Source organism: Roseivirga sp. AWQ4_251, from assembly GCF_056158225.1.
Genome location: NZ_JBSWSW010000002.1, coordinates 1963007 through 2020334 on the forward strand (window position 1 = coordinate 1963007; position 57328 = coordinate 2020334).

At 39.3% G+C, this 57328-nt stretch carries 54 protein-coding genes and 1 tRNA gene (1 of these 55 only partly in view); 23 read left to right on the plus strand and 32 right to left on the minus strand.

The annotated features are described in order from the left end of the window. The 6 genes in view from ACXACJ_RS22505 to pgi are tightly spaced (at most 54 nt apart) and all read right to left on the minus strand, a layout consistent with a single transcriptional unit that may run on beyond the window. On the minus strand, nucleotides 1-18 hold the start of the coding sequence (locus ACXACJ_RS22505) for a hypothetical protein (RefSeq protein ID WP_475136691.1). The gene continues 381 nt to the left of window position 1, outside the view; 18 of the gene's 399 nt are visible here — the first part of the coding sequence; its start codon is at nucleotides 16-18; the stop codon falls past the left edge of the window. 54 nt (nucleotides 19-72) lie between these two features. Next, a complete protein-coding gene (locus tag ACXACJ_RS22510; protein WP_475136692.1) occupies nucleotides 73-1179 on the minus strand; it encodes a glycoside hydrolase family 113 in 1107 nt (368 codons plus the stop codon). Next, nucleotides 1176-1904 carry a lipoyl(octanoyl) transferase LipB gene (gene lipB, locus ACXACJ_RS22515; RefSeq protein ID WP_475136693.1) on the minus strand — a complete coding sequence of 243 codons (729 nt, stop codon included), beginning with the start codon at nucleotides 1902-1904 and terminating at the stop codon, nucleotides 1176-1178. The genes ACXACJ_RS22510 and lipB overlap by 4 nt, the downstream gene beginning before the upstream one ends. 34 nt (nucleotides 1905-1938) lie before the next feature. Continuing rightward, nucleotides 1939-2127: a hypothetical protein gene (locus tag ACXACJ_RS22520; RefSeq protein ID WP_475136694.1), complete on the minus strand. Its 189-nt coding sequence runs from the start codon at nucleotides 2125-2127 to the stop codon at nucleotides 1939-1941. 14 nt (nucleotides 2128-2141) lie between these two features. Then, nucleotides 2142-3131, minus strand: coding sequence for a type I phosphomannose isomerase catalytic subunit (locus ACXACJ_RS22525; RefSeq protein WP_475136695.1), 990 nt, complete (start codon nucleotides 3129-3131; stop codon nucleotides 2142-2144). After that, nucleotides 3131-4783 carry a glucose-6-phosphate isomerase gene (gene pgi, locus ACXACJ_RS22530; RefSeq protein ID WP_475136696.1) on the minus strand — a complete coding sequence of 551 codons (1653 nt, stop codon included), beginning with the start codon at nucleotides 4781-4783 and terminating at the stop codon, nucleotides 3131-3133. The genes ACXACJ_RS22525 and pgi overlap by 1 nt, the downstream gene beginning before the upstream one ends. 62 nt (nucleotides 4784-4845) lie before the next feature. Here pgi and ACXACJ_RS22535 point away from each other — a divergent pair, with 62 nt between their 5' ends. Further along, complete coding sequence (locus tag ACXACJ_RS22535; RefSeq protein WP_475136697.1) at nucleotides 4846-5199, plus strand: YraN family protein; 354 nt, start codon at nucleotides 4846-4848, stop codon at nucleotides 5197-5199. Here ACXACJ_RS22535 and ACXACJ_RS22540 read toward each other — a convergent pair. Continuing rightward, nucleotides 5196-6029 (minus strand): toxin-antitoxin system YwqK family antitoxin, encoded by an 834-nt coding sequence (locus tag ACXACJ_RS22540; RefSeq protein ID WP_475136698.1) that lies wholly within the window; start codon nucleotides 6027-6029, stop codon nucleotides 5196-5198. The two genes, ACXACJ_RS22535 and ACXACJ_RS22540, sit on opposite strands and share 4 nt — an antisense overlap. 552 nt (nucleotides 6030-6581) lie before the next feature. On the opposite strand from ACXACJ_RS22540, the gene ACXACJ_RS22545 reads away from it, so the two are divergent. The 3 genes from ACXACJ_RS22545 to ACXACJ_RS22555 are packed head-to-tail and all read left to right on the plus strand — an operon-like array spanning nucleotide 6582 to nucleotide 9834. Beyond that, nucleotides 6582-8318, plus strand: coding sequence for a PAS domain S-box protein (locus tag ACXACJ_RS22545; RefSeq protein WP_475136699.1), 1737 nt, complete (start codon nucleotides 6582-6584; stop codon nucleotides 8316-8318). A gap of 11 nt (nucleotides 8319-8329) precedes the next feature. Next, nucleotides 8330-8764, plus strand: coding sequence for a response regulator (locus ACXACJ_RS22550; RefSeq protein ID WP_475136700.1), 435 nt, complete (start codon nucleotides 8330-8332; stop codon nucleotides 8762-8764). After that, complete coding sequence (locus tag ACXACJ_RS22555) at nucleotides 8764-9834, plus strand: hybrid sensor histidine kinase/response regulator (protein WP_475136701.1); 1071 nt, start codon at nucleotides 8764-8766, stop codon at nucleotides 9832-9834. The genes ACXACJ_RS22550 and ACXACJ_RS22555 overlap by 1 nt, the downstream gene beginning before the upstream one ends. On the opposite strand, the gene ACXACJ_RS22560 is transcribed toward ACXACJ_RS22555, so the two are convergent. The 12 genes from ACXACJ_RS22560 to ACXACJ_RS22615 all read right to left on the minus strand — a co-directional run bounded on the left by ACXACJ_RS22560 (nucleotide 9831) and on the right by ACXACJ_RS22615 (nucleotide 21538). Continuing rightward, nucleotides 9831-10478: a response regulator gene (locus tag ACXACJ_RS22560; protein WP_475136702.1), complete on the minus strand. Its 648-nt coding sequence runs from the start codon at nucleotides 10476-10478 to the stop codon at nucleotides 9831-9833. The genes ACXACJ_RS22555 and ACXACJ_RS22560 overlap by 4 nt on opposite strands. 156 nt (nucleotides 10479-10634) lie before the next feature. After that, a complete protein-coding gene (locus ACXACJ_RS22565; protein WP_475136703.1) occupies nucleotides 10635-11246 on the minus strand; it encodes a thiol:disulfide interchange protein DsbA/DsbL in 612 nt (203 codons plus the stop codon). Between the two features lie 140 nt (nucleotides 11247-11386). Beyond that, nucleotides 11387-12037, minus strand: a complete 651-nt coding sequence (locus ACXACJ_RS22570; protein ID WP_475136704.1) for an ExbD/TolR family protein — start codon at nucleotides 12035-12037, stop codon at nucleotides 11387-11389. Between the two features lie 88 nt (nucleotides 12038-12125). Next, on the minus strand, nucleotides 12126-14750 hold the full coding sequence (locus ACXACJ_RS22575; protein WP_475136705.1) for a DUF5686 and carboxypeptidase regulatory-like domain-containing protein: 2625 nt from the start codon (nucleotides 14748-14750) through the stop codon (nucleotides 12126-12128). A 135-nt stretch (nucleotides 14751-14885) separates the two neighbouring features. Next, nucleotides 14886-15461, minus strand: coding sequence for a nicotinate (nicotinamide) nucleotide adenylyltransferase (gene nadD / locus ACXACJ_RS22580; RefSeq protein WP_475136706.1), 576 nt, complete (start codon nucleotides 15459-15461; stop codon nucleotides 14886-14888). A 4-nt stretch (nucleotides 15462-15465) separates the two neighbouring features. After that, complete coding sequence (gene gmk, locus ACXACJ_RS22585; RefSeq protein WP_475136707.1) at nucleotides 15466-16038, minus strand: guanylate kinase; 573 nt, start codon at nucleotides 16036-16038, stop codon at nucleotides 15466-15468. 1 nt (nucleotide 16039) lies between these two features. Next, a complete protein-coding gene (locus ACXACJ_RS22590) occupies nucleotides 16040-16333 on the minus strand; it encodes a hypothetical protein (RefSeq protein ID WP_475136708.1) in 294 nt (97 codons plus the stop codon). A 12-nt stretch (nucleotides 16334-16345) separates the two neighbouring features. Next, complete coding sequence (locus ACXACJ_RS22595) at nucleotides 16346-16954, minus strand: sigma-70 family RNA polymerase sigma factor (protein WP_475136709.1); 609 nt, start codon at nucleotides 16952-16954, stop codon at nucleotides 16346-16348. A 76-nt stretch (nucleotides 16955-17030) separates the two neighbouring features. Beyond that, nucleotides 17031-17819 carry a TIGR02757 family protein gene (locus ACXACJ_RS22600; protein WP_475136710.1) on the minus strand — a complete coding sequence of 263 codons (789 nt, stop codon included), beginning with the start codon at nucleotides 17817-17819 and terminating at the stop codon, nucleotides 17031-17033. Further along, nucleotides 17819-19801 carry a hypothetical protein gene (locus ACXACJ_RS22605; RefSeq protein ID WP_475136711.1) on the minus strand — a complete coding sequence of 661 codons (1983 nt, stop codon included), beginning with the start codon at nucleotides 19799-19801 and terminating at the stop codon, nucleotides 17819-17821. Before ACXACJ_RS22605 ends, ACXACJ_RS22600 begins: the two co-directional genes overlap by 1 nt. 1 nt (nucleotide 19802) lies before the next feature. Beyond that, complete coding sequence (locus tag ACXACJ_RS22610; protein WP_475136712.1) at nucleotides 19803-20756, minus strand: LysM peptidoglycan-binding domain-containing protein; 954 nt, start codon at nucleotides 20754-20756, stop codon at nucleotides 19803-19805. Further along, nucleotides 20753-21538: a DUF4905 domain-containing protein gene (locus tag ACXACJ_RS22615; protein ID WP_475136713.1), complete on the minus strand. Its 786-nt coding sequence runs from the start codon at nucleotides 21536-21538 to the stop codon at nucleotides 20753-20755. The genes ACXACJ_RS22610 and ACXACJ_RS22615 overlap by 4 nt, the downstream gene beginning before the upstream one ends. Nucleotides 21539-21593: 55 nt before the next feature. Between ACXACJ_RS22615 and ACXACJ_RS22620 the strand changes: the two genes are divergently transcribed. From ACXACJ_RS22620 to ACXACJ_RS22640, 5 genes are all read left to right on the plus strand, one after another. Then, nucleotides 21594-22967 carry an NfeD family protein gene (locus ACXACJ_RS22620; protein WP_475136714.1) on the plus strand — a complete coding sequence of 458 codons (1374 nt, stop codon included), beginning with the start codon at nucleotides 21594-21596 and terminating at the stop codon, nucleotides 22965-22967. Beyond that, nucleotides 22960-24213, plus strand: coding sequence for an aminotransferase class I/II-fold pyridoxal phosphate-dependent enzyme (locus ACXACJ_RS22625; protein WP_475136715.1), 1254 nt, complete (start codon nucleotides 22960-22962; stop codon nucleotides 24211-24213). The genes ACXACJ_RS22620 and ACXACJ_RS22625 overlap by 8 nt, the downstream gene beginning before the upstream one ends. Beyond that, nucleotides 24213-24587: a globin domain-containing protein gene (locus tag ACXACJ_RS22630; protein ID WP_475136716.1), complete on the plus strand. Its 375-nt coding sequence runs from the start codon at nucleotides 24213-24215 to the stop codon at nucleotides 24585-24587. The genes ACXACJ_RS22625 and ACXACJ_RS22630 overlap by 1 nt, the downstream gene beginning before the upstream one ends. Nucleotides 24588-24828: 241 nt before the next feature. After that, nucleotides 24829-25941, plus strand: a complete 1113-nt coding sequence (locus ACXACJ_RS22635; RefSeq protein ID WP_475136717.1) for a 6-bladed beta-propeller — start codon at nucleotides 24829-24831, stop codon at nucleotides 25939-25941. Nucleotides 25942-26405: 464 nt separating this feature from the next. Then, the gene (locus tag ACXACJ_RS22640; protein ID WP_475136718.1) at nucleotides 26406-26678 is read left to right on the plus strand and encodes a hypothetical protein; all 273 of its coding nucleotides are present in this window, start codon (nucleotides 26406-26408) and stop codon (nucleotides 26676-26678) included. Between the two features lie 18 nt (nucleotides 26679-26696). On the opposite strand, the gene ACXACJ_RS22645 is transcribed toward ACXACJ_RS22640, so the two are convergent. Continuing rightward, nucleotides 26697-26770: transfer RNA gene (locus tag ACXACJ_RS22645), tRNA-Asn, on the minus strand. A gap of 100 nt (nucleotides 26771-26870) precedes the next feature. Beyond that, the gene (locus ACXACJ_RS22650; protein ID WP_475136719.1) at nucleotides 26871-28118 is read right to left on the minus strand and encodes an NRAMP family divalent metal transporter; all 1248 of its coding nucleotides are present in this window, start codon (nucleotides 28116-28118) and stop codon (nucleotides 26871-26873) included. Between the two features lie 202 nt (nucleotides 28119-28320). Here ACXACJ_RS22650 and ACXACJ_RS22655 point away from each other — a divergent pair, with 202 nt between their 5' ends. The 6 genes from ACXACJ_RS22655 to ACXACJ_RS22680 all read left to right on the plus strand — a co-directional run bounded on the left by ACXACJ_RS22655 (nucleotide 28321) and on the right by ACXACJ_RS22680 (nucleotide 34608). Beyond that, on the plus strand, nucleotides 28321-28746 hold the full coding sequence (locus ACXACJ_RS22655; protein ID WP_475136720.1) for an Hsp20/alpha crystallin family protein: 426 nt from the start codon (nucleotides 28321-28323) through the stop codon (nucleotides 28744-28746). A 154-nt stretch (nucleotides 28747-28900) separates the two neighbouring features. Further along, entirely contained in the window at nucleotides 28901-30367 is a 1467-nt protein-coding gene (locus tag ACXACJ_RS22660; protein WP_475136721.1) for a trypsin-like peptidase domain-containing protein, read from the plus strand. A gap of 157 nt (nucleotides 30368-30524) precedes the next feature. After that, a complete protein-coding gene (amaB, locus tag ACXACJ_RS22665; RefSeq protein ID WP_475136722.1) occupies nucleotides 30525-32075 on the plus strand; it encodes an L-piperidine-6-carboxylate dehydrogenase in 1551 nt (516 codons plus the stop codon). 239 nt (nucleotides 32076-32314) lie between these two features. After that, nucleotides 32315-32842 (plus strand): phage tail protein, encoded by a 528-nt coding sequence (locus ACXACJ_RS22670; RefSeq protein WP_475136723.1) that lies wholly within the window; start codon nucleotides 32315-32317, stop codon nucleotides 32840-32842. A 6-nt stretch (nucleotides 32843-32848) separates the two neighbouring features. Beyond that, a complete protein-coding gene (locus ACXACJ_RS22675) occupies nucleotides 32849-33373 on the plus strand; it encodes a phage tail protein (RefSeq protein WP_475136724.1) in 525 nt (174 codons plus the stop codon). A gap of 77 nt (nucleotides 33374-33450) precedes the next feature. Continuing rightward, nucleotides 33451-34608 (plus strand): ABC transporter substrate-binding protein, encoded by a 1158-nt coding sequence (locus ACXACJ_RS22680; RefSeq protein WP_475136725.1) that lies wholly within the window; start codon nucleotides 33451-33453, stop codon nucleotides 34606-34608. 32 nt (nucleotides 34609-34640) lie between these two features. Here the strand turns inward: ACXACJ_RS22680 and ACXACJ_RS22685 are convergent, their stop codons facing one another. Further along, entirely contained in the window at nucleotides 34641-35465 is an 825-nt protein-coding gene (locus ACXACJ_RS22685) for a hypothetical protein (protein WP_475136726.1), read from the minus strand. Between the two features lie 99 nt (nucleotides 35466-35564). Then, nucleotides 35565-36512 carry an aldo/keto reductase gene (locus ACXACJ_RS22690; protein ID WP_475136727.1) on the minus strand — a complete coding sequence of 316 codons (948 nt, stop codon included), beginning with the start codon at nucleotides 36510-36512 and terminating at the stop codon, nucleotides 35565-35567. Between the two features lie 282 nt (nucleotides 36513-36794). Here ACXACJ_RS22690 and ACXACJ_RS22695 point away from each other — a divergent pair, with 282 nt between their 5' ends. The 8 genes from ACXACJ_RS22695 (at nucleotide 36795) to ACXACJ_RS22730 (ending at nucleotide 44358) form a co-directional block, all read left to right on the plus strand. Beyond that, nucleotides 36795-37931: a PqqD family peptide modification chaperone gene (locus ACXACJ_RS22695; protein ID WP_475136728.1), complete on the plus strand. Its 1137-nt coding sequence runs from the start codon at nucleotides 36795-36797 to the stop codon at nucleotides 37929-37931. Next, a complete protein-coding gene (locus tag ACXACJ_RS22700; protein WP_475136729.1) occupies nucleotides 37928-38875 on the plus strand; it encodes a glycosyltransferase family 2 protein in 948 nt (315 codons plus the stop codon). Before ACXACJ_RS22695 ends, ACXACJ_RS22700 begins: the two co-directional genes overlap by 4 nt. Next, nucleotides 38875-39633: a radical SAM protein gene (locus tag ACXACJ_RS22705; RefSeq protein WP_475136730.1), complete on the plus strand. Its 759-nt coding sequence runs from the start codon at nucleotides 38875-38877 to the stop codon at nucleotides 39631-39633. Before ACXACJ_RS22700 ends, ACXACJ_RS22705 begins: the two co-directional genes overlap by 1 nt. A gap of 14 nt (nucleotides 39634-39647) precedes the next feature. Then, nucleotides 39648-39929, plus strand: coding sequence for a PqqD family protein (locus ACXACJ_RS22710; protein ID WP_475136731.1), 282 nt, complete (start codon nucleotides 39648-39650; stop codon nucleotides 39927-39929). Between the two features lie 34 nt (nucleotides 39930-39963). Continuing rightward, entirely contained in the window at nucleotides 39964-41877 is a 1914-nt protein-coding gene (locus ACXACJ_RS22715; RefSeq protein ID WP_475136732.1) for an asparagine synthase-related protein, read from the plus strand. 210 nt (nucleotides 41878-42087) lie between these two features. Then, nucleotides 42088-42261: a paeninodin family lasso peptide gene (locus tag ACXACJ_RS22720; protein WP_475136733.1), complete on the plus strand. Its 174-nt coding sequence runs from the start codon at nucleotides 42088-42090 to the stop codon at nucleotides 42259-42261. Nucleotides 42262-42265: 4 nt separating this feature from the next. After that, on the plus strand, nucleotides 42266-43381 hold the full coding sequence (locus ACXACJ_RS22725; protein ID WP_475136734.1) for a PqqD family peptide modification chaperone: 1116 nt from the start codon (nucleotides 42266-42268) through the stop codon (nucleotides 43379-43381). Continuing rightward, nucleotides 43378-44358: a hypothetical protein gene (locus tag ACXACJ_RS22730; protein WP_475136735.1), complete on the plus strand. Its 981-nt coding sequence runs from the start codon at nucleotides 43378-43380 to the stop codon at nucleotides 44356-44358. Before ACXACJ_RS22725 ends, ACXACJ_RS22730 begins: the two co-directional genes overlap by 4 nt. Nucleotides 44359-44820: 462 nt before the next feature. Here ACXACJ_RS22730 and ACXACJ_RS22735 read toward each other — a convergent pair whose 3' ends face one another. The 9 genes from ACXACJ_RS22735 to ACXACJ_RS22775 form a co-directional block, all read right to left on the minus strand. Then, a complete protein-coding gene (locus ACXACJ_RS22735; RefSeq protein ID WP_475136736.1) occupies nucleotides 44821-45075 on the minus strand; it encodes a hypothetical protein in 255 nt (84 codons plus the stop codon). A 71-nt stretch (nucleotides 45076-45146) separates the two neighbouring features. After that, entirely contained in the window at nucleotides 45147-45443 is a 297-nt protein-coding gene (locus tag ACXACJ_RS22740; protein WP_475136737.1) for a hypothetical protein, read from the minus strand. 162 nt (nucleotides 45444-45605) lie between these two features. Next, nucleotides 45606-46814: a hypothetical protein gene (locus ACXACJ_RS22745; protein WP_475136738.1), complete on the minus strand. Its 1209-nt coding sequence runs from the start codon at nucleotides 46812-46814 to the stop codon at nucleotides 45606-45608. A gap of 21 nt (nucleotides 46815-46835) precedes the next feature. Then, the gene (locus ACXACJ_RS22750; protein ID WP_475136739.1) at nucleotides 46836-48083 is read right to left on the minus strand and encodes a multicopper oxidase family protein; all 1248 of its coding nucleotides are present in this window, start codon (nucleotides 48081-48083) and stop codon (nucleotides 46836-46838) included. A 290-nt stretch (nucleotides 48084-48373) separates the two neighbouring features. Further along, nucleotides 48374-50329 (minus strand): AAA family ATPase, encoded by a 1956-nt coding sequence (locus tag ACXACJ_RS22755; protein ID WP_475136740.1) that lies wholly within the window; start codon nucleotides 50327-50329, stop codon nucleotides 48374-48376. A gap of 3 nt (nucleotides 50330-50332) precedes the next feature. Beyond that, nucleotides 50333-53710: an Eco57I restriction-modification methylase domain-containing protein gene (locus tag ACXACJ_RS22760; RefSeq protein WP_475136741.1), complete on the minus strand. Its 3378-nt coding sequence runs from the start codon at nucleotides 53708-53710 to the stop codon at nucleotides 50333-50335. A gap of 5 nt (nucleotides 53711-53715) precedes the next feature. After that, nucleotides 53716-54507: a hypothetical protein gene (locus ACXACJ_RS22765; RefSeq protein WP_475136742.1), complete on the minus strand. Its 792-nt coding sequence runs from the start codon at nucleotides 54505-54507 to the stop codon at nucleotides 53716-53718. After that, nucleotides 54419-57040 carry a helicase-related protein gene (locus ACXACJ_RS22770; RefSeq protein WP_475136743.1) on the minus strand — a complete coding sequence of 874 codons (2622 nt, stop codon included), beginning with the start codon at nucleotides 57038-57040 and terminating at the stop codon, nucleotides 54419-54421. Before ACXACJ_RS22770 ends, ACXACJ_RS22765 begins: the two co-directional genes overlap by 89 nt. Continuing rightward, nucleotides 57037-57315, minus strand: coding sequence for a helix-turn-helix domain-containing protein (locus tag ACXACJ_RS22775; RefSeq protein ID WP_475136744.1), 279 nt, complete (start codon nucleotides 57313-57315; stop codon nucleotides 57037-57039). The genes ACXACJ_RS22770 and ACXACJ_RS22775 overlap by 4 nt, the downstream gene beginning before the upstream one ends. Between the last annotated feature and the right edge of the window lie 13 nt (nucleotides 57316-57328).

Consider the following 57328-nt stretch of genomic DNA (forward strand, 5'->3'; position numbering starts at 1 on the left):
ATCAATGTCTTTTTTCATGCTTTAGTTAATGCGTTTGGAAGAGCAAAAATACGATTCTGATTTATAGAATCTCTATTTCAACTTTGCGAACTCTTCAGAAATGATCTTTTCGGCCAATTTGTTTTGTGGGGTGAAGTCGATATTGAATTGGTTATTGCCTCTAAACCTTTGGTTTTCATAGTTGGGGTACCATTTCCAAATGTGGACACCGGCCATCCAAGGCAATTCCAAAACTTCATCGAATAGAGCCTTGAAGCAATTGGCTTGCGCCTGCTCAGAAAAGATAGTTTCTCTTTCTGATTCGTTAATTCTTGCCGGCCATTCCCAAGGCGTAACTCCAGCATTTTTGGTGCTTTTATAACCGACTTCCGTAAATAATATGGGTTTATCGAACTTGGCCGATATCTTTTCCAAGTCTTTTATGGGCTGTTGCCAACCCTTTCTTAGCTCTTGCTCCGAAGCTTCTTCTTCGGAAGCAAGAGGGAAGTAAGCCTGAACTCCAATGTAGTCTAAAGCATCCCAAAACTGAACTTCTTCATATTCCTTAGAAAAATTAGCAGCGTAAGTCAACTTGCCTGAATAAACTGAGCGGACTTTGGCAATTAAACTTCTCCAGTCTTTTTCTCTTTCTACGCAAGTTTGATGAAGCTCTGTGCCAATACAGAGCATTTCCATTTGGCTCTCTTCTGCTAGTTTTGCATAATGTAGAATGAAGGTTTCGTAAGCTTGAAACCATTTTAACCAATCTTCCTCAGATTTCATCTGAATTTCACCACGCCATTTACCAGCTTCATCTCTTAACCATATGTGTGGTTTCAGAATTGTTTTAATGCCGTGCTTTTTCGCAAGCTCTGTGGTTTTTTTCAAGCCCTCATCTCTTTCTCCCCACATGCCTCGAAATCCTTTTTGGCCTATGAGTGTTCCAATTTCAGGATTGTCGTGGCCGCTTTGCCATCCGAATGGAGTTTGAGAAATCCAGTTGATGTTGTGATTTGCCAGGTTGATTATTTCCGATTCATCAATCTCTCTTGGCCCGCCTACCCAACAAACACCCCTGTGCTTTTCTGCATTGGGTATGATTATTTGTGATGAAGGTGGGTTTGAAGTATTGAATATGAAATATATCCCTAAAAGAAGAGGAATGGGGAGAATGCTGATGATGAGCCTTTTGGTATTCATGGCTTAATCAACTCCATTCCGAATACTTCTATAATATGGTTAGTTAATTTTTGCTGAACTTCAGAGAAGTTTACTTCATGCCCTAATTCTTGTTTCATAGATGTTACAGCTTTGTCATCTATGCCACAAGGCACAATGTGACCGAAGTAGGAGAGGTCGGTGTTTACGTTGAGAGCCAAACCATGCATGGTTACCCATCTGCTTGATTTGACTCCCATCGCACATATCTTACGCGGATTTTGAGCTCCTTCTTCAAAATCAACCCAAACTCCCGTAAGCCCATCAATACGGCCTGAATTAATGCCGTATTCCCGTAAAGTGAGGATTACCGATTCTTCTAAAAACCGAAGGTATTTATGAATATCGGTAAAGAAATTTTCGAGATCAATTATCGGATAAGCTACCAGTTGCCCTGGCCCATGGTAAGTAATATCTCCACCACGGTTTATTCGATAAAATTTCGCAAAATGATTTTCTAACCCCTGCTCATCTAGTAGCAGGTTTTCCATAGACCCACTTTTGCCAAGAGTATAAACATGAGGATGTTCGCAAAAAATAAGAAAGTTGTCTGTAGGAGATTGCAGAGTAGGATCGTCAATACGCCTATTCTGTATTTTTTTATCAACTGTGTTTTTAAAAACAGATTCCTGATAATCCCATACACTTTGGTAATCTTCCATTCTACGATCGATTACCTCAACAGCCTTATTAATTCGAATATTCATGTTTTACGCGAATGCAGCCATACACACACACTTTTTAAGCTGATACTTCCCCGCCCTCTAATTGGTCAACAGACAACACACGTACATTTTTTGTAATTAGTCTGTTAGCCTTTCTTAGGGCTGAAGTATGATTTCGCGCCAGAAACTCTTTCTTTTCCACAGTCTCATCTTTTAAGTGTAAGAACGTGGCTTCGAAATTTTTCATATTCTTTTTTCCAGCCATAGTACAAAAATATGTTAAGGCACATACGTTTCCAACATTTTAAAGCCGGATTTTGTTCTTATGTGCACTTCTGGGAATTTTTGTGGTATTAAAACTGCATTTCCCATACGTATTTTTGTTTTATGCCCCTGAGTCTCTAGCTCGGCTTCACCTTCTGTGCAGGTGTAAATGACAAATGAATCTTTGTTATAATGTTCTCTAATAATTCCTGTAGTAAACTCTAACAGGTTGGTATGAAAGTATTGCGATTTAACCAATGGCACAACTTCATTCATTCGGTTATTCACCTTGGTTTTATAGTTTGAATGAGCCTTGTAATCAAGAGCGTCTAAGGCTTGTTCAGTGTGCAATTCTCTCTTATTGCCTTCATCATCTACTCTATCGAAGTCATAAATTCTATAGGTAACATCTGAAGATTGTTGGATTTCAGCCAATAAAAGCCCTTTTCCAATGGTATGAACACGGCCTGCTGGTAAATAGAATGTATCTCCAGGAGAAACGCTCTCTTCGTTAAGCAGCTCTGTCAATTTACCGTTGTTCAAGTATTCTAAGTATTCTTCCTTAGTAGTGTTTCTATTGAAGCCACTAATCAATTTAGAACCTTTGTCAGCCTGAAAAACATACCACATTTCTGATTTTCCCAAGCTGTTATGCCTTGCTTTTGCGAGTTTATCGTCAGGGTGAACCTGAATGCTTAGGTCTTGAGCAGCATCAATAAACTTCACCAAAAGAGGAAAATCTGTTCCGAATTGTTGGTATACTTTTTTTCCTACAAAATCCTCTTTGAACATGGCCGTTATCTCAGGAATGGTCATTCCTTTAAGCGAACCATCACTTACTTTAGACAGATTTCCCTCAACTCCAGAGATTTCCCAAGTTTCTCCGCAGTTCTTTAAAGGTGAAAAGTCTTTGCCTAGAACGTCTCGAATTTTGGTTCCTCCCCAGATTTTCTCTTTAAAAATGGTTTCGAATTTTAAGGGATAGAGGTATTTCTTATCTGTCATTATTGAATCATGGATTTGTAACTGTTAATAAGGCCATTGGTGGAGCTATCGTGAGATGATACTTGCTCTGAGCCTGATAGCTCTGGAAGAATTCTTTTGGCTAACACTTTGCCTAATTCTACTCCCCACTGATCGAAACTGTAAATGTTCCAAATCACACCTTGAACAAATATCTTATGTTCATACATAGCAATCAAGGAGCCAAGGGTTTTAGGAGTTAATTTTTTGAAAAGAATTGAATTGGTAGGTCTATTTCCTTCAAAAACTTTAAACGGAGCCAATTTTTCAATTTCCTCCTCAGATTTGCCATCTGCCTTTAGTTCTGCTACTACTTCTTCTTTAGACTTACCGTTCATTAAGGCTTCGGTTTGAGCGAAGAAGTTAGAAAGCAACTTTGGATGATGATCTCCAATTGGATTTTGGCTGATAGCTGGAGCCATGAAATCGCAAGGAATAAGCTTTGTGCCCTGATGAATAAGCTGGTAGAAAGCGTGTTGACCGTTTGTGCCTGGTTCTCCCCAAACAATAGGGCCAGTTTGATAGTCAACTTTTTCGCCTGAGCGATCTACATATTTTCCGTTGCTTTCCATATTTCCTTGTTGGAAGTAAGCCGCGAAACGATGTAAATACTGATCGTAAGGTAGTATCGCTTCGGTTTCCGCTCCAAAGAAATTCGTATACCAAAGCCCAACAAGCGCTAATATTACAGGGATATTTTCATCGAAGTTGGCTGTTTTAAAATGCTCATCCATTTCATAGGCGCCAGTTAATAGTTCTTCGAAATTGTCGTAACCGATGGTACAGGCAATAGAAAGTCCAATAGCAGACCACAAAGAGTAGCGGCCACCCACCCAGTCCCAAAACTCAAACATGTTTTGGGTATCGATACCAAATTCTGATACGGCTTTTTCGTTGGTCGAAAGTGCCACAAAATGTTTAGCTATATCACTTTCAGAAGCTCCTTCGTTCAAAAACCAATCTCTGGCGGTTTGAGCGTTGGTCATTGTTTCTTGGGTGGTGAATGTTTTAGAAGCAATCATAAATAAAGCTTCTTCAGCATTTACTTTTTTCAGTGTTTCAGCAATATGCGTTCCATCCACATTGGAAACAAAGAAGGTTTCGATACCAAAAGTATTGTATGGTTTTAAAGCTTCGGTTACCATTACAGGGCCTAAGTCCGAACCTCCAATGCCTATATTGACTATGTATTTGATAGGTTTACCTGTGTAGCCAAGCCACTCTTTTTGAGTTACTTTGTCTGCAAACGCTTTCATTTTTGCTAGCACTGCTTTCACTTCTGGCATTACGTTTTCACCATTTACGGTTACTGCATTTCGCGACATATTTCTAAGTGCAGTATGAAGAACGGCTCTTCCTTCTGTTGCGTTAATCGAGTCTCCACCAAACATCGAGGCAATGGCCTCTTTTACTTTGCATTCTTCGGCTAATTGAAGCAACAAAGTGATGGTTTCGTCTGAAATCCTATTTTTAGAATAGTCTAAAAGTATGTCGTTAAACTTTAGAGAGAACTTGTTAAACCTCTCAGGATCTTGCGAAAACAGGTCTCGCATTTGAGTTTGGTTTTGTTCTGAGAAGTGTTGAGTCAATTTTTCCCACGCTTGAGTTTGCGTAGGATTAATAGAGTGCAGCATCGAACTATTATTTTTGGTGGTCAAGTTACTTCAATTTAATCCCTAAATTAAGGAGGTCTGGTATGGATTCAATGCAAACGTTTGGAAAAAAGGGAGAAGAGCTTGCAGCTCGTTTTTTGCAAGGGAAAGGCTACTTGATTTTAGAGCAAAATTTCAGGTTTAAGAAGTCTGAAATCGACCTGATTTGCAAGTATGGTAACGTTCTGGTTTTTGTAGAAGTGAAGGCCAGAAAAAGCAAAGCATTTGGAGAACCAGAAAGTTTTGTTTCTGAAAATCAGAAAACCTCTGTAATTCGTGCAGCTGAGCATTACATGATTGAAAATGATTGGGAAGGTGATATTCGCTTCGATATTATTGCGATACATAAGAATTCTCAACGAGAAGAAATCGCGCATTTTGAAGACGCATTTTATTAAAAACCGTTTTTCACCTTGGGTGATTCGTAAATCAGATTTGAAAAGCGATCGAGTTCTTTAACCACATAAGGCCTAAAGTTTTTCTGAAAGGGATCTGAAGGAAATTGAATTGACCTCTTTTCAATCGTTCGGGTGGTGTTATGAAATTCTTGCCAAACCCCTACTTTCTTATCGAACTCATATAAGCCTTGAACGGCAATACGGCCATTTTCATAAAACAGATAATATGGGCCTTCTCTCTTTCCGTACTTTATAGGGATAACTTCCTTAATCCGTGTTTTTTTTTCAGGATCGTAATAAGTGATTTCCGAATCACGATACCAGCCTTTATGAAAATGCTCCTTGTCGTTCAACTTTTGTTGAAGGCTATAGAGCATCCATCTGTCATGTTTGGACCCAAAGAAAAAAGCACCTTCTTCAACCACTTTGTCATTCACAAGCCTCTTGTAAGGTCCATGAACCACGTTTTCAATTTTGCCAGACCGGTTTCTCGCATTCACAATCTGATTTTTTTCCCTGTCGTATACTGCAATGAAGGGGACATAAGGATCAACTTCCACGGGTTCTCTTAAAACAAAAAACTCCTCAATCTGTCTCCGGCCTTGAATTTCAGCTGCAGTCCATTCTGGTTTTGTTTTTTCACCATAGAAAGTGTTTTTTTTCTCTTTTAAAGGCACATCAGGAATGCTGTCTTTCTTTTCTAGTTCAACAGAAATATCGGGCTTCTCAACTTCTTCAGTTTGAGCCTTTTTTTCCTTTTTCGTCTTTTTTTGAGAAAAACCGATCAAAGGTAAGCCGATAAGAAATATGATAAGAAGGCTTCTTTTCATGACTTCGAAATTAACGAAAAGTATGAAACCATATTATTCTTTAGGGTATGTTGTAATTAAATATGATTCTTCTTTAAAAGAAAAATGTGATTGGGGAAGTCATTGATGAATGTCAAAAAGTCGGTTTAGGCTCATGTTGTTCCTGCCTGTTTTCGAAATCGATTTAATTCAAGTTAAACCCACATTTCGTTATCGTTCGTTGAGTACTTCATGTTAAGATTGCGGATAACGTATGTATTAACATGCTTAGTTTATTTTTATAAAGAAATATTGTCTTGAATTACATGAAATGTCTAAATTTGCTTTGAACGGTCTGAAATTATTTCAAACAGTAAAATAGTTTTAGATCATTTACCTCGCCATATAGAAATACCGTGTTTGAAATGCGGTAAAATATATCCATACGTCAAATATGTTGATATGAGATTTTTACCCTGATTTCAAGACTGAATTTTGGTTATTATTAGGATTGAAAGGAAGGGTTGCCTTTAGAATTTATTGATTAATAAACGTGAAGTTGTGTTTGTAGAGCTAGATGCAAAAGGGGTCATAATGTCAGTGGGAGATCAGTTCACCGAGGCATTTGGGTATGCGTTCAAGGGAGTAGTTGGTAGTCAAATCACCAACCTGATTGATTTTGGAACCATGGAAATGGGTGACGAGTTTTGGTCTGAAACCTCGAATCAGCCTTTATTTGTTAAAATCAATACCGCTTGGGGAGAAAACTTGGATTGTTTGCTTACCCCAATCCAGCCATCTGCGGAAAATCTAAGAAAGTACATTATCTCATTTACTTCACCTCCTGTTGAAAAGGGAGTTCAACTTACCTCAAACAACGTTTTTAAAGAGATTTTCGAAAACGCTGCTGTAGGCGTAGCCCTTGTTAGTACTGAAGGTTTAGTACTCAGGGTTAATAAGGCGCTTGAAGGATTTCTTGGATATTCAGAAAAGGAGCTTCAACAAATGACTTTTGGAGATTTTACCTATCCTGATGATTTGGATAGTGACCTAGAGTTTTATGGAAAGCTTCTAGAAAACGAGATTTCAAACTACCAAATGGAGAAGCGCTACATCACCAAATCTGGTGAAATTATGTGGGTCCATTTATCCGTTTCTTTAATGAGAGACGATGAGGGCAATGTAAAACATGCCGTGGCGGTAGTTAAAAATATTGATGCGAGAAAAAGAGTAGAGTTAGAATTAAAAGAGTCAAAATCCAAACTCGAACGAGCTTTTGAGGGAGCCAGAGAAGCGGTTTGGCATTGGATGGATATTGAAAAGGACGCTGTTTGGTGGTCGCCTTCCTTCTATGATATTTTAGGTTACAAAACGGACGACATTGAGGCAGGCCGAGTTTCCTTCAATCATATTCTTCACCCAGATGATACCGAAGTTCTTCAAAGAGCATTAGACGATCACTTTACGAAAGGCGAACCCTTCGATGTAATCTACAGGCTCAAAACCAAAAACGGCAGGTATAAATGGATTAATGCCAAGGGTTCTGTAGATAATGCTGAAGACGGACCAAAAGGCATGATTGGCATTATAGCGGATATTGACGAATTAAAGGCAGCGGAACGAAACCTTAAAGAAAAGGTTGGAGCGCTTGAAAGATCGAATAAAGAACTCGAAAACTTCGCTTATGTAGCCAGTCACGATTTGCAAGAACCGTTAAGAACCATCAGCAGTTTTCTTCAGCTTTTCCAAATGTCTATCGAAGCTCCTATTGGAGAAGAGGCCGAGAGTTACTTGGAAATTGTAAAGAAGGCTTCCATCCGCATGCGAACCTTGATTGAAGATCTTCTTGAATATTCAAGAGTGGGAAGCCAAGATATGGAAACGGGAACTGTTCACGTCAATACCCTTGTAAATGAAGTGGTTTCCGATCTTACTGTTCAAGTAGAAGAGAAGCAAGCCGAAATCGTATATGATGAGCTTTACAGTGTTCAAGGAGACAAGGCAAAACTCTACAGGCTTTTCAACAATATAATATCCAATTCCTTAAAATTTACCCGTAAGGGAATTGCTCCAAAGATTGAAATAACTGCGGAGCAGAAAGACGATGAAATCATTTATCGAATTTCAGACAACGGCATAGGCATCGATAAAGAGTACCACGACAGTGTTTTTAATATTTTTAAAAGATTACACTCAAAAGATGAATATCCAGGGTCGGGTATTGGCCTCTCAATTTGTAGAAAGATTGTGGAGTTGCATGAGGGGACAATTAGGCTCGAATCCGAACTGGGTGTAGGCTCAACTTTCATTTTTAATATACCTAACAACTAACTACCAGTACCATGACACTTAAGATTCTTCTTGTTGAAGACAATCCCGATGATGTGCATTTGACAAAGTTTGCACTGAAAAAAGAAGGCATCGAAAACGACATGTATGTGGCCAGAGATGGAGAAGAAGCAGAGATTTATCTGCAAAGAATTGGAGTAGATAATGAGGCCCATACTCCCGATCTGATCATTCTTGACCTCAATCTCCCTAAGAAAAATGGTTTTTCGGTGCTTTCTGTAATCAAGTCGCATCCCGATTTAAAAGCAGTTCCAGTAATTATACTAACTACTTCAAAAAGCAAAATTGATATTGTAAAAAGCTATTCTAATCATGCAAATTCGTATATTCAAAAGCCCTCAGAACTGAGTGAGTTTTTTGAGGTGATCAGAAGCATTAAATCCTACTGGATTAACACCGTGCTTCTGCCGAATTTAAAAGCGTCTTGATGGAAGAAGGAGAAGGAACTAAGAATAGCGTTTTAATAATTGAAGACAACCTTACAGACCGCATACTGATAAAAAAGTACCTATCCTTGGGTAACTTAAAAAGTTGGTCTCTTGTAGAAACCACACGATTGAATGAAGGAATTTTGGCCATTGAAGAGCAATGTCCTGATATCATCCTTTTAGATCTTTCACTTCCAGATGCTTCTGGCGTGGATGGTTATAATCGTTTAAAGAGAAATAGTTTTGGCAAGCCTATTATTGTTTTAACAGGTTTAAGTGACTTAAATCTGGCCAAACAATTAATCAAGCTCGGTGCCCAAGACTATTTAGTGAAAGGTGATTTTGACCACAAGCTTTTAGAAAAGGCAATCGACTATGCCATTGAAAGAAATAAGCTGAAGATTGAAACAGATTTCGCTAAAGAGAAATTGGTAGATTCTGTTTTACAAGCCCAGGACCGTGAAAGGGCAAGAATCGCCAAAGAACTTCACGATGGTGTTGTTCAGAGTTTAACCGCGGTTTCTCTAAACTTGGGTTTGTTGGGCGTTTACAAAGAGACTTTTGATGACAAGACTTGTTCTCACTACGAAAAATGCACCCTGAATTTAACAAACACCATCGAAGAAATTAGAAATATCTCCCATTCCTTGATGCCGCGCGTTATTAATGATTTGGGCTTGGTAAACGCCATCGAAGCATTTGTTTCGGATATGTCTGAAGTAAGCACAATCAATTATGAGTTTTTCTCTAACCTGAAATGCGAGGTGAGTGAGAAGATGAAAATCAGCGTTTACCGTATTGTTCAAGAACTTATCAATAATGTTCAGAAGCACTCAAAAGCTAAAAACGTTATGATCCAGCTTTTGGAACATGACGAAACGATTGATTTGATGGTCGAAGATGATGGGCTTGGTTTTGATAAACCCAAAATTGAAGATGAGAAAAATTGCTTTGGACTAAACAGTATTGAAAGTAGGGCGAGTTCGATTGGTGCTACTTTGGAAATTGATACCAAGCCTGGAAATGGCACGAATGTATTTGTCGCTTTTCCTAAAAAGTTTTTGGTTTAGGCCAATCCCTTTTCTATCGCGTAGATTACAAGCCCAACAAGGTTTTTTGAGCCAGTCTTTTCCAGAAGGTTTCTTTTATGGGCATCCACAGTGCGAACACTAATGCTCAGTTCGTCAGCAATTTCATTGTTGCTGTATTCTAGAAGAACTAATTTCAGAACGTCTTTTTCTCTAGAAGAAAGAGGCATTTCTGTAACAGTTCTTTCTTTAACGGTCCTTTTAGAAAGGGCTTCCATTACTTTGCTCACCACATTGGCGCTATAGTAATTGGCGCCTGCCATAACTTGAAGAATTCCTTGTTTCAATTCTTCCTTGCCGCAGTTTTTCAACATGTAGCCATCAACACCCATGGAAAGCAACTTTTTGATTTGTTGCGTTTCATTCACCATGGTTAGGGCAATCATTTTGGTTTTGCTATTGCCCGATTTTACTTCTTTAATAAGCTCTTGGCCATCCATTTCTGGCATGTTGATGTCGGTAAGAACTAGGTCTGGGCTGTGAAGTTCTATTTTAGAAAGGGCATCTTGTCCGTTAACCGCTTGATCAACAATGTTGATTACATCATCGCCTTCAAAGTAATTTATGATGGCATCACGGATAAGGCTGTGATCGTCAACAATAAGAACTTTAATACTCTTCTTCATTTCGGTGATAGCAACTGACTTTCTATAAACATACCAAAATAGTATAATCCAATAGAAATTTAAAGCGATTTACGTATCACTTCTCATTTTAAAAAAGATAAAAGGTATGGAGAAAATAAAAAAGGCCACTTAAGTGGCCTTTTTTGGAGTGCTATTTTATTTTTTATCAACTAGAAAGTTGAGCAATTTCATCAGTTCGTCCAGGTTAGCAACGCTCGACATGTTCACTTTGTATTTGCCATTAACTACAAGCGTTGGAACATTCGTGATTTTCTTTTCTTCCCAGAAACGAGCCATGTTTTTCGCTCTGCTGTCAATGGTTTTGTCTGAAAAATACTTTTCTACATCTTCTTTGCTTACACCTTGCTCCACAAACATTTGTTTAATCACATCGCTGGTATCAATTGTGCGGCCAACCAAATGGATTTGATTGAAGAAATACTGCATGATTTGATCGCCTTTTTCTCCCAGCTTATCCATAATCACGTAGGCCTTAACAATGTCGGCTTGCACTTGTGGATTGTCTCTAGGAATATAATCTACATGAGACTTCTCGAATTTGGTGCCTGATTTTAAGTCGGTTTTAATGTCTTTAACCAAAGGTTCAAACTGAAAACAGTGCCCGCAGAACATCGAGAAAAATTCTGTTACGGTTGGTTGCGTGGTAGCTTGCTCTGCTACTACATCATAGTGTATGCCTTCTTTAAACTGGCCATAAGCGGTCGAAAAAAATCCGACTAAGGCTAATATCATTAATAGTTTTCTCATCACATCTTCTTTTGGACAGCCGAAACTACAAAGTTTGGCTCTTTTCGAAAACGCTTTTTCAAAGAGAATGCCAGAGTTTTACACTTAAGGATTGTTTAGGTTTTAGTTATCGAAGATAAAGGCCAGATTTGGGCGACATATTACTGCCCAAATTTGGAAGGATCGGCCAGTGAGATGGCTTTATTGATGCCTCTTTTTCCCTTTTCGTAAAGGTTCATTTGATGTGGGCTCGACCGTTGAAGATTGCGATATTCGTCCGCAGTTAAACCAACGCGTTCTCCATAAATGGTATAATAAGCGCCCTGCACCTGATCCATCACCTGTATGTAGGTGGAATAACTGGAGCCTCTGTCTGTTTTAATACTGACGATGGCTTTGGATGGCCCATCGGAAGAGTTGGGTTTCTTCAAGCTGTTATTCACGTAATTCTTCATTGAAGCGGGTAGAGAGTTGAAAACGTCTACATCGCTCATGTCGTCAATTCGGCTGGTTGGATTTGGCTTTCCGAAATTGAGCACGAAATCGTAAACCATGCTTTGAAGCTCGGATATGTCGTCCAACCTTTCATCTTCAACCATGATTTGATCGAAAGAATTGATTTGAATCTTGAATAGATTTCTTTCAGGAATTGGCACATCCACTGGAGGTGCTTTTTCTGGCAAAATCATAGGAATTCCCTTATTGGTTACGATTTGCGTAGTAACAAGGAAGAAGATGAGCAATAGAAAGGCAATGTCGGCCATTGAGCCGGCATTTACTTCTTGTTGTGGTCTTTGCTTTTGATATGACATGGCTACAAAATTAATTCATTAGTTAATAAACTAATTTTATAGTTAATATCAAAAACCGTTTCTTTCTTTCTGCTATGAAGCCGTGTTCTTAATTATTGAAAAGTGATGCGATTCCTATTCTTATACCGAATTCTCTGGGTTCCCATTCTTGAAACGACTGTACAAATTCTAGCCTCAACACCCTGAAAATATTGTCAATTGTATAGCCTACTTCCATATAATTTCCAGAGGTTGGTGTAGATAGGTAGTTTACAAATAAGTTCTCTTTCAGCCCGCTTAATCGGAGCATGGGAAGTTGAGTAACCAAAAGTTTCCTGAATCGAATATGGCTCAGTACAGAAACGTATTCTTTGGAAGTACTATGTCTGTAATAATCCAACAGGCGGAAGCCTCCCGTTACGTCCATAGGTGTGAATTCAATTCTGTTCCCTTGAAAATGTTTGAAGTCCATAAGGTCGAGGCGTTGTGAATTCTGATTGAAGAATTTCCCTGCCTCAATATCAAAATCAACCTTTGCCCTTACGCCCAAGTCGAACGATGATTTAAATCCAAATTCAAGATTGTTGTAATTGGTTGTGCTATTGGCTACACCTTCAATCCCTTTTCGGTAGGTCAATCTCAATTCTGGCGAAGAATTATTCAGCGGAATTAATCGGCCATTATACTTCCTAAACTTTAACCAAGGCTGAGCCATAATGGTAAATTTGGTAATGAAAGCCTTATTGTTTTCTATTAGAGATGTTGCGCCTACATTTGGATTCGGTCCTCTTTCTAAGTACTGAGGAAAGTTTGAGGTATATTCTCTTTTACCATCGAAGAAACTGTAATTCGTATTGTTGAACAGCTCACTTCTATTGGCCCACTCTACTTGCGCACCAACCCTGTATCGATAATTGAATCTTCTTGCCCAGCTCGCCATGACAAAGTCTTTTTCATACAGTTTCATGTAATTTCTTTCCAGAAATAGAGTGTAGACTGAATTGATAAAAGGATTCACAATGTCTGGATTGAATTGGCTTACATAACTTCCTCCAGATACTCTAAAAGTATTTCGTTGCTCATTTTGGCCTGTTCCGAACTGCGTTTCTAGCTTTCCATATACTTTATTGCTAGCAAAGCCATAACGCACAAAGGGAGAAATCCTAAGTCGTGCCGTAGTGTCTTCTCTCCACTGAAAAGTTCCTGTGAAATCAAGATTCCATCCTTCTACGGTGTTGAATCGAACTTGAGGCAAAAAGCCTGGGAAATTGAATCTTAACCTATCCCCAAACTTATAAAAGCCACCAGTGAAAATGTCGCCAATGCCGAATTTCTGGCCATTTCTGGCTACTGAAGAATCTGCTTCTATTTTTTCTTTTTCAGCAAAATATGTGCTGTCTTGTACTTTGTAGCCCTTAATTTCTCTTTGTGTTAAAGGAACAGGCCGCCTTAAAGCCCAATAGAGGGAGTCTTTCTTTGTGGCCAGAGAATCCATTTTGTATGAGTAGTCAGAAACCACGTCTGGTTCATCCAATTCTTCTCTTTCTTCTTTCTCATACTCTCGCATCAGCTTTTTGAACTGCTTTCGCGATACTTCCTTGTCTTCCTTAAAAACCTGTTCTACACCCTCTTCGACATTACCTTTTTTAATGGCGGCAATTTCCTCAGGAGCTGTCTGTATTTTTTCGTCTATCAAAATTACAGAGGGATCGAGGTCTTCATTTACATCGATTTTGTAATTGCTCAAAGAGGCTAGATAATCATACTTTCCACCCAGCCCAAAAATGGAGCCTTCAAAGGTGAACTTAAGCGTTACGGGCATCCAGATTTCTTCTTCAATAGGAGCTAGAATTTGCTCTATATGAATCTGAAATCCCATGTAAGAAGTTGAAAGCTCAAGCGAATGAATGTTCCAGAAATCTTCTCTGATATAAATGACTCCTTCAAAAACATCGTCTCCTTTAGATCTTGGAGTAACACGAATTTTGTTGATTTCGTAGCCTCTTTCTCTGAAGCTGCCTTCGTATTTAAATTTATAGTAAGAAAACGCTCTGGGGTTTAAGGGGGAAATTGCATTTACAACTTTAGGCAAATAGAAGCTGCTGTTTATGTAGGGGCTAGGGTTTGCGTTTTCGCTGTTTTGCCCAGAAGTTCGAACGGATATTACGGTTTCTTTGAAAGTATTTGGGCGCTCAAAAAATATTTCGCTAACCGATTCGCTAGTAAAAACTTGAGAAGTATCTATACCTTCTTTTTCCAAAGTTTTTCTTAGCAACCACGGCACCTTGGTTACTTGGCCAGTGCCTTTCATGTATACCTCTGCTGAGTAACTATCGTTTTGCAGTAAATGATATTCGGCTTTGGCTATGGCCTTTCTCATGATAGTATAAGACGGATCTTCCGCTTTTGCTTCAACGGTAACCGTGGGCAGATTTACAATTTGAGGGCTCATGCTGATATTCACCGTTTCGAAGGTTGAGCCTACTTTTACGTTTTTTGTTACCGAGGTATAGCCTAAAAATTGGAAGGTTACTTGGTAATTCCCCGGCTTGAGCCTGTATTCGTAATAGCCATCTAAGTTGGAAGAAGTTCCAGAGCCTACTTCCTTCACAAAAATTGAAGCGAATGGTAGAGCCTCTCCATTTTCATCTTTGATAGTTCCTTTAATGCCTTGGGCTTGAACTTTTATAGCAAGAAGCAGAATGAGTGCAACTGAGAAAAAATGTTTGAGCATTGGTTGAGTTTTTGACTTTTGACCTACAAATAACGTGCTTGAACAAATCGCTTGTATCTGACACGCTGTTAATAGACGCAAAAACTCAGCAAGATGACGTCTTGAATGAGAGTTTTTTCAGAAAACGTTTTCTGATTAGGTGTAGAATTTTTTAAACCTGATGTAATCTGCTACGGTTTGTGGCAAAAGGTATTGTACGGAATGCTCATTTCTGATTGCATCACGAATAAAAGTAGCCGATATGTCCAGCATAGGTGAATCCACGTATTTAATATTTTCGTGGCCTACTTTTATTTTGGTTTTGTCTACTTGAGGGCGAGGGTAAACGTACAAGCCATAGTTGTCTAAAATGGCTTGGTAATTTTTCCATTTATGGAAATGAACAAGATTGTCTTCGCCAATAATCAACACGAATTCGTGCTCAGGATGTTTGTCCGATAAATAGGCTAGCGTATCAGAAGTATAGCTAGGCTTAGGCATATTGAACTCCACATCACACGCTCGGAATTTATAATTATCGGCTATGGCAAGTTCAACCATTTTTAACCGATCGAACTCGTGCAATAAACTTTTTGAGCTTTTAAATGGGTTTTGTGGGCTGACTACATACCACACTTGATCAAGGTCGGTTTGGTCAGCCATTACATCGGCAATAACCAAATGACCTATATGGATAGGGTTGAATGAGCCAAAGAATAAGCCTACGCGCAAAACTCTATTGGTTTAAAAAATCATTTACCAGTTCTTCAGCTTTGGCAAAGGATTCGTCAAGGTTTTCGTTAATTAAAGTTACATCGAACTTCTTTTCAAAGCTCATTTCGAATTCTGCTCTGTAGAATCGTTGAGAAAGGCTCTGAGCAGATTCGGTTCCTCTAGAGGTTAACCTTTTTTTCAGTTCTTCCATGGAAGGAACTTTCACAAAAATAGCCAGGGCATCGTCTCCAAAATACTTTTTCAAGTTCATGGCGCCTTTCACCTCTACATCGAAAACCACATGTCGGCCTTCATCCCAAATACGTTGCACTTCTTCTTTTAAAGTGCCGTAGTAGTTTCCGGTATATACTTCTTCCCATTCTACAAAAGCATCCTCTTCTATTTTCTGAAGAAATTCTTCTTTAGAAAGAAAGTAGTAGTCTTTTCCGTTCTCCTCGGTTCGGCCACGCTTATCGCGAGTACTGGCCGAAATAGAAAACCCCAACTTGGGGTTTACAGAAAGTAAATGTTTTACGATTGTGGTTTTTCCCGAACCCGAGGGAGCGGTAAAAATGAAGGCTTTTCCTTTACCCATTCTACAGGTTTACGCTTTTTTTGATGGTTTGAGCAAGATCGTTAGGGATTTGCTGCTTGTATTCGCTGAGCTTTTGTTTAATGGCGTCTTGAAGGCATTTTTCCTTTTCGTAACTACCGCTCGACTTTACACAAGTGCTGATTTTGTGTTCGAAAATCGCTTTTGATTCTTCATCGGCTTCGTTATCCAACACCAATTGTACAATCTCTGAAAACCTCTTTTCATCTACCAGGTTTCCCTTCTCGCAATAACAATCTTTAAAAGTCTCCTTAAACCAATCTGAGAAATCACTCATGGCTATTTTTATTTATTTGTTATATCCCATCTCTTGTGCATACGAAGAAAGTTTCTCTTTCAACATATTTCTGGCTCTGTGTAATCTAGACCTTACTGTTCCGATTGGAATATCTAAGATTTTAGACATTTCCTCATAAGTAAAGCCTTCCAAATCACATAGAATAATCACCGTTCTGAAATCTACAGGAATAGCATTTAGCGCTCCCGTAATTTCATCACCAATCATATGTTGAACAGTTTCAACCCTAAGATCGGTAGTGATGTTTTCATCTACATCGTCAGAATTGTAATAAGATTCAACTTCATTATAGTCAACCTTTGCCGGTTGCTTGCTCTTTTTACGGAACTCGTTAATGAAGCTATTTTTTAAAATGCGGAACAACCACGCTTTTGCATTAGTTCCTTTTTCAAATGAATTGATGAATCTAAAAGCCTTTAAATAAGTGTCTTGGACCAAATCTTTGGCGTCATCTTCATCAAATGTAAGTCGATATGCAAAGTTGTACATCGAGTTTACATGGGGCATGAACTCATGATCAAAAACCTCAGCGGCTTCTCTGTCGCTGTATTTTTGTCTTGGTGTCTCTGGGTTGATATTATTCACCTGTTCTTCAGACATGGGTCAAAAATAGTAAAATCTCTGCTTTTCACCCTAATTGTAAAAACTTGTAAGTTCTTACCTGGCTTTAAGCGATTCAAAACTTCTCTTCAATTCCCAGTCCAAATAAAGCGAAGTCGTATTTTACCGGGTCTTTGGCATCAAATTGTCGTAAATTCTGTGTCAGTTCGAGCGCAGTTTGCCAATCTGTCTGCTTTCTGGTGATGAGGCCCAGCTTTCTGGCTACCCTGTCGACATGTAAATCACAGGGGCAAACCAGTTGATCGGGTCGGATGTTTTTCCATAAACCAAAATCAACGCCTTTGTCGTCATCTCGAACCATCCAGCGCAAAAACATATTTAACCGCTTGCATGCCGATTTTCTGGCTGGTGTGGCGATGTGTTTTCGGGTTCTGTTTGGTGAATCGGGTAATTCGAAAAACAGATTATGAAAACGGATAAGCCCCTTTTCTACAGTTTCATCATCAGGAGACATGCCCAAAGTGAAGGCAGCTTCAAGTGAGTTGTTCTGGCTATAAAAATGCTTGAAGAATTCGATGAAATAGAGCGTGTCTGTTGTGTTAAACGTACGATGCTTGAAATACAGCAGCTTTTTTAGGTCAGCCTCCGAATGATTGAGAATGAAATCGTGTGGAGCATTGTCCATTAACCCAAAAAGCTCTTTACACTTGGCAATGATGGTTTTTCTTTGGCCCCAAGCTAAAACCGATGCCCAGAAACCGCTTATTTCAATGTCTTGCTGTAATTGAAAACTATGAGGGATGACGATTGGGTCATTTTCAATAAATCCTGGTTGGTTATATTGTTCAGCTTTGAAATCCAGAAAATCTTGAAGCGTTTGGTGGTTAGTCGATGGGCTTGTCATTAATTGCCGCGCTTTTCTAAAATTTGAAGTTTTTGATCAGAACTTTTCACAAGTCTGACGTTTCCTTGAGTTGCAATCCCTTTCTCTAAAACTAACTTGCCAGATGTAATATTGAGCACTGTGCTTTCTTTCCCCCCTTCTGAAAGGCTAATGTTTTTTGCTTTTCCATCCCATTCTACATCGATTTTAAAACCAGAAATGGTTACTTCTGAAGAAGAGCACGGGATTGTGCCAATGGGTTCTCCATTGGGTTTGTCAGACCAGACATTTGGGTCGTTCCAAAGTCCTGAACGAATTGCAAAAAGCTGGTTTTTGCATTCCATAGGAGCCCTTTCAATGGTGAGTTCAACTTCTGCGTGACTTCTGTTTCCGGCAATGTCGCTAACATATACCGTTACCTTTTGAGTGCCGATGTCAGCAGCGGTGAAACTCCTTTTTTCTAACCAACTTTCAAAAAGCTGGGTATTGTCTTTAGTGCAACCTGCTTGCTTCGAAGAGTTTTCAAAGAAGGCGGGAATGATTTCACTTCCATCAGGGCTGAATTGAAAATCACTTTGCTTTACTTTAATGTTGGCGTTTTCGCAGAAGACTAAAAACTCGTTCGCTTTTCTTATTTCGAGTTCGTCTTTTGCATTTAGGAAATAGCGAGCTGGTTTCGTTTTAATCTGTGGAGGGATTGTATCCTTAATTATGATCATGGCCTCTTTCTTCGCTGAATTTCCATTCTCATCCGATGCGATTAAACTTACCTTGTTGTCTCCGAGGTTATTGTAATCGAAAACGGATTGACTCAGCGAAAGCGAAATTCCGGCACACCCTCCTGTCGATCCGTTATCCATTAAATTAGCCTCAATTTTTGCTATTCCTGTTTCATCTAAAAACGCAGTGATGTTTTTAGCCTTGGCAACGGGAAGTGTTCTGTCGCGAACGGTAATAATTGCAGTAGTCGATGCTTGGTTTCCACTTTGGTCAGTTACTGTTGCAGTCACTTCATTTTTGCCTAAGTCTTCGCAGGTGAATCTGGTTTTGCTTAATTCAAATTTCACGATCCCACAATTATCTTTCGAGCAAGCTTGTTGAAAAATAGAGGTACTGTAGGTGCCGTTTGGGCTAGGCTCGGGTTCGGGCTCCGAGCTGATTCTGCCACATCGCCATATGATTACATTTTTAGGATCAACATCTACATGACTTCCGTTAGTAATGTTCACCATGAATTCTTTTACGGCAATGGTAGGTGGTGTGATGTCAGCGACTTTCACCAGTGCGGTGCCGAAATAAGTTTTTCCATTTGAGCCAATTCCTTTCACTTTTATAAAGTTGTCGCCCAAATTTTGACAACTGAATTCTGTCTTTTCAACCTCTCTCGTACAGCCGGGGCCAGCGCATGGCCAATAACAGTCTTCAGGAAGTAGTTTTTCGAGCTCAAGTTTAGATTTGCCAAGGGCATCCAAATTCAATGTTATGGGTTGAACGCAGCGATCAGTTTTGTAAGTCTGTAAGCTTAAATTGAAACTTTTAAGCTCTGCTCCATCTGCTGGATTGTCTACTAAAATAAAATATTCTTGTCCCTCTTGAAGCCCTTCCGCAATCAGTCTTTCAGAATGACTTGGATAGCCAGAAGTGTAGCTTCCGATTTCTTTGCCTTCAGAATCTACCAAAGCAATTTGAATAAAGGGTTTGGCTTTGGTGTCCGGAAATCCGTCATCCACAGTGATGATAGTTTTGTCGGATGCTGGTGCTTTAAAGCTGAACCAAACATCTCGAGAAGTTGGGTCGCCCCAAATTTTGAATTTGCGATTTTCTCCTGTGGCCCCCGAAGCTGAAAATTCCAGAGGTCTGGAAAAGAAATTTCCGTTGATATCTAGGGGGAGCTGATGGGCTTGACTTTGCTTGTCGTTTTTAGGGCTTTGAAAGGCAAAGGAATTGATAGAGCCAAAAAGGCCTGCTAAAAGTAAAAGCAGAAATATAGCAGGCCTTTTCATGCTATTGGAAGTAACTTAATTCTACTAAGAACCTTTTGTCCAGAGCTTTTAATTGATCGTAAGCTCTTTTGTTGAGTTTAATGATGATTTTTTCATTGTCGGTGGTGGCAGGGATTTCGCCCACAACCCTAACGTAAACCGTAAGATCATTCATTCTATTTCTCACTTTTATAACCGTGCCTACCTTGGCCGTTTTGTGAAGCGCTAAGAACTTGGTTGAAGGTTCGGCTTCATCAATCAATTCTGCTTGGCCTTCTTCAATAACTTCTTCGAAAGGAGTTCCATTGTAGGTTTCTTTCACTACTTCTGTTTCCTGTTTCGGAGGGGTGGTGGTGGTCGCTGAAGTTGTTGGAGGTGTAGTTATTGGTGGGGTTACCGTTTCGTTCTCTTCGGTTTTCTTTTCTTCGACTTTCTCTTCTGCCGTGTTGGTTTCATTGTAGCCAACTTCAGTATTTGTGACAGTTTCTTTAGGTTTCTCTATCGCTGCTTTAGGCTTTTCAGTGGCAGAGGAAGTTTTTCCAACAATTAGAACTTTGCCAACAGCAAGTGCATTAGAGGTGAGTCCATTGAGTTGCTTGAGTTCATCTACACTAATATTATATTGTCTACTGATAGAAAAAAGAGTTTCTCCAGCAGCTACTGAGTGCAGTTTTTGGCTATTGCTTTTTGGTTCTGCGGTTGAATTTGGGGTGGCTTCGGAAAATGGTTTGCCGTAGGGGATTTTTAGTGTTTGGCCAACTTTTAAACCACTGGCAAGTTCAGGGTTTTTATTGCGGATGTCGGTAACGTTGGTAGCATATCTGCGTGCCAGTGAATACAGTGTTTGGCCCGACAATACCTTATGCAATACAAAATATTGAGAGCCTTCTTTTTGAATTCCAAGAGAATCGGTTTGGCCAAAACTGGCAAGGTTTACAAAACATAATACCATCAAACCCAACAAAATCTTTCTCATAAATTCTTAATTAAATAGCTTCTAATCTCCTGTTTTTCCTTAACAAATATAAGTTGATCATTTACGATATAAAAAGTGCTTGGGGCAAGACCTTTTGACTTTTCGGTAAGCACTTCGGCAAAAATCATCTTTCCGTCAGGGGCAAAAACATAGAGAGTGTTCTTCAAACCTTGTTCCAATTTTTGGTGAGCCGAAATAAAAATTAGCCCTTTGTACTCCATATAATCGCAGGCTCCATCGATATCTTCGTTCGCAAATTGCTTGATGAATTTCTTCACCGTTTCGAAGTGCGAGCTTTCTTCTCCATAATGAAACGGATGAATCAGTGAATTTGACATGCTGATTTCATGAAATGTGGAAATATCATTTTCTTCAACCGAATTACCGGTGGTAATGTCTATCCAAATCAGTTCATCTTCCTGTTTTATGGCAAGCTTGTTCTCTGATAGGGTTTGAATATTAACATTGTCAATGGCCCAAATTACTTCCTGATTGTGAATATGAAAGCCAAAAATTGAGCGGGCTTCCATGTTTTGGGTGTCATCAAAAACCTGAAAAATGATGATGTCGTCTTTAAAGTCGTAAACACTTATCCACCAGCTTTCTTCAAAAACAAGATCTTCCCAAAGAAAGGTATTCGACTTAAAATCGAGCAATGAAAAACTGGCTTCCATTTGCTCATTGTCGCGACAGCTTAGTAGCAAGTTGCCGTTGTGCCAAAAGCTCTGCCATATCTCGGCATTCATTCGGTGCGAAAACTGTAGGTCAAATTGTTTAGACAAAACCTTTATTTGTAATTTGACACAAAAATAGGTCATTGAAATGCCTATCAAAGAGATGTCGAGAATTACACGGATTTTAATACTGCTTTCTTTCTCCTTAATTTTTTCAGCGGGGCTTATGGCCAAATGGAGACAGTACAATGGTAAGGAGCGACCAAAAGTTTTTGTACTCCAAATTCGAAGCGAAATTGATCCAACAATGAGCCGTTATGTTGATTTGGCTTTAACTGAGGCAACAGAAGTTGATGCCGACATTGTGGTGGTGGATATGGATACATATGGCGGAACGGTTAACGATGCCAATGAAATCAGAACCAGGATTTTGGAATATGAGAAGCCTGTTTGGGTTTTTATAAATAATGATGCGGCTTCTGCGGGTGCACTTATCTCCATAGCTTGCGATAGCATTTATATGGTGCCAGGGGCAAATATTGGGGCCGCCACTGTGGTGAATGGAACAGACGGCAGTCAGGCTCCTGATAAATATCAATCTTACATGCGATCCATTATGCGTTCTACAGCTGAAGAAAATGGCCGCGATCCGCACATTGCTGAAGGTATGGTTGATGACAGAATAGAAATTGAAGGTGTAACCACAGCGGGAAAAACCATTACTTTCACTACTTCTGAAGCTGTTAAAAACGGCTATTGCGAAATGCAGGTAAAGAGTTTGGAGGATATGCTTTCGAAGAATGGTATTGAAAATTATGAATTGATAAACTACCAGCTTTCCGGAGTAGAGAGAATCGTAGCTTTCTTTTTAAATCCTTTTGTGAGTGGAATTCTCATTTTGCTCATTATTGGCGGTGTTTATTTTGAGCTGCAAACTCCTGGAGTGGGTTTTCCTCTTGCTGCAGCTGGCGTTGCCTTAGTGTTCTATTTAGTGCCTTATTACCTCAACGGCTTGGCAGCTAACTGGGAAATTGCAGTGCTCATGGTTGGACTCATTCTCATTGCTCTGGAAGTTTTTGTAATCCCTGGTTTTGGCATTGCAGGAATTTCAGGAATAACCTGTGTGGTTTTGGCGCTGATTTTCATTATGCTCGATAACGACTTCTTCAATTTTGATTATGTTCCTTCGGGGGAATTAGCTCAAGCCGCTACTGTAGTTTTGGCAGCTATGTTTATGGCAATACTCCTTATTTTTGCCTTGGGCTATCGAATGACCCAAACCAAAATGTTCTCGAAAATGGCATTGGTGAGCGAGCAAAAACGTTCCGAAGGTTATACTTCTTCCTTCTACACTAAAGATTTAATGGGAAAAGAAGGTGAAGCCTTCACCATTTTAAGGCCCAGCGGTAGAATAGAAATTGATGGAGAAATTTACGATGCCTACACCCGTGGCGAATATGTTGAAAAGGGAGAAAAAGTGAGAGTTGTGAGCCAAGAAGGTACTTCCTTAAAAGTAAGATCGATTAAAAATGACTGAAGATATAAACGAATTTAGCCCTGAGAGCTTGATGATGAGCCTTGGGCATGATGCCTCATTGGTGAGGAATTCTATCAAGAATCCTATTTTTCAAACCTCAACGTTTGAGTTTGCAACGGCCGAAGAAGGTAAAGCCTATTTCGAAAAGGTATATGGTGGGGCGAGTGCGGATGAACAGAACAAAAGCCTGATTTACACTCGGCTAAATCATCCAAATTTGATTACCGTAGAAAAGCGATTGGCGTTGTTAGATGGCGCTGAAGATTCTGCTTTTTTTGAAAGCGGAATGGCAGCTATAACTACAAGTTTGCTAGAAATGTGCAAAGCTGGCGACTTAATTCTGATGTCATTTCCGCTCTATGGAGGTACAGATTCCTTCATCAAAAACTTCCTTCCAAAGTTCGATGTACAAAGCATTTCTTTCAGTGCCGATATGTCTGAAGAAGAAATTGTGGATTTGGTCGATCAGCATCCGCGAAAAAATAGACTGACTTGCATTTATCTTGAAACTCCAGCGAATCCTACTAATTCTATTGTAGACATTGCCATGGCAAGAAGAATTGCGAATCGTTTTTCTTCCGAAGAAAGAAAGGTGAATGTGGCTGTGGATAACACTTACATGGGGCCTATTTGGCAAAAGCCTTTGGCTCACGGAGCTGATTTAGTGATGTATTCAGCAACCAAATACATTGGTGGCCACAGCGATGTGATTGCCGGAGCTTGTTCTGGTTCTTCAGCATTGGTGGCGCGCATTAAAAAGGTAAGAAGCGGATTGGGCTGCATGGCCTCGCCTTGGACGAGCTGGCTATTGAGCAGAAGCTTAGAAACACTTACGCTACGAATGGAAAAGCAGGCATCAAATGCGGCTAAATTGGCTGATTTTCTGAAAGCTCACCCAAAAGTTACTAAGGTGTATTACGTTGGACATATTGCTGAAGATGATCCTCAATTCGAATTGGCTCAAAGGCAAATGAATGGCGGTGGAGCAATGCTCGCTTTCGATATTCAAGGTGGCGAACCTGCAGCTTTCAAGTTTTTAAATGCGGTAAAATTGGCAAAGCTGGCCGTGAGCCTTGGTAGTACCGAAACTTTGGCTTCGCATCCGTTTACCATGAGTAGTTCTAACATGAGTTTGGCCGATAGGCAAGCGGTTGGCATTACGCCTAGCATGGTGAGAATTTCTACCGGAATTGAAAACCCTGATGACCTTGTTAAGGATTTTTCTCAAGCATTAGACAAGGCATAATGGCGGAAGAACAGCAAACACTTTATGATCGGATAGGCGAAGAAAATATCCTTCAGTTGGTGGATGATTTTTATGTGGGTCTTGAAGAAGATCCGCTTTTAAGAAAAATGTATCCTGAAGATCTGTTGCCGGCTAAAAATAGATTGAAGTTGTTTTTGATTCAGGCATTGGGAGGAAGGCAAACCTATACCGATGAGCGCGGACATCCTATGCTGAGGCGAAGACATTTTCAGTGGGAAATTGGCAAAGAAGAGGCTACACATTGGCTCAAACATATGCATGCGGCTTTAGAGAGGGCGACTTTTCCTGAGCCAGAAAAGGATGCTTTTTGGGAGTACGTCTACGGAGCAGCATTGCACATGATTAATAAGTAAGAGATTGGTACTTTAAAAAATAGTCTCTTTAAATGTTGATTTTATGATTTTTTGAATTCTGAATTGGTTATTTCATTTTGTTTTTGACATATTTATCATCTTAATTGTATAGTAATCAGCATTTGAACTTTTCTTTCCCGATAAAAAGGCTTTTCTGACTCTTGCAGCCTACAAATAGGAAAGCAGGCCTAAGGTTTTTTGAGCACAGTTGCTGGTTCTGTCACTATCAAAATGGTTTTATATGCTGAAGAATTTTTTCGCTTTTGCACTGCTAGGCCTATCCCTGAGTTGCACTAAGCATGTTGAAGAAATAAAGACCTTGTATGTTGATGTCGCAAAGGTTGAATCAACTCGATTGGAAGATATAGCCGAAGATATTAGGGTTGTTCCTCTCCGTTTGCCTGATGATCATTTCATTGGAGATATTACCCATCTCAGAACAATTGGCGACTACTATTTATTGTTAGACAATGATAGGTCATTAACCATTACCGTGGTAGATGAGAAAGGAAACTACGTCAACCAATTGAAGCGAGTTGGGTATGGGCCTGAAGAATATGCCAACTTGGAAAACTTCACGCTCATCAATGAAAAAGAACTTGCTATTTATGATAGGGAAAGATTGAGGCTTGTTTACTATTCTTTCCCAGAACTTGAATATATCAAAGCTATTAAAGTTGAGGATTATTGGATGGGGCTTCGGGCAATTGACAATGACTGGTTGGTTGTGGTTAATGATTCCTACAGTGATGAAGGTCAGTATAATGGAGTTCAGATTGTGGAGAGAAATTCATTGAAGCCAAAGTTTCAGCAGTTTGGAGAATTTCCAATGGCCATTGAGGCTTCAATTGATCCGGCAATCACTTCGGTAGAAGGTGAAGTGTATTATGCGAATCCTGGAGAGTTCACCACTGTATATCGAGTAAGCAAAGAGGGGTTTGATCCTTTACTTAAAGTCGATTTTGGTTCCTTTGCTATGGCACAAGACAAGTGGAGTTTAGATGATATTGGTGAGTTTTTAGAAGTTATGGGTCAAGAGAATAAAGTGGCGGCAGCTTATGGTTATATGGAAAAGGCAGGAAGGTCTTCTTTTTGGTATATGCACAATGCTTACAATAATCATTATTTGGCCGTTGAGGGCAAGGATAATAAGGTTTCTTCTTACAAGAATATTTCAGTTGAAGGCTTGAACGCGCCCTTAACTTATCCTAAAGGAATCTCTAACGAAGGTTACATACATGTGATTAGAAGGTCTGAGATAAACTCTGAGTTTTTCAAAAATGGAGGGAATGACGATTGGGATACAAATTCTGATCAAGAAACTCCCTTTCTGTTGACATACAGACTGAAATAGTTATAGCTATGAAGTATTCCAAATTGAAAGTGCAGCGCTGCTTTGTTTGTTGAGTGCTCAATTGGTGGCTCAAAATGTAGTAATTCAGGGGCAGGTTATTGATGAATCTACTAAGAAGAGGGGGGGACTGATTTTCTATGAAACTACAGAAAAGCAGGGGGGCAACTTCTGATGAAAATAGTTTCTTCAAACTGATTTTGTTTTTGAAGCTAAGGATTGGGAATTGATGACTTATGGCGATACTACTCTTGCTCTAAATAGATTGTAAGGGCGAAGATCTAAGATGAGTTTTTTCTTTTTAGAGCCTGGGCAAAGGTTATGGAGTATTTGTTAGCCCCAAAAATAAAGATCGAGGATGTTTTAAGTCGATTTCTGTGTATATCACCCCTCCTGGTAATCCTTTTCAATACTATGGTGTTGCGGATTCTGGTGCCGAATCGTAAAATGAAGAACGCGAAAATGGAATGCCTGTCCAATTTTCAGCATATTCTTACCAAGTCAGTGGTTCTCAAACCCAAAAAAAAGTAGGGTGGAATGAAATCGATTTTGAATCGTTAAACATTCCCTTGCCATCAGATAAATTTTTAGAGATTCTTTATCCTTTGGATGAAGGAGTTAAAAGTGCGTGGGAACACAAAGTCAAAACCTATTATGCTAATGTTTTAGGGGTATACCGCGAAACCAATATAAAGAAGATGAAACAGGTTGATTATTGCTTAGAAAACAAAAAAAGCTAGCATTTCTGCTAGCTTTTGCTCCTCCTCTTGGGCTCGAACCAAGGACCCTCTGATTAACAGTCAGATGCTCTAACCGACTGAGCTAAGGAGGAATTTTTATGTTTTTGTTTCACTCTTCTTGCGAAACGGAGTGCAATATTAGCTGTTGGTTTTTTATCTTCCAAAACCTTTGCTGAAATTTTTCAGAAAAAATTACAAGAAGTACACTACGATGTAAATAACAGCGAAAACGCTTAGGAAAACAATGCCTGCCTTTGCAAGTAAATCAAGCTTTTTGCCCGGTTTGTAGTCATCGGGAATTTGTTTCGAATTTATCACCTTGTAGTTGATGATGGCAATTACCGGAGCTATAACAAACGATAGAGTGGTGGCTAAATCAACCAGATCTTTCAAGTTTGAGGCAAGCACCTTAATGAAGATGAACGAAACCACCACAATTATCGCCATTGTCCAAGTGTAAGCGGCTCTTTCTTTCGCTTTTGGAAAGAAAAGTAGTCGGCTTGTTTCTCCCATTGCTCTTCCGAATCCATCCACAACCGTGATGGTAGTGCTAAACATGGTGCTAAATGCAGCTGTTGCAATAATAAAATATGCCCAGTTGCCTAAGGCCGAAGTGTACAGGCTCACAACCTGATCAGAAAAAACAGTGGAATTGTTCGAGAGCTCAATGCCAGTTCCGTACATCACTTTCGCGCCTAACGTAAGAAAGCAAATAGCCAAAACCGCAGTAACGATATAGCCAAAATTGAAGTCGGCTAGGATTTCTTTCAGCTTGGGTGTGTAGCCAGTTTGTTTCATGCGTTCGATGGTCCAAAGGCTGTTCCATGTAGAAAGGTCAACCGCGGTGGGCATCCATCCCATAAGCGCAATGATAAAGATGATGCTATCTCGCTCCATAATGTCCTTTGGAACGAAACCTTCCACAGGAGTTGTCGGGCCTTTTGCTAATGCGCCAAAGAAGGCTACTAGAGTCGAAATGAGTAATACGGCTCCAATGATTTTAAGCATAGAATCTAAAATGCTATACCTTCCTAAAGCCAAAAGGAGAAAACAGAAAACGAGGATAATTCCCGATACCAAAGAAGGGTCTAACGTAATGCCCGTAAGGTTGTTGAACATGCCTGCGGTAACGAAGGTAACCGCGGCCGAAACGGTAAACATAGAGCCTAAACTCAGAATAAAATAGACCCAAAGAATCCATTTCCCTTCGGCTAAATAGCCTTCGAGCAGATTTTTTTTGGTTGCCGCGGCAAATCGCGATCCGAACTCAAAAAATGGATACTTAAAAAGGTTGGCTAATAAAATGAAGGCGACCAATTGAAAGCCGAAATCCGCTCCAGCCCTTGTTGACTGAACCAAGTGGGATACGCCAATGCAGGTGCTGGCGAAAAGAATACCCGGGCCAAGAGCCTTAAGTGTGTTTTTAAAATTGAAATCCATAGGTGCAAAACCTTAAAAATAGAGAAAGTTTAGCAGTAGTCATATGTAATTTACTTGACTTAATCCGGTCATTGTGTCTTGATTTTGTGTGTTTTAAAAAATAAACAAGTCATATTGTCTTGTTTTCTTGAAAAATTCCGAGTGGTATGATTTTCACATATGGGAGGTCATAAAGATTGAAAAAAACAAAAACTATAATATTATGAACTTAATTAGAAGAAACTCGGACTGGTTGACTCCCGCTACAATCGACACTTTCTTTGATCGATTCTTTAATGATCCCATTCAGCAGAATGGCTCTTCGTTTTCACCTAAGGTTGATATAGCGGAAACTAAAAAAGCTTTTGAAATTCAGTTGGCTGTTCCTGGTTTCAATAAAAGCGATTTCAACATTGATTTGAAAGAAGGAAGATTGACAATTAGTGGTGAGAGAAAGTTTGAAAAGGAAAACAAAGAGAAGAATTATTATGCTGTGCAAACAGAGTATGGTAAGTTTTTCAAAAGCTTTCAGCTGCCAGATAATGTGAAAGCAGAAGGTATTGAGGCATCATATGAAAATGGGATTCTTGCCTTAAATATTCCAAAAGATGAGGTTAAGAAACTCGAGTCTAAAATTGCAGTGAAATAAGGTTTGTGTTGTTGAGTTTAGATTGTAAAAGCCCCGAGAGATCGGGGCTTTTTTGTTAAATGCTGTTAAATACTGTTTGAAATTCAATAAATTAGAACACGCTCAAAAGTTTAGGCGTTATTAACTGCCGAGTGGAACATATAAATTGAGGTGTATGAGCAAAAAACAGTTTTTTTTAGGAATGTTGATGTCTTCTCTTTTAGGAGGTCTCGTTGTGTTGTTGGGTATAGGGTTGTTTGCCTCGGGTGATGATGTTTCTGGTTTTGGAAGCATAAATGAAGGTAGGTCAGTAACTACAAGTTTCGATAAGGCAGATGATGTTCCTAGAAATTACATTGTTCCCGAGGGTGTCAATTTTATAAGTGCTTCTCGAAAAATTGTTCCTGCTGTAGTCCATATCACCAATCGTTCCAAAATAAAAAGTGATTCTAAAAGCTGGAGAAGGATGTTCCGCAGTGGTGGTCGCTATAGAATGTCAACAGGTTCGGGGGTTTTGATTTCTCAAGATGGATACATCGCCACCAATTATCATGTGGTGGAAGACGCTGATGAGCTTGAAGTAAGGCTGGACGACAACAGGCGATTGGAGGCCGAAGTTGTCGGTACGGACCCCGATACCGATTTGGCGCTAATCAAAGTTAAAGCAAGCAATCTTCCCTTCGTGGGCTTTGGCAATTCCGATGATGTAGAAATTGGAGAATGGGTTTTGGCGGTTGGAAATCCCTTCGATTTAAATAATACAGTGACTGCAGGCATTATTAGCGCAAAAGCAAGAAATATCAATTTGATTACAAGTCCTGAAAACCGCTATGGAATTGAATCCTTTTTGCAGACTGATGCCGTAGTGAACCGAGGAAACAGCGGTGGAGCATTGGTGAATTTGGAAGGGGATTTGATCGGAATCAATACTGCAATCGCAACAAACACGGGCACTTTCAATGGCTACTCTTTTGCCGTTCCTTCTATTTTGGTGAAAAAGGTGATGGACGATTTGCTAGAATTCGGAGAGGTGCAAAGAGGTTTATTGGGCGTCACCATTCGTGATGCTGATGGTATTGATACCAAAGAACTTTCTGGCGTACGTATTATGGGAGTTAATCCTGGGGGTGCGGCAGATAAAGCAGGTTTAAAAGAAGAGGATGTGATTGTTGGGGTTGATGGAAAAGAAGTGAAAACCACTAGCGAACTTCAAGAGCTAATCGCTAGAAGAAGGCCTGGAGATGCGGTCGCCATTCACTTTAAAAGAAATGGAAAAGAGAAAGATGCTTCTTTGGAATTGCAAAAGAAAGAAGATTTGATTCCTATGGAAGTAATTCAGCCCGAAGAAGTTTTTGAAGAAATCCCCTTGACTTACGAAATTGAAGGAGCCACTTTTAAAAACATAGATTCAGCAATAAAGCGCAAACTTAGAATGGAAGAGGGTGTTCAGATTGCAGAATTGGGGTCTGGCGCTTGGAAAGAAAGTGGAATAAAAGAAGGTTTTGTAATTACTAAAGTAGGGGATGAAGATATTCGCGACATCTCTCAGTTACAGAAAATATTGGACACAAAAACACAGGATTTCTTCGTGATGGGTAAATATCCTGACGGAGAGAAAAAGTATTACAGAATAAGTTGGTAGTTTACTTTTGAAGAAATTTGAAGCCCTTTGAGTGTGTTAGCTTGAAGGGCTTTTTTGTTGGGCGAACTTTTTCGTAGAGGGGATTTCTCTTTTCCTTTTTGCAGTCCTTTGAAATTTGACGTAACTATGAAAATCTAAAAAAGACACACGAAACACTATGGAATTACAAAAGGATTTCGGTCTTGAAGAGGCCCTTCAGAAATTAAATGTTCAATCTAAAAATAACGGAACATCTACTGGTTCAAATAGCTTTGGATCAGGAAATACTTTCAGTTCGTTTTCGCCAGTAAATGGCAAATTGATTGGTGATGTTTCCGCAACAACTCAAGAAGAATACGAAAAGGTGATTGCCACGGCTCAAAGTGCTTTTAAGCAATGGAGGGAAGTTCCTGCGCCAGTAAGGGGCGAGGTAGTTCGTCAATTCGGTCAAAAACTCAGGGAATACAAGGCAGATTTAGGTAAGCTTGTTTCTTACGAAATGGGGAAATCTTATCAGGAAGGCTTGGGCGAAGTTCAGGAAATGATTGATATCTGTGACTTTGCCGTAGGGCTTTCCCGCCAGCTATACGGATTGACAATTAAGTCAGAGCGTCCTGCGCATCATATGCAAGAGCAATATCACCCGTTGGGAATTGTAGGCATCATTTCAGCTTTTAACTTTCCTGTTGCCGTTTGGGCGTGGAACACCGCTTTGGCTTGGGTTTGTGGGGATGTTTGTATTTGGAAGCCTTCGGAAAAAACTCCGCTTACGGGAGTGGCTTGCCAAAACATAATTGCAGAGGTGTTAAAAGATAATGGAATGCCAGAAGGCATCAGCAACTTAATTCAGGGTGATTATAAAGTTGGTGAATGGATGACTAACGATAAAAGAGTGCCTTTGATTTCGGCTACGGGTTCAGTCAGAATGGGTAAAATTGTTGGTCAAGCTGTGGCGGCTCGTTTGGGCAAATCTATTCTTGAGCTTGGAGGAAATAATGCGATTATTGTTACTCCTGATGCCGATATTAAAATGACAGTGATTGGTGCCGTTTTCGGAGCGGTAGGTACTGCTGGGCAACGTTGTACTTCAACCCGAAGGTTAATTATTCACGAAGATGTTTACGAGACGGTGAAGGATGCCGTTGTCAAAGCGTATGGCCAGTTGAAAATTGGAAATCCGCTGGATGAGAAGAATCATGTTGGCCCTTTGATTGATAAAGATGCTGTTGCGAATTATGAGAAAGCGATCAGTGCGGCTAAAGATCAAGGAGGTAAAGTTTTGGTTGAGGGCGGTGTGCTTTCGGGAGAAGGTTACGAAAGTGGTTGCTATGTGAAGCCTTGTATAATAGAGGCTGAAAATCATTTTCAGATCGTTCAGGAAGAAACCTTTGCCCCTATCCTTTATGTGCTTAAATATTCTGGAGGAATTGAAGAGGCACTTGAGTTGCAGAATGGCGTTGTGCAAGGTTTATCTTCAGCCATTATGACCAACAGTATGCGAGAAGCGCATCTTTTCCTTTCTGCTTCTGGTTCCGATTGTGGAATTGCTAACGTTAATATTGGTACTTCTGGTGCGGAGATTGGAGGAGCTTTTGGAGGAGAAAAAGAAACAGGTGGAGGAAGAGAATCAGGTTCTGATGCTTGGAAGGCCTACATGAGAAGGCAAACTAATACCATCAATTACTCTACTGAGTTGCCTCTAGCGCAGGGAATAAAATTCGATTTATAGAAATTGTGGACAAAATTTATATTAATAAAAGGGGTGATGTTTTGCCCCTTTTTTGTTTCTGTCTCATTTTAATTAATTGATTTAGTTCAAATTGGCTGTTTCTTCAGAGTTGTTTTTGTTTTTTGAATTAATAATACAACATCATTTCTGTGTTTTAAGCATATTTTTTTGATAATTCTCTTGATAATATTTGTATCTTATCAGCACTTTTAAATTACACTTTAACAAAACACATTCTTATGGATACTCCATTTTTAGGACAAATTCAGCCCTTTGGATTTAACTTTGCGCCAAGGAATTGGGCAACCTGTGATGGGCAATTATTGCCTATTGCTCAAAACACAGCTCTTTTTTCCCTGTTAGGGACAACTTACGGAGGAGATGGTAGAACAACATTTGCTTTACCTGATTTAAGAGGAAGGTCTATGATTAACGTAGGGACCGGGCCTGGCTTAACCCCGATTAACTGGGGACAAAGAAGTGGTAATGAATGGACTACTTTAACTGTTAGCAATATTCCCCCTCATTCTCATACAGGTAATGTGGTAGCAGAGAGGTCTCCTGCTACTCAAGCGAATCCAGAAGGGCGTATGCTTGGTGGGACTTCGGTTTATGTTGACCCTAACCCTGCTAATAACAAGAACTTATCTACCTCATCACTTACAATAAATAATACAGGAGGAGGACAAGATTTTTCGAATCGCTCGCCTTATTTGGGGGTTTATATATGTATCGCTTTACAAGGAATTTTTCCATCAAGAAACTAAATAATTATGGAACCATTTTTAGGACAAATTCAACCCTTTGGTTTTGGTTTTGCGCCAAGAGGGTGGGCAACATGTAGTGGACAATTGTTGCCTATTGCACAAAATACAGCTCTTTTTTCTCTTTTGGGAACAACTTACGGAGGAGATGGCAGAACGACTTTTGCTTTACCGGATCTTAGAGGTAGAGAAATGGTACATGTGGGAACAGGCCCAGGTTTAACCCCTATTAACTGGGGGCAAAGAAGCGGTAATGAATGGACTTATTTAACCGTTTCAAACCTGCCTTCACACAATCATACTGGTTATGTAGTAGCGGAAAGGTCCCCTGCTGATCAAGCTAATCCAGAAGGGCGTATGCTTGGTGGGGCTCTGGTTTATGTCAACCCTAACCCTGCTAACAATAAGAACTTGGCGTCTGATTCTGTCGTGATTAATAATACAGGTGCTGGTAGCCCCTTTAGCAATAGAAGCCCTTACCTGGGTGTTTATATCTGCATTGCTCTTGTAGGTATTTACCCATCTAGAAATTAATAGAAAATACTGATAGTCGGCTTGGGTCGGCTATCTTTTAATTTTTACTTTCGCTAAAACCAAATTGATTTTTAAATATGAGTTTACGAATAGGCTTTGTATTGCCGAATTCAAACTTCATTGTGGGGGTTTCTCAAGACATTGTTAAAGCCTTTAAGCTAGGGCTTCAAGAAGAAAGGGAAGATCAACAATATTTTGTAGAGATTGGAGGTTATAATGCCGATCTCAAAATTGTAAAGGAAAAAATTCAGTCCTTAATCATTAAGGATGACATCAACGTAATTTTTGCTCCATTAAATATTTCTTTAATTCCAGGTATTCAAGATTTACTTGTTTCTAATGGAGTGTTACTAATTGGTAATTGGATGGGCGAAGATTTTTTTCATCCAGAATATTTTGGTGAAAATACTTTTGTGAACGGCTTTGGAGCATGGAAGTCGAGTTGGCTTCAAGGTTATTTTTTAGGAAACGAAATTGGTAAAAGTTCTTGTTCTGCCAGCTGTATACATGAAGGTGGATATGGTTTTCCTTTGGCTTTCAACCTTGGTTTTGAAGCTGCAGACGGAGTTATTGAACAGGCTGTAGTTTCTCATCAGAATGCTAGAACAGAATCTCCAGAACCGCAAATTCGTGAGCTAATTCAGAATAAGACCGATGTGATTTCGGCTTTTTATTCGAGTAAAGAAGGGATTTCATTCTTAAACACTTGGAGCCAAATTGATGGTGAAAAACCTACTTTGTCTGGCAGTTATTCAATGTACAATGATGACGTGCTAAAAGAAACTGGCAATGCAACTTTAGGTCAATATACTGTGGGCTGTTGGGATCTGCATTCTGAAAACGAAGCCAACACAACCTTTGTACATGCATTTAAGGGATTAACCGGTAAGGTGCCTCATGAATACGCATTAATGGCTTACGAAAGTGGAAGCTTATTAAAACAAGCCATGAAAGCCTTAGAAGAAGATGGGAAAGGAGCTTCTGTAGAAAACTTAAAGAAGGCGCTTTCTGAGGTAAAGTTTGATGGTCCAAGAGGTGAGATTGGCTTTTCAGCTGAGGGTAATTCTGTAGAAACTCCCCACCATCATTTGTTTCAAATCGTTGAAGACAAAGACGGTGTGAAGCGAAAGTGGGTAAAGGAATTGGATACGCCCCAGGCTTTTGACGATATGATAGAACAGTTAAAGGAGAATATGTTAAAACAAGGGTGGACTAATCCGTACCTTATCGCTTAAAAAGAAAGGGATGTTAATACATCCCTTTCTTTTTATTCGCAGTTTGTATCTTCTAGGTTTTCATTCCAACAGTGCCAAATGTTGTCATTGTAATGAGTTTCAGATTTTACTTTCCCTACTCTGGTTTCTTGATTATAAAGAATGGATAAGTCGTAGCCTTCTTGGTTTTTGCTTTCTATTGTAACGGCATATCGGTGTGTGAAACCATTTTCTGAACTCAAACCATAAGCAATTGAACTGCCTTCTTTATCGGAATTGACATCTACCAAGGTATAGGTAGAACTTACTGCCTCCCCGTCTATTCTATCCCAATTGATTCTTAATACAGGCCTTGGTGCTGAAGGACTTTTATAGAGTGTCCAAAAACCTCCTGTATTGTTGATGTTAAACTCACCCTCAAACCAGAGAAAATCGTCAAACTTTCCCTCTGAGGATAGGTACATTTTCCACATCACTTTATTGTTGTTGTCACTCCTTTTGGCATAAAGGGTAGCAGATATTTCTTGATTAGCTACAGATACACTGTATTCGGATTTCCACTGCTGATCGGTTTTTAGATATTCAAAATTATGATTGAACGCTTCATTGAATGCCGCCACAGGAATAGCTAAATCAACGGCAAGAAAGCTTTGCCAGAAAATCACGTTACCTGCCGCAAATTGAAAATTGGAAACTCCATTAACTGTTGTGCTTTTTTCTTCATTTGAGGAGAAATTCCCCATATCTGAAGACATTGATGACTTTGGGGGAAGTTCTGGAGGGGTTGTGGGTTGTTCGTCTGCTTGGTCGGAACAGGCAATCATGGCCGTTAATATGGCCATGAAAGCACATAATGTGAAGATGGAAAACTTTTTCATGACTAAGGATTTAAAGGGTTATGCTTTACAAAATCCAAAGGGCATGCCATCAATTACTTTGACAACAGAATGAGTGCAAACATTGCTGCTTGCTCGGACTTATTGATTCCAAAGTAAATCTCTGGTGTAATAACCTCCTTCTCTTTCCCAGAACTTACCGTCTAAGAAACGATAGCCTTGATCAAGTGAATTGATTCGTGTCATGTCTTCATCAGAAATGTTGATTTCATATGAAGCTAAGTTGGCTTTAATTCTTTCAGGGTTTACAGATTTTGGAATCACAGCTGTGCCTCGTTTTTCTGCCCATTTAATCAATATCTGCGCTGGGTGAACTCCATGTTTTTCGGCAATCTCTTTAATCACTAGATTTTGAAACATGTCTGGTTCGTTGCTGTCTCTGCCTTGTCTGTCTTTTGAACCTAGGGGCGAATAAGCTGTATAAAGAATTCCATTTTCCTTACAGAAGTTGAAAAGGTCGTTTTGTGCAAGTAAAGGATGAGATTCTACCTGGTTCATTTCTGGCTGAATGAGGGCTGTATCCATCAATTTCAGTAGCTTGGGAATATTGAAATTCGATACACCAATGTGTTTCACGAGCCCTTTTCCTACCATTGCTTCCATAACCTGCCATGTATCCGCTATAGGAAGCTCCTCTAGCGTTGCAAAGTCTTCGGCTGTTTTGGGTGATATCGTTCCTCGTTGATGGGCAATAGGCCAATGGATCAAATAAAGGTCTAAATATTCCAACTGAAGTGCTTCCAAACTTTCGCTGAGAGCCTTTTCTACATCGTCAGGATGGTGGAAAGCATTCCAGAGCTTGGAGGTTACAAAAAGATCTTCCCTTTTGATGTCACCATCAGAAATGGCATCTTGAAAAGCTTGGCCGATTTCTTTTTCGTTTTGGTATATCCATGCACAATCAATATGAGTATATCCGGCTTTAATAGCTTCTCTTACCGCTTTATAAACCTCACCCGGTTCTGATTTCCAAGTGCCAAGGCCAATAGCGTCTAATTTGTCTCCGTTTCTGAAGGTAAGTTGATTCATTAGATTATGTGTTTTAATGTATAGAAGTATGATAGGTCAATAATTTTTCAACTGCTTCAATCCCTCAACGGTTCAATTTAATACTTAGAATATTGAGATTTCTTGGACATTCTTTATTGCTGGGATTTTTTCGTTGAGCAATGCGAAATTCGAATATGTAAATTTCTTTTTGAGATGGTCGGTAGTAACGTTGAATCGTTCTAGTGAATGCGCTCACGACTGAAATTCTCGTCAAATCTTGATTGCGAATCAATTAAATAAGCTACTTCTTTACAGCCAGAAATGGCTGACTCTATAAAACCTACTGATAACTTTTTTTACAAAAGGAAACATACTGCGATTTATGCAAAGAATTCTGTGAAGGTAAAAGTGCCTTCAACAGATAAGCTTATTGATTTGGATGATTCTGCATTGGACATTTGGGATGCTTTGGAGTATCCATCTACAGTTTCCAAAATAGCATCGTCAATTGCTGCTCAATATGGCATAGAGCCCTCAACTGTCGAAGGTCATGTCACAAATTTTATCTCTCAGCTAGAGGGGCTTGGCTTGGTCGAAAAACTTGAATCTGAGCCTTCAGCAATAGAACGGGCAAGATTTTCCTATCTGAAACTTTTAAAACGTTCATTAGTAAATGCGTTTTATCCTGAACATGAATTGCGTCTTGATAAAACTCTTTCTGATCAGGATTCTGATCATTCCAGCCTAGAGTGGACAAGGAAGATGAGGGACATCCGTTCAAGGTATCCGGAGGAGTTTGAGGCGATGGTTTCGGCCAAACGAGATGCGCACTTTGGTAATCATCCTAGCTATTTTCCTCATACAATGATTGGGTTACAAAGACTCGACAATCTAGAATATTGTGCTGAAACCGTATTTGCGGAAAATATACCAGGGGATTTTATAGAAGCTGGTGCTTGTCAGGGTGGAGCAACTGTTTTTCTCAGAGGTTTACAGGTTACACACAAGCAGAGTCATCGCAAAACTTGGGTGGCGGATTCCTTTCAGGGCTTGCCTCCAGCAGAATCAGAAGTTGACGTAAAATATGGGGTTGATTACCCTGACGATAAATGCCAGATTTTAACCTTTGATGGCCAGTTGGTGCGGGATGTTTTCTCACAATATCAACTTCTAGATGATGGAGTGGAATTCTTAGAGGGCTGGTTTGAAGAAACCCTTCCATCTGCTCCAATAGATCAAATTGCCATTTTACGAATCGATGCGGATTTGTATAAATCCACTAAATGCGTTTTGGATACGCTTTATCAGAAGGTGTCTTCTGGTGGTTTTATCATCATCGATGATTACGGATCTTTCCCTAGTTGCAAATTAGCGGTTGACGAATTTCGGGAAGAAAACCAGATTGCATCACCATTAGAGCAGATTGACTGGGAAGGGGTTTATTGGAGAAAGGAATGATGGTCGAAAATAGTACCGCACAGCCAAAAATTTCGATTCTTATGCCAATGTATAATGCTGAAAAGCATTTAGCAAAGGCCATAAAATCAATTCTAGACCAATCATACAGCAATTTTAAGCTGATCATTCTGGATGATGGATCAACCGATAGTTCAAAGTCCATTGCAGCTGATTTTGCAGCAAATGACCCGCGAATACAGCTAGTAAGTCTTCCGCATATTGGTTTGTCGCTAACACTGAACAAAGGAATTGAACTGGCAGATGGAGATTGGATTGCCCGAATGGATTCTGATGACATTGCCATGAAGAATAGGCTGTCTACGCAGCTCGATTGGGCGATTGAACATGGGCTGGATGTGTGTGGTAGTCAAGCGCGAACTTTTGGAAAGGAGCAGCGTCAGTGGTGGTTTCCTGAAACACATGAAGCGATTGCAAATGAATTAATTTTTCGTTGTGCTCTCTTGCATCCTACTGTCATGGTGAAGGCTGAAGTTCTGAAAAATAATCCTTACGACCCCAAAGCCATTTTTGAGGATTATGAGCTTTGGTTAAGACTTGTGGGTAAATACAAAATGGGGAATATGCCGGTCCCCTTGATCAGGTATCGAGCTCATGACCAACAAACGCACAAGTTGAATAGTGCTGAAATCAGAAAGGATATTGCCAAGTTTCGGTTTCGTTATGTGTTAACCCGATTTCCGGAGACCACTTTGCAAGATTATTTGGTGCTCGCAAAAGTAGCTGAGGGACAAGCACTTTCTTCTCTTGAAGAATTCAGTAAGGCAGGGGAATGGCTAGTGCGATTGTCCGATCTTCCCGATCGAAATTTGAGGCAGCGCATGTCTTTGAGGTGGCGTCAAACATGGCAGAAATTCACAATGAAGGACAAGGAATTGGATAAGATTTTCTTTCAATATCAAGAACACTTTGAATCAGCGTACTGATGGGAAAAACTGAATTTGAGATAAATACCAGAAGGCTAGAAATAGAAATTACCTCCGAATGCAATTTGAGCTGTTTTGGGTGTAACAGGTCATGTCAGCAAGCTCCTATTTCGCTGCACATGACTATCGATCAGGTGAAAAAATTTATCAATCAATCCCTTCAGGCCGATTGGACGTGGAACATTATTAGCCTTCTAGGTGGAGAGCCTTCGCTTCACCCCAGAATTCTTGAAGTTTTAGAATGCTTAAAAGAATATAAAAAGCAACGCCCTTGTGTGGTAGAATTGGTGACCAACGGTTTCGGAAAGGAAGTGCAAGCTTTTATTGATGCTGCGCCAGGGTGGGTTCAAATTTATAACACACGAAAAATAGGTTGCAATCAAGATTTTAGCCCTTATAACGTGGCTCCTAAGGATCTTGATTTGCCTACTGATACCGATTATTCAGTGGGTTGTTCAGTGCCAGAAGAGTTTGGTATGGGGTTGACTACGAATGGGTTTTATCCCTGTGGGCCAGGAGCTAGTTTAGATCGCATTTTTGGTTTTGATATCGGAATCAAGGATTTAAGCGAAGTGACCGAAAAGGCAATGAGGAATCAGATGAGCACTTTATGCCAATATTGTGGCCATTTTTTGTCCGATGGGCCTTCGCGAGGAAAGGATATACCTGAGGGAGCTGAAGGTAAAACGCAGACAAAGAGTTGGCAAGAAGCCTATCTTAATAGCAAAACCAGTCCGCCAAAAATGTCAAATTATTAAATCAGATAGCAGTTATGGATATTTCATCTTCTCAGAAATTTTGTCGTATGCCCGAAGTTATGGCCGTGCCGCTTGAGGAGGGTTGTGCTATGATGGAAATGGAGACTGGCCGATATTTCTCTCTGAATGAGGTTTCAGAAATGGTTTGGAATTTACTTTCTCAACCTATCTCCCTTAATGAAATTTGTGAAAGAATGACAGAGGAATACGATGTGAGCTTTGAAACCTGTCAAACACAAGTATCTGGGCTTCTTCAACAAATGAGAACCTTCAATTTGATTGAAGAAAAGGACTGATTGCAAGTCTATCCTTTTTCAGAAAGTGCCAATAATGAGACTGATATTTGGAATAGTTAATACGGAACAACAGGCGATTGATCCTGCGGATATGGATCAGATTAGCACTTTCGTTGAGCGCAATTTAGGTTATAGAACTAAGGTTCAATATTCCGAAAATGCAGTATTCGGCATAGCCGCCCCTCTTTCTGAAAAAACTGAAAATATTCAAGTCTTTGAAAGTAATGATCGCAATGGACTTTTCACGGTTGAAGCTCGTTTGGACAATAGGTCGGAACTAGCGGATAAGCTTAAGCTAAACAGCTCCGAAAAACTGAAACTGACAGATCACGAGCTTGTCCATTTGTGTTATAGAAAATGGGGCAAAACTACACCTGAAAAACTGTATGGTGATTGGCAATATGCCGCTTGGAATGTTCAAGAACAAGAATTGATATTGGCCAGAGATCATTTGGGGTTGACAAGTTTGTTTTATGCTCACAAGCCTCCGTTTGTAGCTTTTTCTTCTTACTTACCTGCATTAATGGCTCTTTCTTGGGTGAAGCCCGAGTTGAATTCAGAGAGTTTAGTGCGTTTTTTAGGAAATAACCCAGGTTCAGATTGGGCACGAACCTGGTTTAAAGGGGTGAAATCAATCCCTCATGCACGTTTTGTTAAGTTTTCTACGGTAGGAGAGAGTACTCATTCTTATTGGGATTTACGAAATATCCAGAAGCGAAATACCTCTCTTTCTCAAGATCAAGTACACGAAGAGTTTATATTTCATTTTAATCAAGCCATTAAAAGCCGTTTGCGCGAAACTGCCTCTGTAGGAACAACGCTCAGTGCAGGATTGGATTCCTCTTCAGTAACAGCATTGACGGCTCAGCAATTGGCTTTCGAAGATAGATCGATAACGTCATATACATCGGTGCCTTATTATGCTTCACCGAAATGGATATTAGCCAATGAATGGCCAATCGCGCACAAGGTAGCTCAAGAATTCCCGAACATACACCATAAATCACTTTCTTCAGAGGGGATATCACCCATAGCCGCTATTCGAAATGCAGTGGATTTAGGGCTTGAGCCCATCCCGGGACCAGGGGCTTTGTATTGGTTGTTTGACTTGATAAATACATCCAATAAAGATGGTTTAGATATATTGTTGACGGGGGCTGTTGGAAATGGAAGTATTTCTTGGAGTGGAGGAGCCAATCGTATTTATGAGAGTGCTTTCAAAGGAAAGTTTGCCAGCGCTTTAAGTGGTGTCTCTGGCTATGCAAGGCAAGAAAAAATTTTATGGCCTAAGGCGGTTTATCGGAAACTTATTAGACCAATGACCAATGATTTTTCCTTGAGGTTTGGTCGAAATAACCATGGGCGTCCTAAGGTCGTTCAGGAGTTTTCCTATTTGAAAGAAGATTTCTTTGAAGCAAGTAATGGATTTCTTGCTCAGGAAGTAGGTTCCGATAACCGATTAATTATGCCTGAAGAAGAGCGTTTGGCGATTTTGGAATTAGGTGCTTTGGGACATAGTCGATTGTGGTGTGTGAGTAATCTACAGAGTGGAGTAAAGATGGTTGATCCAACAGCAGACATTCAACTGATTGAATTCTGCTTTTCAATTCCTGAACCGTTTTATGCAAATAAGGCCGGAGAGCGAATGCTTATTCGAGAATCTATGAAGGGCGTTTTGCCAGATTCAGTGCGGTTAAATACTCTTAAGGGGAAGCAATCTGCCGATTTGTATGCTAGAGTAAAGCAAGTAGAGAATGAACTTATGAGTGAATTTGAGGAATTGAGGGGAGATTCTTTTGTAAGTTCCGTTATTGACTTCGAAGCTATGGAAAGAGCATGGAGGAACATTCATTCTAATTCTGGCTATAAACAAGAATGGATAATTACTCATAAGATTCTTCGCGTTTTGATGGTAGCGAGATTTCTCTCAACTCATACTGTATATTAAATCGAAAGGAAATTCCGAATTCCTCGAAAAAATAGAATTAGAGAAAATGCTGTCGGTTTTGACTTCTTTTATTTTTCCTCGCATCACCTAAGTGGTAAATTTGCTCTTATGTTATGCGTTTTTTTTAATAAAAAAGCAATTGTACTTATTTCTTGATATATTTGAGACTTATAATTTTTTAAGTAAAAACTACCTAAAACACCATTTAAGATGAATAAGGAACAAATAGGAAATGCCAGCGAAGATCATAAAAATGAGAACGAAGGTATCCAAAACGGTAACACTAAAAAGCAGTGGAAAGAACCGACTTTTGAAACGCTTGAGATGAAAATGACCGAGGCCGATTTCTCAGGTAATGGGGCAGATATGAGTTTTTATTCATAATAGGATGAACTTTTACAGAAGGTCTTCCTTGCAGGTTTTCTGTAAGGAATCTTCTCTTTTATTCAGCACCAATAAGGGCCATCAGAAGTTGGCCTTAAAGGATACTGGGCTTCGCATTTGGGAGTTGTTAGAGTATCCTACTTCTAAGGAAATACTTCTCCAGAATCTGTCGATCGAGTATGGCGTTGATTTGAACACGCTTGATCAGTCAGTAAGTCCTTATTTGAAATCTTTGAAGGAAGCTGGAGTACTCGAGGAAGTGCCTGAAGCTGTGGAGGATTTTTCGGAGGTTTACCGTTATTTAAATCTCCTGAAAAGGAATTTAGCCAACTTCCTTTATGCTGAGCATGAGTTAAGAATCCACTTTGCCGACACGGAAAAATTCCAAGTATTAGAAAACAAGGCTGAAAAAACTCGCTACCTAAGAGATATAAGGTATCGTGAGACAGAGGCCTATGGCAAATTGATCGCTAACAAAGTAGCTATTGGTTTAGGCGGTGGTGTCAATTACTGTTTCCCTCATACTATGGTCGGTTTAGCTTCATTGGATAACATTGAACGCTGTGCTGAGCATGTTTTTAGAGAAGGAATAGAAGGGGATTTCTTTGAAGCAGGCGTTTGCCAAGGTGGAGCGGCTGTTTTTATGAGAGGACTTCAACAGGTGTATTCTCAAAGTCACCGTAAAACATGGCTTGCCGATTCATTTCAAGGTTTGCCAGAAAACAGTCATCCAGAAGATGTTGAATCTGGTATCGATTGGCGCGAATTCAATTATCCGCATTTTACTTTCAACAAAGATACGGTTCAGGAATTATTCCAGAGATATGACCTTTTGGATACGAATGTTGAGTTTTTGGAAGGTTGGTTCTCTGATACTTTGCCAAATGCTCCTGTCGATAAAATCTCCCTACTCCGTATAGATGCGGATATGTACGAGTCCACCATGCAGGTGCTTGAAAATCTATATGAAAAGGTTTCCAGTGGAGGCTTTGTCATAGTAGATGATTATGGATTTTTATCTCCATGCCGAAAAGCTGTTGATGAATTTAGAACTGCAAACGGTATCGAAGAGCCCATTCATTTTGTAAATCATTCTTGTATTTACTGGCAAAAAGCGTGAATAAAGGCCCACGTTTTGGTACTGCCGAAAAGAAGGAGAGCGCAACGTACCTGATTTTTGGTCTTTTTGTGCGCAGCACGTATGAACTTCCTTTTGCTTCGGTTTCAGGTAAAGTAGAGGCTGATCTCCATTTGGAATTTGAGTTCCTTCCTGAACAACGATACAATGAAGGCAAATCACCAGGGGTATATCTCTCTAAAGTTGAGGAACATTATCATGTCCTTTACCTAAATCCTAAAGGAGAGTCTTTGCTGTTCATAGTTTCAATCGATGAATCGATGATAAAAGTGCAGCGGAGTTTTGAGGAAGCTCACGATTGTCTGGCCGGCCTTCTAGGTACTGCAATCCCCTTGTTTTTGAGGTTGCGTAGTACATTGCTTATTCATGCGTCAGCACTTAGGACGTTCTCTGGGGTAGGTTTTCTTGTTGCGGGAAATTCTGGAGCTGGCAAATCAACACTCACATCAATGCTAGTGAAAAGGAATGTGTCGCTATTAAGTGATGATTGTTCTTTGGTTGATGTAAAACTAAACACAGCAACTGTTCGGCCTGGTTTTCCTTTGCTTAAACTTTCTCTTGAAACCATTGAGCACCTCAATCTCAATGCTATTTCTAGAATACCTGTATTTAAAACTGTAGAAGGGAATACGGAGCACTGGCTAAAATTGGAACAATGGTCGGGGTCATTTTACGACAGTTCGGTAGATGTGAAGGTCATTTACATTTTAAGTGGCCGTTCTAAAGAACTGAAAGCACCCAAGATTGAATCGGTCACTGGTTTGGAAAAACTACAGATTCTAACCGAATATCTTTATGGAAACCCGCCTTTATCAGATCAGCTAAAGAATGTTTTTGCCAAGTGTGGCCAATTAGCTTCTCAAGTAAGAATAGCTAGAGTGTACATGCCTGATAATCTAGAGTGTTTAGAAAATTCGGCTGTAGCCTTATTGGCAGATATAGACTGTGCGCAGACCTGAGTTTGACAATTAGCCCAGTACTCTTGTTGTTCTTTCTCAGTAAGTGAATTTTGATCTTAGCTTTTTCTCTCAATTTGATCATTGAATACACCCTATGTATATGCCATTAGGTTAAAAGAATCTACTGCCTTACCCCAACTCCAACAAAACCACATTCTCCACGTGATATGTTTGTTTGGCTGAAAAACACTCATTAGAGGCCGTAAGAGGTTTTTTTACGCTGAAGGCTTGTGCGTGGACAAGTTTCAGACAAAGCCATGTACGTTTCTCAGTGTTTTCTCAACTCAGTTGGGAAATAAATGGGAAATGCTTCTCATCTTTTGAAAAAAAAAGCAATGGATGAGAAATAAGGAGTACATATACTCAATGAATATTTGTTCGTTAAGGAACATCCTTTACACAAGTTATAGATTAGGGTTTACACTAAATTAGTTTCTAACCTTACTGATTGTTCCTTATTTCTTAATTCATTTTCTTAAAGTAACCTAAAAATACGTTTCTATAAAATACTCTCCAGATTCCACCTCCCATTTCTAAAGCCCCAATGTATTTTCCTTGTAGAGATGCAGATACATAAACCCGGTTGTGAGAACCCCATCTCACTGATCCGTTCTTGGTCACTTTGAGTACTCTCATCTCTGATTCGTACTCAAAGTTTGGTATTCTTTCGGGGAATGGTCTGGTCTTAAAATCATGGAAAGAAGCAGGTGTTTTCATATTCAGGATTTCGTGTGGTCTTACATGGTTATATTCTTTTACAAAACGATTTAAACGCCTTTGTTGAGCTTTTAGATCATGGGCTGAAGTTTAGCGCAAGCAGCTTTTAAATCACGGTGCATGCGCTCATGCCTTCCGTTTTGTTCAGGGTGCGAAGGGTCTGAATAGACAGGCATAATTCCAAGTTCAATGAACCAATAAGAGAGTTCGGTAAAACGTTGTATTGCCTTTACCCATGGAGGGACTGCCATTGTCGGTATGGATTTGTTTAGGGATGCCATACGTTCTAAAAACCCTTGTAAACTCTCGCTGTACCGTCTTACGGTCTTGTCATTTTTATACATATCTACATGTTTGTGTGTAGGCATATTTTAGGACGGGTCATAATGGTGCTCAACGGTCAAGTATAAAAGCAGTAGCGGATTTCAAGGCGATTACCTGTCCGGTTACTACCAAAGTTTATAAATTGCACAAGCTTTGAATTTACCACTTCACCCGCTATTGCTTTTATACAATGTTGTGGGGAGTACTTACTTTATATACCCATGTTCTAAGTTCAAGATTGAGTTTCTGTCATCAAACTGATTATTGAATATTTTATTGAAGGAGAAAGATAATCCTACTTGAAATCTATGTTGGCTTTTACCTAGCAAAGGAATTAACTCACCTCTGTTTTCGTGATACCTGTATTGAACCAAAAAGTCAAAATTGTTACCTATTCTGTAAAACATATTTGTAATAAGAACATACTGATTGGCTCCACCATTAATCTCAGATAATGACTTGTAACCACCACCTATTGATATCTGATAATTAGGACGTTCAAGTTTCCTGTTTAAATAACGAACCATTCCAAAAAATGATTGGCTTTTGCTCCTTGTATAATCATCATAACTCGTTATATCTGAAATACCATCAATTCCAAAATTTGTTATGTTCATTAATTTAAAATCAACGAAATGAACAGGATCAGGGTGAATATTTAACGCTACATAGCTGGCTAGATTACTTAAATAAGTGTTTGAGCCTGGTGAATTCGGGTTTTCAATGTCAAAGTTTACCGAACTTACCCCAATTTCTTTTATAATTTCCCTTTTCCAAACCTGACTTTCAGGCACTCTATAAACTATTGAACCTCCTATACCATTTAAAGAATAGTCATTCGGGTTACTGAAAGATTGATAGTTTTCACCATGTAATGTTACATATAACCGATTCTTGAATATACGGGTGTACTCAAGAACATTTGCATATTGGTTGTCTTCTGTGTTAATGCCACTTGAGAATGGATTTAAAATATAATTAAACTGCATTACATCATCATCACGAAAAGTAGTAAACGAACCCAATGTTGTTTGGGTAGTTGTGCGCCCAATTGTGATTATATTCTTTTTATTTTCAACTCTCGCCATTATTTGATTGTAGAAAACCTGACCCAGTCCGGTATTTGCATCAGGAAAAGAAAATCCCAAAACCATTTGACCTCTCCATCCCTTATATAGTTTCTGTCTAGCACCAATCATAAAATAACTATCCGAAAAATCAGAAATGGTTCTCTCTCCTTCATTCAACACTGGAATGTCTAAGGATGGAGTGCCTTTGTTTGAAAAATAATTGCCTGTTGTAATGGTTTTAAAACCGATTTCTATTTCGGGTAATAAATCTTCACCTCTTCCTTGACCATATCCTTGCATAAATATTAACCCAAGGAATACTATTGTTAATTGATATTTTTTCATTTCTTCTTTATTTATTGGTTATTATTCGTCTAAGGCAATTTTGGGTAGCTTGTCATCGCCCATTAGCATACTCTTCATATTTGAATTCATATTCATCCCTGTATTTTTATACATTGGGTTTCCAGAATACTTAGAGATAATCAATTCATCTTCAGGTAAATCTTCATAAACCAGAGCTAACAAATTTCCACCTGGGTACAGACCATTATTAGTCACTTTACGGGTGTCATGGTCATGAAATGTCCATATACCTCTATTGTTTCCTTCGATAATAATATCGTAAGTCTTTCCTGGTGTAAGGGGTACTGTGTTTCTTTTCCAAGGTTGTGGTATAGGAATACCATCATCAGCTACCATCCAAAAATCATGACCATGTAAGTGTAAATTATGTATTTCAGCACCAGCATTTATGAGTTGAACACGAATATTTTCACCAGATTTAATGAAAAGATATGGTGTATCAGGATAAGATTTTCCATTTACTGTAAACCAATCAGCCTGTGGAATTCCTGCAGGTGCACGTCTGTTTAAAGCGTATGGTGGTTCCCATCCATTTTTAATAGATTCATTTAATTGGTCATGATTATTAAAGACTGCCCAACGTTCATGGTCAAATCTTCCTTTACTCATTAAATAAGAACGTTCATCCATGCGCTCCAACATTCTATTCATTTCTTGCCTGATAAAGTTTACATCGTGGGCAGAATAAATTAATGTATATTCTCTCTCATAAGGGAATTGCTTTTTAATGGTATCATTAGGGTCTTCAACTATTAAGCTACCGAACATGCCAGCTTGCATATGTAAAACGGTTCCCCAATGACAATGATAAAAATGGGTCCCTATAGGTTTTGCTTCAAATTCATAAATAAATTCATTATTGGGCATTACACTTAGTTGTGTTACCATTGGTACTCCGTCCATACGCCAAGGTACGTGCATTCCATGCCAATGAATGGTGTGATTTAATTTTGACTTATTCTTAAATTTAACCCTGACTTTATCACCATAATTCACTCTGATTTCTGGCCCAGGCACCATATCGTTAAATGCCAATGTGTGAAATGAGAAACCTGGTGCCGGTTCTTGTATTTTGACATCAACATAAAGTTCAAACTCTTTCCATTCTCCATCTTGTTTGAATGGTAAGGGTTGTGGAAATTTTGTCTTTAATAATTCTTTGCTCTCCTTAGCGAGCAGATTACCCGGGAAAAATATCATCCCTGCTGTGCTTAATGCACCTGTTGCAATGAAATCGCGTCTGTCCATAATTATTGTATTTATTAGTTCATAATGTAATTAATTGTTTCTTAATTTTTATTTTGTATTACCCACAACGTTCATGGCTAAAGCAAGCACGGTGAAAGTACCAGCTTAGCTGTCGGCCGAGTGGTGAAGTTTATTTAGTGTGATTAATTTCATTTTACCGTTTTAGCTTGCATGTTTTCTTAGCCTATGTTGTGCCCCGTTTTTTATTTTTTCTTTTCTGTCTGCGGTGGCGTGAAAGCTCTTTGCAACCGCACGAAGGAGGATTGCAATGTGCTTGAACTTGCGTTGGCTTATGCATTCAGTTTGTCGATTAGTTTCTGTCCGTCAATGTAGATTATGTCTTTCAAGTCCTTTGGGTTGTCGGCCTGCTTGGTTTTAGTGCCTATTTTAAACCTGATCATAGCATAAAGTCTCACCATTGTTCCTTCAGTATCTAGCACTTCGTCTGGTAAGTTTTGAGTTATGTTCTTTCTTGTTGTGAAGAAGCACTTCGGGTTATTAATAAGCCAAACGCCATTCAAGTCTTTGATTATTCGGAAATTTTCATGCAAGAAAAAAGTGTATTCCCAATCGTCTCCGGCTGTGTCTGTTTCTTTGAGTATTAGCGGATTTTGGTGGTCTGAGTCCGTTGGATAAACGACAACTTTCAGACTTTGGAGTTTTTCGATTAGTTCGATCGAACTGAGCAACTCCCTTTTGTAAATTGGTGTATCAATGTTATCATGAGACAATGGATTCATCAATAAATCCTTATGCTCTTTTAGCTTCTCAAATGGAGTGAAATCAACACCTATTTCATTGAAGTACTTTTTCAAATTGGCAATCATGTTCTCCAATTTCAATGGCTTTGTTCCTTCATCATCGTCTTCATGAGAATGGAGCGTCATGTTTTTCGGAAGGATATATGCTAACAGCCGTTCAGTCTCTTTTCTCAGATAATTGGCACAAGCTGGGTAATCGAAAGTCTTTAGATATTTCTTAGCTCTGTCTAAATGGTTCTGATTGACTGGAACAAATGGAATAGGGATACCTGCATCGTTTTCATCTTGATACATTTCTCTGAAAACCCAACCTGTTTTAAATCGGTCATTGATTCGGCTTCGGCATAGATTGAAAAACGCCTTGTCGTGCGTGAAAATGAGGATTTGATAAGTATCAGTGAAAGTTTGACTAAGTATTAAATCAAGCACTTTGTCACGGTGACTTATGTCTAAGCTAAGAAGCAGGTCATCCAAGATTAGTAACCGCGCAGAATTCGGAAGAATAGGTCTTCGCTCCAAGATCGCAAAGCGAATAGCTAGGGCAATGGCGGTTAAACGAGCTTCATTCAGAAATGTATGTGGCTTTGGTATTTGCTCTTCACCATTTTCGAAATGTCCGTGCCTGTACTGAATATGAAGCGGGATTTTAGGATTGTGGATTTTACCATCCTTCGCTCTGGTGCTTATGTTTTTGTTGTAATCGCACTCAATCGTGTCTGTCTTGAATGAGATCTTATATGGTTCATTAAAGTCGTTTTCGAGTATGCTATTCGCTCTATCAGCAATATCGGTTAGAAAGTCTTTAAGCAACTGTACAAAACGAGGAATTGTGGTGTTTTTAAATCGTTGGTATTCTTCCGTACCGACTCTTACCACATTGCCACTATATGGCAATTGATTAGGTGCGTCACAAATAAAATCCCACCATTGATTGGCATAGGTGTTCGTTGAAGTAATTCCATCATGCTGGTAGTAGCCAACCTCAAAATTGACAAACATCAAAACCTCCTTTACGAAGAGCGGGAAAAGGTCAATAGGTTCAGAGTTTCTAAAATCGTAGAGTTTTGAGAGATACTTGTAATTGATAAAGTCACTGCCTTCAATTGCCTTTTGCACGAACACATCCTGGAAGGTGTTTATGTTATAAGTGCCATCGGTATTCCTTTTGAGTTCCTTTATCGTTCCTCCGCTTGGAGAAGTGAACTCAATAATAATTCCTGATTCGTCATTGTCTGCGGCAAATCGGTTTCTGAGGTTCTGAGGATCTGTAGGATTAAAGTACTTCTCGATTTTCGAGCGTTCATCCTTTAGGCAGCTTTGCAGAAAAGTATAGAGTGCCCAATAGATTGAACTTTTACCACTACCATTTTCACCGTAAAGCAACAGGTTCTCTCCATTGAGCGTTAGCTTGTTCTGTGGGTAATCGTTTTCATTGCCGTAGAAAAACTTGAAGTTGCGCAGTGTGATTGACTTGACTTTCTGCATGTCCTACACACTTAAAATTGGTAGCAATAAGTCTTTCAACTCAATTTTCATAAGCTTGATTTGATTACGCAATGGGTTTTCTTTTTTACGCAATTCATCATAAACCATTTTTATTCGTTCGATCTTTTCTTGCTCTCCTAGGCCCTCAAATGACACGAAAAGCTGTCGAGCATAGTTTTCTATAAGTATGCCTTTGGAACGAAATTCATTTGGAAAATAAAGCTCGAAAGTAAGGGCGTCCAGAATTTCTGAAAGTTCATCCAAGACTAGTTTCTTAGCTTCCGTAAACTCTTTAGAATTAGTTACATATGTCAAGTAGGAAACTGTGAGGGAAATCGTTGAATTATACCCTTGGATTAAGGGTAATTTCTTTATGTAGGTAGTTTTTACTTGACTGAAAGTTCGGCCACTATCCTCTTTAGAGATCTGTGGGTATAGGAATGCAAATAATTTCGAGTTCAATAGTCCCAGAAGATATTGCAAAATAGAGTCTTCTTGGTCTGTCGAGTTTTTGAGTACAATTAGGTGAATTGTTTTGTCGCAATAAAATTGGTTGTAATCGAGAGCCGCAATTATCCTGTCAGAAGTTTGTCTGTAAACAATCTTGGGTACCCTCTCAAGGAAATCAGGACTATACCTAAATGTATCATTAGGATCTAAATAAGTCTCGAAATTGTGTCTTAGAAAATTTGTTGGTTTTGTTGTTACCTGGTATTTTTCAATATCTCTTCCCTTAATATATGGAATGTCACGCGGGTGCTTTTGTTCACCACTATACAATACTCTTTTTCCAATGGAATTTCCCTTTCTGTCTTTTCCACCTCCTTTACTCCAATAATTGAACCCTACATCTTTTATATAACAATAGTCATCAAATGTAAATTCCTTTTCATGCAACAGTCTGTCTACAAGTGGGTGATTAGGGATTAAGCCTTTGGGATTATCTTGTAGTATTTCTATAGGTTTAACAATTCTGTTCTCAAGTGATTCGTCAATCTCGACATAGTTCGCTTGGTATTTAGGTATATGATTTTTAATCAGTCTAGTTATACATACAAATACGGTAGGATCACGAAATACTTTTGAGTTTTTAAAATCAATGATTTCGAGCAATCGATTATTCGAAAATAGCTTTCGTAATTCCATGAAATAGTCACCGTTCAGGAATGTGTTGGGCGTGATATATGCCATGTTTCCATAAGGTCTGAGAAGTGCTATTCCTTTTTCAGAGAATGCTACATATAGATCATTGTTTCTTTTAAAGCTGTTGTACTGCGCCTCGAGTTCTTTTTTAAGTTTTACATCATACTCAATTTTGTAGGGAGGATTACCAATAACAATATCAAACCCTGGATTAGACAAAGAATGCGGATTCAATATTTCTGGAAAGTCAAGCTTCCAGTCAAAATGGTTAAAAGATTTATCGTTGTTTCTGAGCGCCTTTACCTTAAACAAAGTGCGTTTCCAACCCTCTGTATCAATAAATGAATCGATCTGCTTCTTTGAAGCTTGCCTCAGGGAATTCTTGTCTTGACTTGCACCTTTGGTTTCTATCATTAACTCAAGCTGTTTTGCAAGAATGTCAAGCTTGAGGTTTCTTATTTCAGCTGCCAATTTTGGCTTCGTCTTGTTGTCAGCTGTGAAAAAGGCTTTCTGTTTTTCAGAAATAGCCTGGAGTAGTTTCGTTTTCTCAGCGATTAAATCTTGCCCAAATAAGCCACCTGAAGTGTCATCGGTATTCCAATCTATTTCAATGATTTCATCTTCAAATTTGCTTACCAATGAATTGCCTACTACAATTTTGTAATCGAGGTTTGGCAGAGCTTTCGGCATGTCTTCGTCAACAATTAAACTCAGCCAAAAACGCAATCGGGCAATGTCAACAGCACCTTGTTCTATGTCAACCCCATAAATGGAATTTTGAATAATATGTTCCTTAACCGTTGCCGGACTCCAAACGGTGTAGCCAAGCTCAAAGGCAATACGTTCTTTCATGCCAAAGATCTCTTGAAGCAAGCCCATCGGGAATGCACCGGAACCAATTGCAGGATCGCAAATCTTTACAGCATCTAGTTTTTGGTCTATTACCTTTTTGTGCTCCTCGGTTAATTGGTTGTCTTTGCTTTTTACAAAAGCTTCAAGTTCCTTGCGTTCAACGGTTGGTAGTTGTGTGTGCAGGTATTCAATCAACGATTCCTGCGTCATGTAATGCACAATTTCTTTAGGCGTATAGAATGCGCCTTTGTCTTTGTTGTCTTCCAACAAGTTTTCGAAAATGTGACCAAGCATTTCAGGATCAACGGCTACGGTGTGTTCTTCAGGACTGTCTTCGTAAATGGTGAAATTGTATTGATCGAAGAAGTCAAACAACTCCGTAAACAAGTCAGAAGGGAAAGTGAGGAAGTCATATTTGTTCGATTCCTTTTCAAACAAACCACCGTTCAAGTAAGGAATCATAACGGTGCTTCCATCAGGCATTTCAAAAGCATCATTTGGCCTGGGGTTGTTTAAAGTTTCAAAAAACAATTTTGAAAGCCATATTGAATAAAAGGATTCATTGGCACCAAACTCTTTATAGAAATTGCTCATAAAGTTTTTATCCCCATCACCGTACTTACCATTTCTAACGCCTAACCAACCTTTCTTTTGAATGAAATAGAGAAAAACGATACGGCCGAGGAGTTTCTTTACGAAGTCGCGAATGGCTTTTTCGTTGCCATTGAATACTGATTGCTTGAAATTGGAGCGAGTGAGGTAGTCCACAAAACCGAGGTAATGAATGTCTCGGTATTCGTCAAAGAAAGCCTTGGACATAGCTTCAACACCAAATGCTTCCTTGAGCGCTTCAACTGTTATTGCGTATTCGTGTCCTAAGGTGTAAAACCGCTCCAAAGCAGTGCGGTAGGTTTCGTCAGGTTCTCCAAAAACGTAAGTGTAGCGTTTAGGATTTGTTTCGGATTGAACCATTTCACCTTCTGTAAAGACAGCATCATGCGCGATAAAGGAGAAACGCCAAGAGCGGTTCTGTGGGTTTGCATATGCGAAATTCACCAGCACCGCATTGTTTCCAATGATTTGTTTTTTGATAAGAGAGGCTATCCCAACTCGGCTACGTTCCACTTGCTTGTGGTCATGCAGAATCACTTCATACAACTCAACCTTTCGCCCAATTTCATTTCGCGTAGTGAATTCGCCATATTTCACTGCGGACTTTGCGTATTGCGCTTCTGTATTGGTTAGCTCAATCTCCTGAGCACCATGCTCGTCATAGATTTCAAGGTTGTCCACCTTGCCCTGCACTGTTGGTAAAAGCACATTGTCAATAAACGATTGACGTTTGTATGGTGCTTTGAATATTTGGAGAAATAGTTCTTTGTTCATGAGATTTAGGCGAATGATTCGGAAATAACTATTTGTGGCTTGGCGAACATTTTTACATCGGCTGCCCTAAGTCCATTAGGCTGTTCGTTGTCTGAGAATTTGTATTCTTTCAGTACATCATTGTACAAGCGATCTACAAACACTTCGAGGTCGTTGATTCCTTCCTTTTTGTATTTCTTGAAAGCTTTGTCAATGTTAGTTGGAAGCTTGCGGTGTGAGCCTTTGTAGATTTCATCAATGGTTCTCTTCAAAATCTGCTTGTAAAACTTGTCATTGACTTGAGCGGCATAAGTCGGCAATACATTTAAAACTCGCTTTTCAATGGCTGAAAGCTGGGCCTTGGTGACTTTTTTATTCTCAGTGGTTTTAACCACGTTTTTAAAATGCGTGGTCGCTTTGTTCACTTGATCATGGTGAAAATCTGGAAGCGGCTTTATTGCTTCTTCCTTTGGTGAAGTTTTGAAAATCTTGGCAGCATCCACAAAGCTGAGTTCGTGAACGATTTCATTTTCATCCGTTCGATAAAATACGCCTGGGTGTCCTTCGCTTTTGACGTATGTAATAGAACTGTTCTTTACGAAGTACTCGGAATTGACATTCTCAATACTTCTCGCAAGCCTTGCTTTTTGAGGGATTTTTGAAATGAAATCAAAGTGTTTGGAGTTGTTCTTTTTAAAGTCTCGAAGTTCTTGAAGGAAGATCAAGGTTTCATTGACTTCTTCTTTGAGTTTGGAACCGTAAAGACCAGCCTCGCCAACTTCTTCCAATTGCGAATAAATCTGAGAAGTCTTCGCCAAATGCACTGTGAAAGGCTTGAAGCTTTTTAATGGCTGTATTGGTTAATTGGATTTGATTGTCTGACTTGTCAGAAGGGTAGAAGTTGAACACATTGATTTCTTCGGCTTCCGTTCCAATCCTGTTCACGCGCCCAATACGTTGCATCAATCGAGTTGAGTTCCAAGGCACGTCATAATTCACAATTACGTTAGATCGGTGCAGGTTAATACCTTCTGCAAGAACTTCAGTGGTGAATATGAAATCCAAGTCATTCAGCCAGGCGTCCTTCTCTTGATTCGCATCAAAATTCAAGCGTATGGTTTTCTCTTTTTCCTTCCGATTCACAGCGCTGATAGAAATGGTCTTTTTGAACCCTTCTTCATGGGTAGCCTTTTCTATATAATCAATTGTCTCCTTGGATTCAGAGAAAATCACGAGCTTACCTGAATGATTCTTTTTCTTGTTTAAGAAGTCAGATTTTAAATCAGCTAGAAATTTTTCAAGCTTAGGGTCATAATCAATTTTATTCCATTCATCAACGAGTTCTTTAACGAGTTCTCGGTCTTGCTTCAATAATGGGATAAACTCTTCTTTGAATTCAGAAGCTGAATAAACCTGATTATTACCGCCTCTCTCATTGATTTTAGCTTCTAGCCCTTCTTCATTTCCCTCATCCAAATACTTGTTTACATCAATGTCTGGCGCAACGTAAACTTTGTCATCCTCAAACATTCTAAGCATATGATCGGTATTCTTAAGAAACCTTCCAAGTGATTTTTTAAATGCATGGAAACTGCTTTCAAGTCTCTTTACAAGCAAAGTCTTCATGATAGCAGCAAGTCTTCCCGAAATTGATTCTACATCACCATAACGCTTTCTGTCTTCTTCATTCAATAGATACTCAATCGCTCGGTAACGGTAATAGCCAAGTCCACCAACTTCTTTTCCTTTTTCATCAAGGCCTGTTAGAAGTGTAACCGTTTTATCAAATAAGATTGACAACTGCTCATCAAATTCATACTTGACTTCATTGGGCGGATTTATGGTTGGGAATGTTATTCCTTGTTCCTCAATATCTTTTAGGTATTGGGGGTTGTTTTGAATGTCAGTTCGAGTCCTCCTAATTACAAGAGGTTCGACAACCTTATCTCTAATTTGATCGAATATGGCTTTGACCTTATTTGTATCTAAGACTTTTGCTTTTTTGAGTTTGTCGTATTCGTCTTTTAAGGGTGTAAAGAAGTGCTGTAAGTCTTTGACAGTTGGAAGGCTTGAATTCCTTTTATCTTGAAATAGATAAACCTGATTTTCGATATCAGCAGGGTGGTTGTTTAATGGCGTTGCTGTAAGCAACATCACTTTCTTTTTCAAATCTCCGTTGGAGCCAGGAACTCTTCTATCAGTCTTGGTGATAGTTTGAAGCTTCTCATACATTTGAGAAGTGTCATTTCTGAATTTATGTGCTTCGTCAATGATTATTAAGTCATATTCGTCAGCATTTGGATAATCAAGTATTTCATTGTCGATTACCTTATGAAGACTACCTGTTGAAATGAACGAGCAATTATTCCAAATGTGGAAGTCCTTTATTGTTTTATGCCAATTGTCAGCAAGGGCAGGAGGATAGACAATTAATATCTTGGTATGATAGCCGTTTTCAAATACAAATTTCTTAGCAATAATTGAGGCAATGATCGTTTTACCAAGGCCTACAACGTCTGCAAGGAATACTCCATTGTAGCGCATCAATTTTTCAAAGCCCTCTATCGCTGCTTCCGCTTGGTATGTCAATCGTAAATAATTGTCAGGAAGTAGCAAATCAACGTTGGCAGGATCGTAATCAATCCGCTTACCGAAATACTCGATTAGAAGCTTAATGTAAAGCTCGAAAGGAGTGTATTCGTCATTTAGATATGTGACTTTTTTAAGTCCTTGAACATCAACTGGCAGAATGTCTACCGATTCATTCCACAGCCTTTCAAATTCATCCGAGGCAAACTTGATATCATCGAAGTTCCTGAGTTCTACATTGAATTCGTAGTTGGACTTCTCTGAAGATCCAAGTCCGTTGTTAGTGAAATTGGAAGAGCCAGTTATTACTGTCCCAGTGGAGTTCTCATTAAAATTTTCTGGTTTGAAAATGTAAATTTTTGCGTGTAGGTTCTTTTCAGGGTGTGCTTTGATTTTAATTTTCCCTGTAACTATGTCTTCAATGAATTTGAATACACCCTCTTCAGTTTCCTTATTGTAATCAGCGCCTTCAATGTCTTCCTTGAGTTTGGCTAGAAACGCATCGTTAGTTTCTTTTGGGTCTTTAATGTATTGCTGTCCGATTGCGTGGTACTTTTCAGCGAGTTGGTCAACATTAATCCCTACCAATATTCGAATGTTCTCAATGTTTTCCAAATAAGGTCTGAGCTTAAAGTACCCAGAAGAGCGGAAGTAGCCCACCAAGGCATCAAATGAATGAAGGTTAGGAACATTCTCAAGTACACCTTCAAATTTCTTGAGAAGGCTGTTGTCATCTCTATTTGTGAAAAAATGTGTACTCATAAGCCCTGTATCGCTGCTTCTAATCCTTGTTTTAAGTTTTTCAAGTCGCCAAATTGATTTTCAATTTGCTCTACAATGAATTTGATCTCGAGTTCCTTTAAATCAACATTTAAAGTCTCTGAGAAAGTTGGCAACATTTCTTTTGTTGCTGTCCGTTCATTGCGTTCTATTTTGCTGAGAATCGAGGTGTCAATATCAAGTTCAGCAGCAACTTTCCTTAGAGGTAGTCCAAGTTCCTCTCGTTTGTTTCTAAGGTATCCTCCAAAAGAATTCATCTTGTCTAGTTTG

Excerpts from the sequence above, each read along its gene's own strand:
- ACXACJ_RS22510 (WP_475136692.1), bottom strand. The coding sequence starts at position 1,179 with ATGAATACCAAAAGGCTCATCATCAGCATTCTCCCCATTCCTCTTCTT.
- lipB (WP_475136693.1), bottom strand. The coding sequence starts at position 1,904 with ATGAATATTCGAATTAATAAGGCTGTTGAGGTAATCGATCGTAGAATG.
- ACXACJ_RS22520 (WP_475136694.1), bottom strand. The coding sequence starts at position 2,127 with ATGGCTGGAAAAAAGAATATGAAAAATTTCGAAGCCACGTTCTTACAC.
- ACXACJ_RS22525 (WP_475136695.1), bottom strand. The coding sequence starts at position 3,131 with ATGACAGATAAGAAATACCTCTATCCCTTAAAATTCGAAACCATTTTT.
- pgi (WP_475136696.1), bottom strand. The coding sequence starts at position 4,783 with ATGCTGCACTCTATTAATCCTACGCAAACTCAAGCGTGGGAAAAATTG.
- ACXACJ_RS22535 (WP_475136697.1), top strand. The coding sequence starts at position 4,846 with ATGGATTCAATGCAAACGTTTGGAAAAAAGGGAGAAGAGCTTGCAGCT.
- ACXACJ_RS22540 (WP_475136698.1), bottom strand. The coding sequence starts at position 6,029 with ATGAAAAGAAGCCTTCTTATCATATTTCTTATCGGCTTACCTTTGATC.
- ACXACJ_RS22545 (WP_475136699.1), top strand. The coding sequence starts at position 6,582 with ATGTCAGTGGGAGATCAGTTCACCGAGGCATTTGGGTATGCGTTCAAG.
- ACXACJ_RS22550 (WP_475136700.1), top strand. The coding sequence starts at position 8,330 with ATGACACTTAAGATTCTTCTTGTTGAAGACAATCCCGATGATGTGCAT.
- ACXACJ_RS22555 (WP_475136701.1), top strand. The coding sequence starts at position 8,764 with ATGGAAGAAGGAGAAGGAACTAAGAATAGCGTTTTAATAATTGAAGAC.
- ACXACJ_RS22560 (WP_475136702.1), bottom strand. The coding sequence starts at position 10,478 with ATGAAGAAGAGTATTAAAGTTCTTATTGTTGACGATCACAGCCTTATC.
- ACXACJ_RS22565 (WP_475136703.1), bottom strand. The coding sequence starts at position 11,246 with ATGAGAAAACTATTAATGATATTAGCCTTAGTCGGATTTTTTTCGACC.
- ACXACJ_RS22570 (WP_475136704.1), bottom strand. The coding sequence starts at position 12,037 with ATGTCATATCAAAAGCAAAGACCACAACAAGAAGTAAATGCCGGCTCA.
- ACXACJ_RS22575 (WP_475136705.1), bottom strand. The coding sequence starts at position 14,750 with ATGCTCAAACATTTTTTCTCAGTTGCACTCATTCTGCTTCTTGCTATA.
- gmk (WP_475136707.1), bottom strand. The coding sequence starts at position 16,038 with ATGGGTAAAGGAAAAGCCTTCATTTTTACCGCTCCCTCGGGTTCGGGA.
- ACXACJ_RS22590 (WP_475136708.1), bottom strand. The coding sequence starts at position 16,333 with ATGAGTGATTTCTCAGATTGGTTTAAGGAGACTTTTAAAGATTGTTAT.
- ACXACJ_RS22595 (WP_475136709.1), bottom strand. The coding sequence starts at position 16,954 with ATGTCTGAAGAACAGGTGAATAATATCAACCCAGAGACACCAAGACAA.
- ACXACJ_RS22600 (WP_475136710.1), bottom strand. The coding sequence starts at position 17,819 with ATGACAAGCCCATCGACTAACCACCAAACGCTTCAAGATTTTCTGGAT.
- ACXACJ_RS22605 (WP_475136711.1), bottom strand. The coding sequence starts at position 19,801 with ATGAAAAGGCCTGCTATATTTCTGCTTTTACTTTTAGCAGGCCTTTTT.
- ACXACJ_RS22610 (WP_475136712.1), bottom strand. The coding sequence starts at position 20,756 with ATGAGAAAGATTTTGTTGGGTTTGATGGTATTATGTTTTGTAAACCTT.
- ACXACJ_RS22620 (WP_475136714.1), top strand. The coding sequence starts at position 21,594 with ATGTCGAGAATTACACGGATTTTAATACTGCTTTCTTTCTCCTTAATT.
- ACXACJ_RS22625 (WP_475136715.1), top strand. The coding sequence starts at position 22,960 with ATGACTGAAGATATAAACGAATTTAGCCCTGAGAGCTTGATGATGAGC.
- ACXACJ_RS22630 (WP_475136716.1), top strand. The coding sequence starts at position 24,213 with ATGGCGGAAGAACAGCAAACACTTTATGATCGGATAGGCGAAGAAAAT.
- ACXACJ_RS22635 (WP_475136717.1), top strand. The coding sequence starts at position 24,829 with ATGCTGAAGAATTTTTTCGCTTTTGCACTGCTAGGCCTATCCCTGAGT.
- ACXACJ_RS22640 (WP_475136718.1), top strand. The coding sequence starts at position 26,406 with ATGCCTGTCCAATTTTCAGCATATTCTTACCAAGTCAGTGGTTCTCAA.
- ACXACJ_RS22650 (WP_475136719.1), bottom strand. The coding sequence starts at position 28,118 with ATGGATTTCAATTTTAAAAACACACTTAAGGCTCTTGGCCCGGGTATT.
- ACXACJ_RS22655 (WP_475136720.1), top strand. The coding sequence starts at position 28,321 with ATGAACTTAATTAGAAGAAACTCGGACTGGTTGACTCCCGCTACAATC.
- ACXACJ_RS22660 (WP_475136721.1), top strand. The coding sequence starts at position 28,901 with ATGAGCAAAAAACAGTTTTTTTTAGGAATGTTGATGTCTTCTCTTTTA.
- amaB (WP_475136722.1), top strand. The coding sequence starts at position 30,525 with ATGGAATTACAAAAGGATTTCGGTCTTGAAGAGGCCCTTCAGAAATTA.
- ACXACJ_RS22670 (WP_475136723.1), top strand. The coding sequence starts at position 32,315 with ATGGATACTCCATTTTTAGGACAAATTCAGCCCTTTGGATTTAACTTT.
- ACXACJ_RS22675 (WP_475136724.1), top strand. The coding sequence starts at position 32,849 with ATGGAACCATTTTTAGGACAAATTCAACCCTTTGGTTTTGGTTTTGCG.
- ACXACJ_RS22680 (WP_475136725.1), top strand. The coding sequence starts at position 33,451 with ATGAGTTTACGAATAGGCTTTGTATTGCCGAATTCAAACTTCATTGTG.
- ACXACJ_RS22685 (WP_475136726.1), bottom strand. The coding sequence starts at position 35,465 with ATGAAAAAGTTTTCCATCTTCACATTATGTGCTTTCATGGCCATATTA.
- ACXACJ_RS22690 (WP_475136727.1), bottom strand. The coding sequence starts at position 36,512 with ATGAATCAACTTACCTTCAGAAACGGAGACAAATTAGACGCTATTGGC.
- ACXACJ_RS22695 (WP_475136728.1), top strand. The coding sequence starts at position 36,795 with ATGGCTGACTCTATAAAACCTACTGATAACTTTTTTTACAAAAGGAAA.
- ACXACJ_RS22700 (WP_475136729.1), top strand. The coding sequence starts at position 37,928 with ATGATGGTCGAAAATAGTACCGCACAGCCAAAAATTTCGATTCTTATG.
- ACXACJ_RS22705 (WP_475136730.1), top strand. The coding sequence starts at position 38,875 with ATGGGAAAAACTGAATTTGAGATAAATACCAGAAGGCTAGAAATAGAA.
- ACXACJ_RS22710 (WP_475136731.1), top strand. The coding sequence starts at position 39,648 with ATGGATATTTCATCTTCTCAGAAATTTTGTCGTATGCCCGAAGTTATG.
- ACXACJ_RS22715 (WP_475136732.1), top strand. The coding sequence starts at position 39,964 with ATGAGACTGATATTTGGAATAGTTAATACGGAACAACAGGCGATTGAT.
- ACXACJ_RS22720 (WP_475136733.1), top strand. The coding sequence starts at position 42,088 with ATGAATAAGGAACAAATAGGAAATGCCAGCGAAGATCATAAAAATGAG.
- ACXACJ_RS22725 (WP_475136734.1), top strand. The coding sequence starts at position 42,266 with ATGAACTTTTACAGAAGGTCTTCCTTGCAGGTTTTCTGTAAGGAATCT.
- ACXACJ_RS22735 (WP_475136736.1), bottom strand. The coding sequence starts at position 45,075 with ATGAAAACACCTGCTTCTTTCCATGATTTTAAGACCAGACCATTCCCC.
- ACXACJ_RS22740 (WP_475136737.1), bottom strand. The coding sequence starts at position 45,443 with ATGCCTACACACAAACATGTAGATATGTATAAAAATGACAAGACCGTA.
- ACXACJ_RS22745 (WP_475136738.1), bottom strand. The coding sequence starts at position 46,814 with ATGAAAAAATATCAATTAACAATAGTATTCCTTGGGTTAATATTTATG.
- ACXACJ_RS22750 (WP_475136739.1), bottom strand. The coding sequence starts at position 48,083 with ATGGACAGACGCGATTTCATTGCAACAGGTGCATTAAGCACAGCAGGG.
- ACXACJ_RS22755 (WP_475136740.1), bottom strand. The coding sequence starts at position 50,329 with ATGCAGAAAGTCAAGTCAATCACACTGCGCAACTTCAAGTTTTTCTAC.
- ACXACJ_RS22760 (WP_475136741.1), bottom strand. The coding sequence starts at position 53,710 with ATGAACAAAGAACTATTTCTCCAAATATTCAAAGCACCATACAAACGT.
- ACXACJ_RS22770 (WP_475136743.1), bottom strand. The coding sequence starts at position 57,040 with ATGAGTACACATTTTTTCACAAATAGAGATGACAACAGCCTTCTCAAG.
- ACXACJ_RS22775 (WP_475136744.1), bottom strand. The coding sequence starts at position 57,315 with ATGAATTCTTTTGGAGGATACCTTAGAAACAAACGAGAGGAACTTGGA.